At 44.9% G+C, this 55,876-nt stretch carries 65 protein-coding genes and 1 pseudogene (1 of these 66 cut by a window edge); 44 read left to right on the plus strand and 22 right to left on the minus strand.

The annotated features are described in order from the left end of the window. Positions 1–324 (plus strand): RNA-guided endonuclease TnpB family protein (locus FN782_RS07100; RefSeq protein WP_142505093.1); only part of this gene is annotated, 324 nt, incomplete at its 5' end. Positions 325–507: 183 nt separating this feature from the next. Here the strand turns inward: FN782_RS07100 and FN782_RS07105 are convergent. Then, the gene (locus tag FN782_RS07105; protein ID WP_142505094.1) at positions 508–1,038 is read right to left on the minus strand and encodes a DinB family protein; all 531 of its coding nucleotides are present in this window, start codon (positions 1,036–1,038) and stop codon (positions 508–510) included. 453 nt (positions 1,039–1,491) lie between these two features. On the opposite strand from FN782_RS07105, the gene FN782_RS17265 reads away from it, so the two are divergent. Both FN782_RS17265 and FN782_RS07110 read left to right on the plus strand, forming a co-directional pair. After that, the gene (locus FN782_RS17265) at positions 1,492–1,623 is read left to right on the plus strand and encodes a hypothetical protein (RefSeq protein ID WP_281285921.1); all 132 of its coding nucleotides are present in this window, start codon (positions 1,492–1,494) and stop codon (positions 1,621–1,623) included. A gap of 429 nt (positions 1,624–2,052) precedes the next feature. Next, a complete protein-coding gene (locus FN782_RS07110) occupies positions 2,053–2,691 on the plus strand; it encodes an SDR family oxidoreductase (RefSeq protein ID WP_142505095.1) in 639 nt (212 codons plus the stop codon). Between the two features lie 281 nt (positions 2,692–2,972). Here FN782_RS07110 and FN782_RS07115 read toward each other — a convergent pair whose 3' ends face one another. Then, a complete protein-coding gene (locus FN782_RS07115) occupies positions 2,973–3,761 on the minus strand; it encodes a S1C family serine protease (protein WP_246064886.1) in 789 nt (262 codons plus the stop codon). Between the two features lie 264 nt (positions 3,762–4,025). On the opposite strand from FN782_RS07115, the gene speE reads away from it, so the two are divergent. Both speE and FN782_RS07125 read left to right on the plus strand, forming a co-directional pair. Continuing rightward, the gene (gene speE / locus FN782_RS07120) at positions 4,026–4,904 is read left to right on the plus strand and encodes a polyamine aminopropyltransferase (protein WP_142505096.1); all 879 of its coding nucleotides are present in this window, start codon (positions 4,026–4,028) and stop codon (positions 4,902–4,904) included. 104 nt (positions 4,905–5,008) lie between these two features. After that, on the plus strand, positions 5,009–5,581 hold the full coding sequence (locus FN782_RS07125; protein WP_142505097.1) for a biotin transporter BioY: 573 nt from the start codon (positions 5,009–5,011) through the stop codon (positions 5,579–5,581). A gap of 27 nt (positions 5,582–5,608) precedes the next feature. Here FN782_RS07125 and FN782_RS07130 read toward each other — a convergent pair whose 3' ends face one another. Then, entirely contained in the window at positions 5,609–5,998 is a 390-nt protein-coding gene (locus FN782_RS07130) for a hypothetical protein (RefSeq protein WP_142505098.1), read from the minus strand. Positions 5,999–6,074: 76 nt separating this feature from the next. On the opposite strand from FN782_RS07130, the gene FN782_RS07135 reads away from it, so the two are divergent. Next, complete coding sequence (locus FN782_RS07135; protein WP_185956113.1) at positions 6,075–6,308, plus strand: YqgQ family protein; 234 nt, start codon at positions 6,075–6,077, stop codon at positions 6,306–6,308. A 14-nt stretch (positions 6,309–6,322) separates the two neighbouring features. Here FN782_RS07135 and FN782_RS07140 read toward each other — a convergent pair whose 3' ends face one another. From FN782_RS07140 to FN782_RS07155, 4 genes are all read right to left on the minus strand, one after another. Next, the gene (locus FN782_RS07140) at positions 6,323–7,183 is read right to left on the minus strand and encodes a dimethylarginine dimethylaminohydrolase family protein (protein ID WP_142505099.1); all 861 of its coding nucleotides are present in this window, start codon (positions 7,181–7,183) and stop codon (positions 6,323–6,325) included. Between the two features lie 124 nt (positions 7,184–7,307). After that, positions 7,308–7,928 carry a 3-isopropylmalate dehydratase small subunit gene (gene leuD, locus FN782_RS07145; protein ID WP_142505100.1) on the minus strand — a complete coding sequence of 207 codons (621 nt, stop codon included), beginning with the start codon at positions 7,926–7,928 and terminating at the stop codon, positions 7,308–7,310. A gap of 13 nt (positions 7,929–7,941) precedes the next feature. Then, a complete protein-coding gene (leuC, locus tag FN782_RS07150; protein ID WP_142505101.1) occupies positions 7,942–9,354 on the minus strand; it encodes a 3-isopropylmalate dehydratase large subunit in 1,413 nt (470 codons plus the stop codon). 203 nt (positions 9,355–9,557) lie between these two features. Further along, positions 9,558–10,070 (minus strand): YfiT family bacillithiol transferase, encoded by a 513-nt coding sequence (locus FN782_RS07155; RefSeq protein WP_142505102.1) that lies wholly within the window; start codon positions 10,068–10,070, stop codon positions 9,558–9,560. Positions 10,071–10,240: 170 nt separating this feature from the next. Here FN782_RS07155 and FN782_RS07160 point away from each other — a divergent pair, with 170 nt between their 5' ends. Next, positions 10,241–11,170: an SPL family radical SAM protein gene (locus FN782_RS07160; protein ID WP_142505103.1), complete on the plus strand. Its 930-nt coding sequence runs from the start codon at positions 10,241–10,243 to the stop codon at positions 11,168–11,170. A gap of 206 nt (positions 11,171–11,376) precedes the next feature. On the opposite strand, the gene FN782_RS07165 is transcribed toward FN782_RS07160, so the two are convergent. Next, the gene (locus FN782_RS07165) at positions 11,377–11,742 is read right to left on the minus strand and encodes a hypothetical protein (RefSeq protein ID WP_142505104.1); all 366 of its coding nucleotides are present in this window, start codon (positions 11,740–11,742) and stop codon (positions 11,377–11,379) included. A gap of 178 nt (positions 11,743–11,920) precedes the next feature. On the opposite strand from FN782_RS07165, the gene nhaC reads away from it, so the two are divergent. After that, complete coding sequence (gene nhaC, locus FN782_RS07170) at positions 11,921–13,327, plus strand: Na+/H+ antiporter NhaC (RefSeq protein WP_246064887.1); 1,407 nt, start codon at positions 11,921–11,923, stop codon at positions 13,325–13,327. A 55-nt stretch (positions 13,328–13,382) separates the two neighbouring features. Here the strand turns inward: nhaC and FN782_RS07175 are convergent, their stop codons facing one another. Next, complete coding sequence (locus FN782_RS07175) at positions 13,383–14,450, minus strand: LCP family protein (protein ID WP_142505105.1); 1,068 nt, start codon at positions 14,448–14,450, stop codon at positions 13,383–13,385. Between the two features lie 125 nt (positions 14,451–14,575). Further along, positions 14,576–15,628 (minus strand): LCP family protein, encoded by a 1,053-nt coding sequence (locus FN782_RS07180; protein ID WP_246064888.1) that lies wholly within the window; start codon positions 15,626–15,628, stop codon positions 14,576–14,578. A gap of 779 nt (positions 15,629–16,407) precedes the next feature. Between FN782_RS07180 and mraY the strand changes: the two genes are divergently transcribed. Beyond that, entirely contained in the window at positions 16,408–17,403 is a 996-nt protein-coding gene (mraY, locus tag FN782_RS07185; RefSeq protein WP_142505322.1) for a phospho-N-acetylmuramoyl-pentapeptide-transferase, read from the plus strand. A gap of 86 nt (positions 17,404–17,489) precedes the next feature. On the opposite strand, the gene FN782_RS07190 is transcribed toward mraY, so the two are convergent. Together FN782_RS07190 and FN782_RS07195 are read right to left on the minus strand one after the other, a co-directional pair. Further along, the gene (locus FN782_RS07190; RefSeq protein ID WP_142505107.1) at positions 17,490–19,160 is read right to left on the minus strand and encodes an ABC1 kinase family protein; all 1,671 of its coding nucleotides are present in this window, start codon (positions 19,158–19,160) and stop codon (positions 17,490–17,492) included. A 42-nt stretch (positions 19,161–19,202) separates the two neighbouring features. Then, positions 19,203–19,526 carry a phasin family protein gene (locus FN782_RS07195; protein ID WP_142505108.1) on the minus strand — a complete coding sequence of 108 codons (324 nt, stop codon included), beginning with the start codon at positions 19,524–19,526 and terminating at the stop codon, positions 19,203–19,205. Between the two features lie 242 nt (positions 19,527–19,768). Here FN782_RS07195 and FN782_RS07200 point away from each other — a divergent pair, with 242 nt between their 5' ends. Further along, the gene (locus FN782_RS07200) at positions 19,769–20,446 is read left to right on the plus strand and encodes a protein kinase family protein (RefSeq protein ID WP_142505109.1); all 678 of its coding nucleotides are present in this window, start codon (positions 19,769–19,771) and stop codon (positions 20,444–20,446) included. 207 nt (positions 20,447–20,653) lie between these two features. Next, on the plus strand, positions 20,654–21,682 hold the full coding sequence (locus FN782_RS07205) for an NADH:flavin oxidoreductase/NADH oxidase (RefSeq protein WP_142505110.1): 1,029 nt from the start codon (positions 20,654–20,656) through the stop codon (positions 21,680–21,682). Positions 21,683–21,739: 57 nt separating this feature from the next. Here the strand turns inward: FN782_RS07205 and FN782_RS07210 are convergent, their stop codons facing one another. Then, positions 21,740–22,279 (minus strand): superoxide dismutase family protein, encoded by a 540-nt coding sequence (locus tag FN782_RS07210; protein WP_185956114.1) that lies wholly within the window; start codon positions 22,277–22,279, stop codon positions 21,740–21,742. A gap of 198 nt (positions 22,280–22,477) precedes the next feature. Between FN782_RS07210 and FN782_RS07215 the strand changes: the two genes are divergently transcribed. From FN782_RS07215 to ytxJ, 9 genes are all read left to right on the plus strand, one after another. Continuing rightward, complete coding sequence (locus FN782_RS07215; protein WP_142505112.1) at positions 22,478–22,705, plus strand: DUF2508 family protein; 228 nt, start codon at positions 22,478–22,480, stop codon at positions 22,703–22,705. Positions 22,706–23,114: 409 nt separating this feature from the next. Continuing rightward, positions 23,115–23,531 carry a CoA-binding protein gene (locus FN782_RS07220; protein WP_142505113.1) on the plus strand — a complete coding sequence of 139 codons (417 nt, stop codon included), beginning with the start codon at positions 23,115–23,117 and terminating at the stop codon, positions 23,529–23,531. A 122-nt stretch (positions 23,532–23,653) separates the two neighbouring features. After that, a complete protein-coding gene (locus tag FN782_RS07225; RefSeq protein WP_142505114.1) occupies positions 23,654–23,836 on the plus strand; it encodes a hypothetical protein in 183 nt (60 codons plus the stop codon). A gap of 256 nt (positions 23,837–24,092) precedes the next feature. Next, complete coding sequence (locus tag FN782_RS07230; protein ID WP_142505115.1) at positions 24,093–24,797, plus strand: tetratricopeptide repeat protein; 705 nt, start codon at positions 24,093–24,095, stop codon at positions 24,795–24,797. 528 nt (positions 24,798–25,325) lie between these two features. Then, positions 25,326–25,733, plus strand: coding sequence for a DUF309 domain-containing protein (locus tag FN782_RS07235; RefSeq protein ID WP_142505116.1), 408 nt, complete (start codon positions 25,326–25,328; stop codon positions 25,731–25,733). Positions 25,734–26,262: 529 nt separating this feature from the next. Then, the gene (locus FN782_RS07240) at positions 26,263–26,508 is read left to right on the plus strand and encodes a helix-turn-helix domain-containing protein (RefSeq protein ID WP_142505117.1); all 246 of its coding nucleotides are present in this window, start codon (positions 26,263–26,265) and stop codon (positions 26,506–26,508) included. Between the two features lie 234 nt (positions 26,509–26,742). Continuing rightward, a complete protein-coding gene (locus FN782_RS17270) occupies positions 26,743–27,324 on the plus strand; it encodes an RsfA family transcriptional regulator (protein WP_142505118.1) in 582 nt (193 codons plus the stop codon). A gap of 42 nt (positions 27,325–27,366) precedes the next feature. Next, positions 27,367–27,759 (plus strand): Myb-like DNA-binding domain-containing protein, encoded by a 393-nt coding sequence (locus tag FN782_RS07250; RefSeq protein WP_142505119.1) that lies wholly within the window; start codon positions 27,367–27,369, stop codon positions 27,757–27,759. A 90-nt stretch (positions 27,760–27,849) separates the two neighbouring features. Continuing rightward, positions 27,850–28,197 (plus strand): bacillithiol system redox-active protein YtxJ, encoded by a 348-nt coding sequence (ytxJ, locus tag FN782_RS07255; protein ID WP_142505120.1) that lies wholly within the window; start codon positions 27,850–27,852, stop codon positions 28,195–28,197. Between the two features lie 89 nt (positions 28,198–28,286). Here the strand turns inward: ytxJ and FN782_RS17055 are convergent, their stop codons facing one another. Beyond that, a complete protein-coding gene (locus FN782_RS17055; protein ID WP_221930164.1) occupies positions 28,287–28,400 on the minus strand; it encodes a sporulation protein YjcZ in 114 nt (37 codons plus the stop codon). An 825-nt stretch (positions 28,401–29,225) separates the two neighbouring features. On the opposite strand from FN782_RS17055, the gene FN782_RS07260 reads away from it, so the two are divergent. From FN782_RS07260 to FN782_RS07280, 5 genes are all read left to right on the plus strand, one after another. Beyond that, on the plus strand, positions 29,226–29,513 hold the full coding sequence (locus FN782_RS07260; protein ID WP_142505121.1) for a hypothetical protein: 288 nt from the start codon (positions 29,226–29,228) through the stop codon (positions 29,511–29,513). Positions 29,514–29,687: 174 nt separating this feature from the next. Further along, positions 29,688–29,915, plus strand: a complete 228-nt coding sequence (locus tag FN782_RS07265) for a hypothetical protein (protein WP_142505122.1) — start codon at positions 29,688–29,690, stop codon at positions 29,913–29,915. 24 nt (positions 29,916–29,939) lie between these two features. Continuing rightward, positions 29,940–30,236: a spore coat protein gene (locus FN782_RS07270; RefSeq protein ID WP_142505123.1), complete on the plus strand. Its 297-nt coding sequence runs from the start codon at positions 29,940–29,942 to the stop codon at positions 30,234–30,236. A 24-nt stretch (positions 30,237–30,260) separates the two neighbouring features. Further along, positions 30,261–31,694, plus strand: coding sequence for an FMN-binding glutamate synthase family protein (locus FN782_RS07275; RefSeq protein WP_142505124.1), 1,434 nt, complete (start codon positions 30,261–30,263; stop codon positions 31,692–31,694). Between the two features lie 233 nt (positions 31,695–31,927). Then, a complete protein-coding gene (locus FN782_RS07280; protein WP_142505125.1) occupies positions 31,928–32,212 on the plus strand; it encodes a hypothetical protein in 285 nt (94 codons plus the stop codon). Between the two features lie 184 nt (positions 32,213–32,396). Here the strand turns inward: FN782_RS07280 and FN782_RS07285 are convergent, their stop codons facing one another. From FN782_RS07285 to FN782_RS07305, 5 genes are all read right to left on the minus strand, one after another. Continuing rightward, on the minus strand, positions 32,397–32,849 hold the full coding sequence (locus tag FN782_RS07285; RefSeq protein ID WP_142505126.1) for a Rok-like winged helix domain-containing protein: 453 nt from the start codon (positions 32,847–32,849) through the stop codon (positions 32,397–32,399). A gap of 230 nt (positions 32,850–33,079) precedes the next feature. Further along, entirely contained in the window at positions 33,080–35,326 is a 2,247-nt protein-coding gene (locus FN782_RS07290; protein WP_142505127.1) for a DUF2339 domain-containing protein, read from the minus strand. A gap of 21 nt (positions 35,327–35,347) precedes the next feature. Beyond that, the gene (locus FN782_RS07295) at positions 35,348–36,052 is read right to left on the minus strand and encodes a hypothetical protein (RefSeq protein ID WP_142505128.1); all 705 of its coding nucleotides are present in this window, start codon (positions 36,050–36,052) and stop codon (positions 35,348–35,350) included. 13 nt (positions 36,053–36,065) lie between these two features. Further along, positions 36,066–36,194, minus strand: coding sequence for a helix-turn-helix domain-containing protein (locus FN782_RS17465; RefSeq protein ID WP_142505129.1), 129 nt, complete (start codon positions 36,192–36,194; stop codon positions 36,066–36,068). Between the two features lie 120 nt (positions 36,195–36,314). Further along, positions 36,315–37,430 carry an isocitrate/isopropylmalate family dehydrogenase gene (locus tag FN782_RS07305; protein ID WP_142505130.1) on the minus strand — a complete coding sequence of 372 codons (1,116 nt, stop codon included), beginning with the start codon at positions 37,428–37,430 and terminating at the stop codon, positions 36,315–36,317. Between the two features lie 129 nt (positions 37,431–37,559). Here FN782_RS07305 and nagZ point away from each other — a divergent pair, with 129 nt between their 5' ends. The 18 genes and pseudogenes from nagZ (at position 37,560) to FN782_RS07390 (ending at position 52,520) form a co-directional block, all read left to right on the plus strand. Further along, positions 37,560–39,305: a beta-N-acetylhexosaminidase gene (nagZ, locus tag FN782_RS07310; protein WP_185956116.1), complete on the plus strand. Its 1,746-nt coding sequence runs from the start codon at positions 37,560–37,562 to the stop codon at positions 39,303–39,305. A 139-nt stretch (positions 39,306–39,444) separates the two neighbouring features. Then, entirely contained in the window at positions 39,445–39,861 is a 417-nt protein-coding gene (locus FN782_RS07315) for a DUF948 domain-containing protein (RefSeq protein WP_185956117.1), read from the plus strand. Positions 39,862–39,879: 18 nt separating this feature from the next. Then, the gene (locus tag FN782_RS07320; protein ID WP_142505133.1) at positions 39,880–40,113 is read left to right on the plus strand and encodes a YtxH domain-containing protein; all 234 of its coding nucleotides are present in this window, start codon (positions 39,880–39,882) and stop codon (positions 40,111–40,113) included. Positions 40,114–40,254: 141 nt separating this feature from the next. Further along, a complete protein-coding gene (locus tag FN782_RS07325; RefSeq protein WP_185956118.1) occupies positions 40,255–40,677 on the plus strand; it encodes an EamA family transporter in 423 nt (140 codons plus the stop codon). A 146-nt stretch (positions 40,678–40,823) separates the two neighbouring features. Then, positions 40,824–41,357: an RNA polymerase sigma factor gene (locus FN782_RS07330; RefSeq protein ID WP_185956119.1), complete on the plus strand. Its 534-nt coding sequence runs from the start codon at positions 40,824–40,826 to the stop codon at positions 41,355–41,357. A 13-nt stretch (positions 41,358–41,370) separates the two neighbouring features. After that, positions 41,371–42,120: an anti-sigma factor family protein gene (locus tag FN782_RS07335; protein ID WP_142505136.1), complete on the plus strand. Its 750-nt coding sequence runs from the start codon at positions 41,371–41,373 to the stop codon at positions 42,118–42,120. 89 nt (positions 42,121–42,209) lie between these two features. Then, positions 42,210–43,304 carry a bifunctional 3-deoxy-7-phosphoheptulonate synthase/chorismate mutase gene (locus FN782_RS07340; RefSeq protein WP_142505137.1) on the plus strand — a complete coding sequence of 365 codons (1,095 nt, stop codon included), beginning with the start codon at positions 42,210–42,212 and terminating at the stop codon, positions 43,302–43,304. A 70-nt stretch (positions 43,305–43,374) separates the two neighbouring features. After that, positions 43,375–43,557 (plus strand): hypothetical protein, encoded by a 183-nt coding sequence (locus FN782_RS07345; RefSeq protein ID WP_142505138.1) that lies wholly within the window; start codon positions 43,375–43,377, stop codon positions 43,555–43,557. Positions 43,558–43,725: 168 nt separating this feature from the next. After that, positions 43,726–44,124 (plus strand): IS200/IS605 family transposase, encoded by a 399-nt coding sequence (gene tnpA, locus FN782_RS07350; RefSeq protein WP_142505139.1) that lies wholly within the window; start codon positions 43,726–43,728, stop codon positions 44,122–44,124. Between the two features lie 130 nt (positions 44,125–44,254). Then, positions 44,255–44,500: pseudogene (locus FN782_RS17390) on the plus strand (zinc ribbon domain-containing protein); the annotation flags it as partial. A gap of 298 nt (positions 44,501–44,798) precedes the next feature. Beyond that, positions 44,799–45,827 (plus strand): catabolite control protein A, encoded by a 1,029-nt coding sequence (ccpA, locus tag FN782_RS07360; RefSeq protein ID WP_142505141.1) that lies wholly within the window; start codon positions 44,799–44,801, stop codon positions 45,825–45,827. A gap of 136 nt (positions 45,828–45,963) precedes the next feature. Then, positions 45,964–46,641, plus strand: a complete 678-nt coding sequence (locus FN782_RS07365) for a response regulator transcription factor (RefSeq protein ID WP_142505323.1) — start codon at positions 45,964–45,966, stop codon at positions 46,639–46,641. Continuing rightward, positions 46,638–48,026, plus strand: a complete 1,389-nt coding sequence (locus FN782_RS07370; RefSeq protein WP_142505142.1) for a sensor histidine kinase — start codon at positions 46,638–46,640, stop codon at positions 48,024–48,026. The genes FN782_RS07365 and FN782_RS07370 overlap by 4 nt, the downstream gene beginning before the upstream one ends. A 123-nt stretch (positions 48,027–48,149) precedes the next feature. Further along, entirely contained in the window at positions 48,150–49,250 is a 1,101-nt protein-coding gene (locus tag FN782_RS07375) for an ABC transporter permease (RefSeq protein ID WP_142505324.1), read from the plus strand. Continuing rightward, the gene (locus FN782_RS07380) at positions 49,247–49,939 is read left to right on the plus strand and encodes an ABC transporter ATP-binding protein (RefSeq protein WP_142505143.1); all 693 of its coding nucleotides are present in this window, start codon (positions 49,247–49,249) and stop codon (positions 49,937–49,939) included. The genes FN782_RS07375 and FN782_RS07380 overlap by 4 nt, the downstream gene beginning before the upstream one ends. Positions 49,940–49,987: 48 nt before the next feature. Continuing rightward, positions 49,988–50,164 carry a hypothetical protein gene (locus FN782_RS16760; RefSeq protein WP_185956121.1) on the plus strand — a complete coding sequence of 59 codons (177 nt, stop codon included), beginning with the start codon at positions 49,988–49,990 and terminating at the stop codon, positions 50,162–50,164. 197 nt (positions 50,165–50,361) lie between these two features. Next, positions 50,362–51,270 carry an ArsR/SmtB family transcription factor gene (locus FN782_RS07385; RefSeq protein ID WP_142505325.1) on the plus strand — a complete coding sequence of 303 codons (909 nt, stop codon included), beginning with the start codon at positions 50,362–50,364 and terminating at the stop codon, positions 51,268–51,270. Between the two features lie 14 nt (positions 51,271–51,284). Next, positions 51,285–52,520 carry an MDR family MFS transporter gene (locus tag FN782_RS07390; protein ID WP_142505144.1) on the plus strand — a complete coding sequence of 412 codons (1,236 nt, stop codon included), beginning with the start codon at positions 51,285–51,287 and terminating at the stop codon, positions 52,518–52,520. A gap of 272 nt (positions 52,521–52,792) precedes the next feature. Here the strand turns inward: FN782_RS07390 and FN782_RS07395 are convergent, their stop codons facing one another. After that, entirely contained in the window at positions 52,793–53,569 is a 777-nt protein-coding gene (locus FN782_RS07395) for an MBL fold metallo-hydrolase (RefSeq protein WP_142505145.1), read from the minus strand. Between the two features lie 134 nt (positions 53,570–53,703). Between FN782_RS07395 and FN782_RS07400 the strand changes: the two genes are divergently transcribed. Beyond that, positions 53,704–54,138, plus strand: coding sequence for a winged helix-turn-helix transcriptional regulator (locus FN782_RS07400; protein ID WP_142505146.1), 435 nt, complete (start codon positions 53,704–53,706; stop codon positions 54,136–54,138). A gap of 138 nt (positions 54,139–54,276) precedes the next feature. Here the strand turns inward: FN782_RS07400 and FN782_RS07405 are convergent, their stop codons facing one another. Continuing rightward, a complete protein-coding gene (locus FN782_RS07405; protein ID WP_142505147.1) occupies positions 54,277–55,446 on the minus strand; it encodes an acetoin utilization protein AcuC in 1,170 nt (389 codons plus the stop codon). Beyond that, a protein-coding gene (locus tag FN782_RS07410) for a CBS and ACT domain-containing protein (protein WP_142505148.1) crosses the window boundary here: on the minus strand, positions 55,443–55,876 show its 3' portion. Its footprint extends 223 nt past the window's final position; the window shows 434 of its 657 coding nt (coding positions 224–657); its start codon lies off the right edge, out of view; the stop codon is at positions 55,443–55,445. The genes FN782_RS07405 and FN782_RS07410 overlap by 4 nt, the downstream gene beginning before the upstream one ends.

A 55,876-nucleotide genomic window follows, 5' to 3' on the forward strand; every position in this document is an offset into this window, starting at 1 on the left:
TGTATCGAAGACCTCCAAGTAAAGCATATGGTGAAAAACCGCAAGTTAGCCAAATCGATCACGGATGCCTCGTGGTCGGAGTTTGTCGCGATGCTGACCTACAAGGCAGCCTGGCATGGAAGAAACGTGGTGAAAGTGGGGAAACAGTTCCCTTCTAGTCAGCTTTGCTCTTCCTGTGGCTACCGAAACAAGGATGTAAAGAACCTCAACCTTCGAGCATGGACATGCCCTACGTGCGGCTCTCACCATGACCGAGACATCAATGCATCCAAAAACATCTTGCAAGAAGGACTTCGAGTACTTGCGGTCGGGCAGACCGTTTAAGCTTGGATATGATCCTGTCAGTAGACGGGAGCTCCCAAGAATCCCCTGCCTTCAGGCATGGGGAGTGTCAAACTTGCAACCACAAGCCATTTTCGTCTTATCATCTTTTTCGCGTCAGAGAGGCTTTATTTTCCTTTGTACGGGTTTTTATAAGTCGCCCCGAATCTATGGAGAAGGCAGATGTCATCCTTCTTTTTTCAAAACCCCTAAGTATTCTTTCCAAGGCCCAACATCATCCCTGTATCTCTCAGCCATAATCCGTACAATTTGCGCCAGGTGTGTTAAATCATGGACAACCCAGGTAGAAATCAGCTCTCTGACCTTCACTACTCCCAATGCAGGGTGAGAGCCCGTCATTTCAAGATTCTGTTCATCGTTAATAAGAGATTTCAGCTTGGTTGTATTATGCATTCGAATCGTTTTGAACTCACATAACTTTTCTTCCATGGTCCTCTCCGATTTTCCCCTCAAGTGAGAATAGCGATCAAATGGGGGAAATGGTTGGCTTTCACCTTCCGTAAGAATAAATTCCAGCCTGGGTATCCAGTTATTTTTATCCCCCTCAATGAGATGTTCAATCACTTCTGAGATGTTCCAGGTCCCCTCGCCTTCATTACATCGCAACCAATCATCCGATAAACCCGATAAAAAAGCCTCCAATGTTTGAGGTGTACTCTCCAAAACTTCAAGGGCTTCACTCATCGTAAAATTCATAGACCGGCTCCTTTTTGTCATGATTTATAGGGGGCTTTCATCGTTCTCTTGTGAGGTGAGAGAGCCATGGTATCCTATTGAGTCGAACTTATTTCAAACAAGACCAATGGTATGTAACCATTTCATACGCCTTCACCCCCTTTGCCGTAAACTCGGCCCAGGCGGTGAGGCTTTTCCGTTCTCTCTTGCTTATCGATAGCTTACCATGTAGTAGAAGAATAGACTAGACAAGGATTGTTAAAATAGCAAATCACTTAGTTATTTTTATCATCTTATTAACACCCCCTTTTTTAAACACATTTAGGCGTTGGCAAAAGGAGAGGTACTTTTTGATTTGTCATCGAACAAATGTTTTCTCCTCATTAGCAAAGAAGTCCTGCAATCGAACCTTTTGACCGGAAAGAAGCGGAGGAAGTCCGTGACCTATTTGAAACGTTTTTGGATTTTGCGATTGTGGACCGGGACTCTATTGCGGTCAATTCTGTGAATTATGGTGCCTACTTGAAAGCCAATCGAAAGGGGGTTTACAACTTGTCGGCAACCCGATGGGATGTAACTGGAACATTGATGGAAAAGCAGCGATGACGATATTGCAGGTGTCTATTCCCATCTTCCACCTTTTATTTTGGGGTTAAGTGTTTCATAATAAGACTTGCAGGACGATTCATCAACTGAGACAATCATTTGGAAGAAAGTAGTTGAAACGATTTGACCCAAAGCGATGCTTGATCTGTCCCTGATCAATCAAGGAAGCAAGCCTGTCCAGTCTTTACAGAACACGTTGGATTTGGCCCGCCATGCGGAAAGGTGGGGGTATACCCGTTACTGGGTGCCATAATATTCCAGATGTGTGCAGCGACGTCCGTTGTAATCGGTCGGGTGGCGGTGGAAACGGATCGCACTCATGCAAATGAAATAATGGTTAATGCTCAGATATTCGATCCGCCTGCGCACCTTTGAGCTGGTGTCTGAAACCTTTGATCTGATCCATTCGATTGATAAGGGGTGTTCCATATGAAGGTTGCCGTGATCGGTGCAAACGGAAAAATTGGAAGACATCTCGTTCATTTGTTAGGAAAAAGTGACCACCAGGTGCGCGCTGTGATCCGTAATGAACAGCAGCAACCGGATATGGTGAAATTGGGTGCTGATGAGGTGTTGGTAGCGGATCTGGAGCAAACCATCGATGATGCGGTGATGGGATGTGAGGCAATCGTTTTTACGGCAGGTTCCGGTGGCCATACCGGGGCGAATAAAACCCTCTTGGTCGATCTGGACGGGGCGTTTAAAACCATTGATGCTGGAGTGGTTCACAGTGTGGACCGCTTTATTATGGTCAGTTCGATGATGGCTGATCGGCCGGAACAAGGTTCGGATAAAATGAGGCATTATTTTGTAGCCAAGGGTCGTGCGGATGAACGGTTGCGGGAAAGTGGGCTCAACTACACCATCATTCGACCGGGGCGACTGACAGACGAACCGGGGAAAGGAACGATTATGATTCCGGACAATAAGGAAACATTTGGGAATATTCCCCGCGCCGACGTCGCTGCCACGATTGTGGAAGCTCTTGAAATGGAGCATACCTACCGGCGCTCCTTTGATCTTTTGACTGGGGATATCCCTATTGCCGAGGCGTTGCGCTCCTTCTAATGAAAACAGGCTACCGATCCGCACGGAAAAGAATGGGTTTCAAAAGGGAGGCAATGGTCGGATAGAGCATAGAGTGGCAACAGCATCACAAGGGGGTTAGTACTGTTTTCGCTCCAAAAGAGTATTTTATGGACATTCGGTTGCATGCTGGGTGTCTTTTTTTGATGGATAGGTGCGGTTTTGGGGTGGACATATGAACGCGTCAAAAGCGTTATCCAGAGATTCGCATGATGTTGTGGAGTGGTGTAATCATTTTCAGCCGCTCCTCACAGAGAGCGGCTTTATCTGTGTTCAAGATAAGACCGGATCAGGGGTTTTACTTCATCGATGGGAATGGCAAAACTGATGCTTTGGGAAGGATGAACCATTAAGGTATTGACCCCGATCGCTTGCCCCAGGACATTGATCAAAGGTCCGCCGGAATTTCCGGGGTTGATGGCAGCATCTGTCTGGATCACGTTTTCAAAGCGACGATTCTGAACTTGTAGGGGGCGATCCTTTCCGCTGATCACTCCCAACGTAACCGAATGATTAAGTCCAAGGGGGTTGCCGATAGCAATTGCCCATTCGCCCACTTCCGTAAGGTGGGAGGAGCCCAGCGGGAGGGGGCGAAGTGGGTTGGAGGAACGGACTTGAATAACGGCGACGTCGTGACGGGGCTCTGTCCAGACGATTCGGGCGGGCAGGGAGCGTTTCTTGTCGTATAGATGGACGGAGATTCGCTCCGCTTTGCGGATGACATGTTCATTGGTCAGGATATATCCATGAGGGGAGATGACAAACCCCGCACCAAACTGCCTTTTTTTTTCTTGTGGCTCTTCCAGTGGGGTTGCACCCCATTCGCTGAGCAGTCTGTCCCAGAGGGAATAGGTGGCAGTACTCTGTCGTTCTTCGGCTGAGATGGCCACCACAGAGTGTTTCACTTTACGGATGACGGGGACAAAGGTGTTAGCAGGATGATGGGCAGACAGGGAATACACAGTTCTTTTTCGCCGTTGGGGTTGTCTCATATGGATCAGGTGCTTTGGGCGGACTTGAAAGCCGCTTGATGCACCATTACCTCCTCTCATTCTCCCCTGGAAATGGGAAGAGTTTTGCCATTTTGAGAGCCTTTTCTCAACCTTACTTATCCTATTGGGGAAAACGTCCTGAAGTTCGGGCGTTCGTCCCATTCTTTTCATAAATAAAAAAGATAGATGTGTACCCATCTTTCATGGTGGATAAGGATTGAGACTTTTCAGAGGACGTTAAAATGATCCATAATGGTGTAAAAGTGATTTCTTTTTTGCCGAATCGGGGTTTGATACAATAGGGGCAAAAATGAGGAGGTACGAATGGAAAATACATTTGGGGGACAAGGTTTTTTTAAAGATGCGAGTGGAACACTCTGGTTGTCTGATCCTGAAGAACGTTTCGGTTTTCGGTCCACCTGGAAGGTGAATCAGGTGCTTTGTCAGGTGAACTCGGCTTTCCAGGAAGTCGCTGTCGTGGAGACGGAAGGTTTTGGGAAAGCATTGGTTCTGGACGGGATTGTACAGACCACCGAAAAGGACGGCTTTATCTATAATGAGATGATTTCCCATATTCCGTTGGCGACCCATCCCCATCCACAGGATATTTGCATTATTGGAGGTGGGGATTGCGGTGTGGCCAGAGAAGCGGTCAAGTACCCATCGGTTCGGAATGTGGATATGGTGGAGATTGACCCGGTGGTGGTGGAGGTCAGCCGAAAATATCTGCCGGAAGTGGCTGGAGAGGGGGAGCTTGATCCACGGGTTCAATTGCATTATGAAGATGGGACCCTCTTTATCCGCAATCAATCCCATGTCTATGATGCAGTGATTGTGGACTCTTCCGATCCGGTGGGACCAGGGGCCGTTCTGTTTGAAAAGGATTTTTATGAAGATGTTTACCATTCCTTGAAAGAAGATGGATTGATGGTTTGTCAAAGTGAATCCCCCGTCTTTCATCCGGATGTTCTTACCCGCGTTCATCAGTCTCTTAAGGAACTGTTTCCGGTGGTAAGGACGTATCTGGCCACCGTTCCCACTTATCCGGGGGGCATTTGGAGCTTTACGGTTGCATCAAAATCCTACGATCCACTTCAGGAAGGTAGAGAACGTCTTCAATTAAAGGATAATCGATATGTGAACCGGGAGATATTTGATGCTTGCTTTCAGCTTCCGGTCTATGTAAGAGAATTGCTTAAGTAATTTTGTAAACTTATAGATCATACGAGGTTGACAATTGTCAGCCTCTTTTTTATGCTAAAGGCATTTATAGAACTCATTATTGGATAGAGAGGTGGTTTCCATTGATGGAAACGACAAATCGGATTCGTAATATGGCGTTGGCGGCTGTATTTGCAGCGTTGTTGGCTGTGTCTGGACAGATCGCCATTCCCCTGCCTCCGGTGCCGATTACATTGCAGACGCTGGTGGTCATGTTGGCCGGTTCTGTATTAGGGGCCCGGTTAGGGGCAACGAGCGTTCTGGTTTTTATTGTTCTCGCCGCTTTTGGGGTACCTGTTCTTTCTGGAGGAAAAAGTGGGATCGCAGCCCTTGCCGGACCGACTGCTGGATATATTTGGAGTTGGCCAGTGGCTGCTTATTTAATCGGATGGATGACAGAGCGGACGATTCCAGAACTTCGCTTTTGGAAGCTGACGGTGTACCATGTGCTTTGGGGAATCGTTTTTGTCTATTTCTGTGGAGGGATTTGGTTAATGTATGCTGTGGGATTGGATTGGTATGCAGCACTGATTGGAGGAGTGGCTCCTTTTGTACCGGGCGATTTGGTCAAAGCGTTGGTCGCTTCCTCCGTGGCACTCCGTCTGTATCGGTCTTATCCCATTATCCGGCCACGGGGTCAAGCGTCTGAAGAATCGTGAAAAGCCAGCCTTTTGGCGGGCTTTTTTTCAGGTAAAAGGGAGAGAGATCAAATCGGTGTGCAATTGAATAAAGTGTATAAACCGATCGGACAGGGGGACCATTAAGCATGTGCTTTCCCGTGTGGATGAACCGGTTCGGTCAATGATGGACACTTGGTTTGTTGTAATGCGATAAAATGGGTTGACAGACAGAGGGCGAATTTCTGTATTCGCGAGTGATTTGATCCGTGGAACATCATGAGTGGATGGTACAGGGGTGATTCCTAATATATCAGAAAGCATGATCTGGTAGGATAAATGCGGCTTTTGAAAGATCAACTCCTGAGTGGTCAACGTACAACCCAGCCGATGTTGTTTTTGTGAGACAAGAAGTTCGCCTTTCATTCCTTTTACTTGGATAAAGTCAGAGTAAGGCATGGGTCACATCCTTTTCCCATAGTTGATTTCATTTTATCATAAATTAGGCCATCATTTTAATGGGAGTGGCGACAGAATGGGTGAGCAGATACGGGATTTAATGGATATCAAACATTTGTTGCGACGATTTGGATTTACCGTCTATACAGGGGACCGATTGGGAGACTTAGAATTGATGGAAACGGAACTGGCTGACTTGTTTCAGGCAGGGTTGTTGGAAAAGGAAACCTATTTAAAAGCGAAAGGACGTATTCAACAGGAAAAACGACGTGAAACGAATGTTGATGTCAAGAAAAAAGACTGCTTGTAGCGCAGTCTTTTTTCTTAGCCACGAATCAGTGGCAGTGTACAACACCGAAAGGCACCACCTGATTTAATGATTTCCGATAGATCTACCTCCACAACTGAAAATCCGTGCTGACGGAGCTTTTTGTTTACCATGGGATTGATGGGTTGGCTAAGAACCCTTCGGTTGCCAATGGATAAAACATTAACGCCCAATTGAAATTGTTCTTCCGTGCTGACTTCGATCAGATGATAGCGGCTTGCCAGCCGGGATAGATCGGATCTGGAGAAAGCGGGTGGATAGATTAACGCCTCCCGATGGGAAAGCGGATTGAAAACACAATCAAGGTGAAGGTACTTTTCCGGGAATGAAAGGCTGACAATGTTCATATGGGGAAGGTTCTGGCGGATTTCCTCAATTGCATTGATGGACGTTCGGCCACTGTCCCCGATATAAACCGTGTCCCCATCGATGATGACATCGCCGCCTTCGATGTTTCCCGTAGAGATCGTGGTGAAAGGAATCCCGTTTTTTGTCAGAGAAGTTTTTAGGACACTTTCCTCTCCCTGGCGAATGGGTTCATCCATCCGAGAAATGATGAGTCGGGGTCCCAAAGTAAATCCGATATCGCGTGTAAACACCTGTTCCGGAAAGCGGGAGTCCGGGTTTAACAGAATCACTTCAACATTAAAATCTCTCAGTGTGTTGACCAGGATTCGGTGTTGCTTTTCAGCCCGTTCACGATCTATATTCTCTTTGGCGAAATGACGTTGGGTTCGGTTGATCACTTCCCGTATTTCAATAAAACGTGGAGGGCAGAGAATGACCTGTTTCAGGGGGGCGTATTCGTTCCAACATCTGGGGAGATGTCGGGTTTCAGTTTCAGTGGCTTGGGCCATGGTTAGACCTCCATGATTTTTTATTTTTTTATAACTTGTCTCATTGAGACAAAACCATGTATCCCTATCCAAGGATCATGGACATAACAAAAAAGACCACCAAAAGTTCGGTGGTCTTGACCGATTACAGGTTTTGTTTCTCTTGAACCTGGTAGTACGAGGGAAGATTTTTTTCATAAGAGCTGATTTTATCTGCTTTTTGCAAGGTCACAGCGATATCGTCCAGCCCGTTTAAAAGACAATATCGACGATAGGGCTCCACTTTAAATTCAGCGGAAAAGCCGTTATGGTCCTCCATTTTATTGGCTTCTAGGTCCACAGTAAGCGTATGGGTGATCTCCTGTGCCACTCGTTGAAACAGGGTGTTTACGGTTTCTTCCGGGAGTCGGATGGGTAGGATTCCATTTTTGAAACAATTGTTATAGAAGATATCAGCAAAAGACGGGGCGATCACCACACGAAATCCATAATCCAGAAGTGCCCAAGGGGCATGCTCGCGGGAAGACCCACAACCAAAGTTGGCCCCGCTGAGAAGAATGCTTCCGTCGGCATACTTCTCCTGATTCAATTCAAAGTCTGGATCAGGGTTTCCTTGGGTGTCAAAGCGCCAATTATAAAAAAGATATTGGCCAAACCCGGTTCTCTCCACTCGTTTCAGGAACTGTTTGGGGATGATTTGATCCGTATCCACATTGGCCCGATCCAAAGGTACAATTTTTCCGGTGTGTTGGGTAAAAGCTTCCATTGTTTTCCCTCCTTCAGTCTTTAAATGTCCAGTTCCGGATATCGACGAAATGTCCATGGACAGCTGCTGCTGCTGCCATCATCGGACTGACCAGATGGGTACGTCCCCCCCGCCCTTGTCGTCCTTCAAAATTGCGGTTGGATGTAGAGGCGCAACGTTCTCCTTCACTCAACACGTCATCATTCATCGCCAGACACATGCTACAACCAGATTCCCGCCATTCAAAACCGGCATGAAGAAAGATTTCATGAAGCCCTTCTGCTTCTGCCTGTTTCTTAACCTCTTGAGAACCGGGGACGACCATGGCCCGCACTCCAGGAGCCACTTTGCGGTGTTTAACAACTTGTGCAGCCATTCGCAGGTCTTCCAGTCGTGAGTTGGTGCAGGAACCGATAAAGACTCGGTCAACCGGGATCTCGCTCATCGGTGTGCCAGGCTTCAGCCCCATATACTCCAATGCACGACGGGCTGACTTTCTTTCTGCATCCGATTGGAAAGAATCGGGGTCCGGAACCCGATCGGTTACAGCGCTTCCCATTCCGGGGCTGGTTCCCCAAGTGACTTGAGGGGCAATGTTGGATGCATCCAGCACCACCCGCTTGTCATAACTGGCGCCTTCATCAGTTTGCAGTTGACGCCACAATTGTTTTGCCTGTTCAAAAGCCTCTCCCTTGGGGACGAAGGTGCGGTTTTCCAAATAACGAAAAGTTGTTTCATCGGGGGCAACCATTCCAGCACGGGCACCGGCTTCAATGGACATATTACAAACCGTCATCCGCTCTTCCATGCTCATATTGCGAATGGCTTCTCCGGTATATTCAATGACCGTTCCGGTTGCTCCATCGGTTCCAATCTCAGAAATGATGGCCAGGATGACATCCTTGGCAGTAACGCCTGGAGAAAGCGTTCCTTTTACATGAACTTCCATGGTTTGCGGTTTCAGCTGTTGCAAGCATTGTGTGGCAAGTACATGTTCCACTTCACTGGTACCAATTCCAAAAGCGAGTGCTCCAAACGCACCATGGGTGGAGGTATGGCTGTCTCCGCAAACAATGGTTTTACCGGGTAGTGTAAGTCCCAGCTCCGGACCGATCACATGAACAATTCCCTGGCCGGGATCGTCCAGGTCGTACAGTCGAATTCCAAATTCCTTACAATTTTTGGCCAATGTATTCATCTGTTTGGCGGATGTTTCGTCGGTGATGGGCAGATTGCGGTTGGTGGTGGGCACATTGTGATCCATCGTGGCGACAGTCAGGTCTGGCCGGCGGACTTTTCGCCCATTGAGCCTCAAGCCCTCAAACGCCTGAGGCGAGGTTACTTCGTGGACAAGGTGCAAATCGATATAGAGTGTTGCAGGTTTTCCTTCTTCTTGATCGATCACATGACGGTCCCACACTTTTTCAAACAGTGTTCGTGGTTTCAATTCGCTCACCTCTTCGTTTTCTACGGGAACCTGAGATGCCCGATAAAAAAATATATTGTTGCTATTGTAGCAAACTTTACAAATTGCGCAATACCGAAAATTTGTTTCTGAAACGCTGTGATAAGGTAAAAGATGAGATCACTTAAAAAACCCACTTTATAAGTGGGTGATTTTTGGATATCCAGATTTCCAACGAGGACACTTTAAATATTCATACGTTCCCGAAAAGAAGTGATTTGGGCGAGATGGTGTCGTCCATGCCATGAGTAGAGGCGAAGAGCGGTGTCCAATGAAAGAAACCCTTCTTCCGGGTGAACATATCCTTTTTGGAAATGTTCGGGTCGCATTGTGTGTAAGAGGTTTACCCAACATTGGTGAAGGGAATCCAGCAGATCCAGCGATGTCTCCATTGGGATCTCACTGGACAATTCCACCCAACGGTCTTGGTTATATGGAGAAATGGTAGGTTGATCCTCAGTAAGTGCCTGTTTGAAACGGGCATACCCATTCATGTGACTGTCTGCAAAGTGGTGAACAATTTGGCGGATGGTCCATCCACCTGAACGATAGGGTGTATCCAACTGTTCCGATGTCATACCTGAGATGGCATCTCTTAAAAGATCAGGAATCACTCCCAACATCCAGATGTGCCATTCAGTGGACTCTTTTTGCCGGGACACATCAAATCGCCCGATCGGATAGCGTAAGGCTTCCAAGACCACATCCCTCCTCCCAGATTAAGAATGAAACAAATTGAATTCATTTTCATAATTTTATTTCATTGTATCAGTGGATGAGCCATATGGCAAAAATACAATATACAACATGGGTTCCTTTGTGATAAGATTTAGAACAAACGTTCCTGTTCCTTTGTGAGGTGTAAATAATGCAAAACGGTCAATTACCGGACCGTTGGTTTCCGGCACGCCCCCAATCGGTTCTGAATCGGGTGAAAGATGAACGCATGCCCTTTGATTGGTCGATTAATCCTTATCGGGGCTGCGGTCACGGATGTCATTTTTGCTATGCGCGAGCGACTCACTCTTGGTTGGGATTTCATGCGGACGACAGTTTTCGAAATAACATTATTGTCAAACGGAATGCAGCAGAAGTACTCCGACAGGAGTTGAAGCGGGGAAAATGGAAAGGTGGTCAGATTGCTGTTGGGACAGTGACAGACCCTTATCAACAGTTGGAGGGAAGACTGCAGCTTACCCGATCCATTCTGGAGGTTTTGTTGGAGTATGGAATTCCTTGCAGTATTACCACCCGCTCTCCGCTGATTTTAAGAGACCTTGATCTCCTAAAAGAAATGAAGATTGACTCGGTCCAGATCAGTATCAATACGTTGGATGAGACGATTTGGAGAAAAACAGAACCTTCTTCCCCACACCCTCAACAACGGTTCCATACGGTTCAGGAATTGAACCAGGCAGGAATTTCAGCCGGGATCTTTCTTGCTCCAGTTATTCCGTATCTGACGGATTCGGAGGATCAATTGCGGGAAGTGTTGGAACAGGCTGCAAAACATCAGGCTCAATTTGTAGTACCTTCTTTTCTCCGCCTTCGTCCGGAAGTGAAAAGTTGGTTTTTTCGGCAAATGCGGTTAGCGTTTCCCAACATCAACCTTCAGATGGTTCGTTTGTATCAAGAGAGTGCCCTGGCGCCGCTGGACTATCGAAACAAGATATTAAAGAGAATCCATCATATGGCGGAAGAACAGGGAGTACCCACTCATCTTCCTGAAAACGGAGAGAAAAGAGAGAGAGTTTCCCAAACAGATCAGGAAGCACCTGTACAGTTAAGTCTGTTCTGAAGTGAAAGGGAAGAAAATGGATGCGGATCTGTACTTTTGGCTTTCTGGTTGATTTCATCATTGTGGTGAGGATTGTTAACGATTTTGAGATGTGTAGAAAGCCATTTTATGAATAATGCCCAAAAAACAAGCGACTGTCCCTGAATGGGCAGTCGCTTGTTTGGTGTTGGACGGTTCATCTGGCTGTATGTAGGACTGTATCCATATCAGAGCCGTCCACCCATTTGTTTCAGAATGGCCTCCGCTTTTTCAAAGTGTTCCTCATCCGTTACGACTGTGACGGACAGATCCTCTGCACCAAACTCATCACTCCCGTCCGCCATGCCACTGGAATGGATGTCGGCGGCTTTTAGAATACCTGCGTCTCGACTTGTCACAGGTGCTCCGGTAATGGTTGAAAGAGAGGAGGGAGGCTCGGCGATGGGATTGTCCAAGTCGCTTCCGTCTTCTTTTGGGCTCAGGGAAAAGCGTGAGCAGTCAACCGTTTCAAATCCCTGTGCTTTCAATTGTTGTACGGCTTTTTTTGCCTGTCTTTCCGTTCGGAAAAATGCAATAACATTACGCTCTCCCATAAGGCAAATGCCTCCTTTCACATGATTTAATCTGCCCATTTTCCCGATGGGGATGCAGGAAAATGACATTTTGAAAGAAATAAGTGATGAGATAACATGAAATACCATTATATGTTTCCTCCTATTTGCCCGATATTTTGGTAGAATGTTTTAGTGTATTAAAGGAGGAGAGTGCGCGATGTCAAACCAAAACAAGCAGCAGATATCTTTTGGCTGGGCAATGGTTCCTCTGATCATTATGATTCTGTCAATGGCTTTTACAATTATCGTTTTTAAAGGGAGTCCCCATATTCCGTTGGTTGTGGGAACAATTATCGCTTCACTGATTGCCTGGAAGAATGGATATCGATGGACAGATATTGAATCCGGGTTTTATCAAGGGATTTACCTGGCTCTTCCCGCAATTCTCATTCTGATGCTGATTGGGTTGACAATTGGTTCCTGGATCGGAGGGGGAATTGTGGCGACCATGGTATATTACGGTTTAAAGCTGATTACCCCTTCGATGTTTCTTGTCTCCATTACATTGATTTGTGCCGTGGTTTCCCTCTCAATTGGGAGTTCTTGGTCGACGATGGGGACCATTGGAGTAGCGGGAATGGGAATTGGGACCAGCATGGGGATACCTGCTCCAATGGTTGCGGGGGCCATTATATCGGGGAGTTATTTTGGTGACAAGATGTCTCCCTTGTCCGATACGACGAACCTGGCTTCCGGTTTGACAGGAGTTCAATTGTTTGATCATATCCGACATATGGTTTATACCACTTTACCGGGGATTTTGCTCGCCTTGGGGGTGTATGGGTATCTGGGATGGCAATTTTCTGCTGATACAGTAAATACACCAAAAATGGAAGCGATGATGACAGCACTTGAACAGCATTTTGTGATATCTCCATGGTTGTTTCTGGTTCCGCTTCTGGTGATGGTTTTAGTTGTGCGAAAGGTTCCGGCCATTCCAGCTTTGGTAGTGGGAATCCTTGGAGGGTTTTTGTGCCAGATTGTGATTCAGGGTGACCCTGTTGGTCAAGCGGTGAATACGCTTCAAACAGGCTTTTCCATGGAATCGGGAAATAAGATGGCGGATGAGCTTTTAAACCGTGGCGGTCTGGAGTCGATGATGTACACCGTATCGCTGACAATTGTGGCCATGGTATTTGGAGGCGTAATGGAACAAACAGGTATGCTGCAAGCGATTGTGGAGCGGATTTTAAAACTGGTGAAGTCCGTAAAGGGTCTGATTGTATCCACTCTGGGCTCAGCATTTCTTACCAATGTCACCGCTTCGGAGCAATATATATCCATTGTCATTCCAGCCCGGATGTATGCAGATGCTTACCGTGAGAAAGGGCTTCATCCCAAAAACTTGTCCCGTGCGCTGGAAGATGGAGGTACCTTAACCTCTCCTTTTGTGCCCTGGAGTACATGTGGAGTCTTTATATTCAGCACATTGGGTGTTCACGCGATCGAATATGCCCCCTATGCGGTGATGAACCTGTTAGTGCCCGTGATTTCCATTCTGTTTGCAGTCACCGGTTTCACCCTTACTCCGTTACCTCGTATCAAGGACCAGAGCAATGGGTAAGTTGGGTCATTTTAAAGAAATCAACCAACCTTTCTGATCATCCGGAAGGTTGGTTTTATTGAATCTCTGTGCGTTCCGCTTGCCTTTTGGGATTGTTGGAATTTGGGAGGGAAGTGGTTCCCCATGATTTTCCGTCCAGGGTTTGAGAGGGAAGCTCCAGTTGTTTCCGGATGATGTTGCTGAGTTGAAGGCGCTCTTGGTCTGAGACAATGTAGTACCAGATTCCCTTAGGATTCTTATTGCTGTTGACTCCATCGATTTCCAGTGTCTCGATGTGATCCTGAGGAATGTTACGGTAGATTTTCTGTAGCGCAATCATTTCATTAATTTCCATGTTATGGGTAATGTTTTTTCCGAGGGATTGGAGAATGTCATTGATTTTGGCGATGGATTGAAAGCGGGTCAGTTTATTCATCAGAGATTGGATGACTTCTCTTTGCCGTTTGTTACGTCCCAGGTCATTTTCGGGGTCGGATTTGCGCATCCGTACATACCCCAAGGCGCGTGTTCCGTTTAAATGGGCCGGACCTTTTTTATAGTATTGCATTTGATCAAACAGACGCATGGAAAAGTCAAAGGGGACATTGACATCTACACCGCCAACTGCATCCACCAACTCAATGAATCCATTGAAGTTCACTTTGACATAATAGTCGATGGGAATGTTCAAGAGGTTTTCTACAGTCTCCACCGTATTGGTTATGGGTCCCACATTGGACTTCAGTCCATAATAAGCGGCAGCGTTAATCTTTGTTTTCCAGCCGTTGGTGTTAGCAATTTCAGTTTTGGTATCCCGTGGAATACTGAGTATCTTCATCGTTTTCTGATCGGGATTGATCGCGATTACCATAATGGTATCGGGGCGCCAGTATGTTTCTTTGGCGTTACGGTTGTCGGTGCCGACAAACATGATTGTAAAGGGATCTTTCATGGTAATCTTTTGGTCCCGTTTATTGGATTTGATCCCCCGATTGAGTTCATCAAAGGAATCATCCATCGCGTACCACAATTGAAAGATCCAATAACTGCATATTGCCAGTATAACGATCAGGAAGAAACCCAACATCCGATACCACCATTTGCGCCGTCTTTTTTTGGCAAAATCCACTCTGGATGGAATCATTGACCTCACCCCACTTTTACCTAGTGCGGACGTATATCTTAAAATCATAGCTAATGATATCTATTCATGAACAACTATGAATTCCATATTTTAATAAAAAAACCTCCCATTTGGGAGGTTTTTCTCTATGGCTGATTTCCTTGTGGGGTCATTCCCTGATTCCCCTGAGCGGGATCTGTTGGTGTTTGTGTTCCTGTCTCTTGTTGTTCCATTCCTTGCTCTTCTTGATTTTGAGATTCAGTTGGTTGATAAGGTTTTCCGTCAAGTGTCTGAAGAGGAAGTTTCAGCTGTTTTCGGATGACATTGCTTAGCCGGAGACGTTCCTGATCCGTCACAATGTAATACCAGATTCCCTTGGGATTATCTTTGCTGTTTCTTCCGTTCAGTTTTAATGTCTCGGTATTCTCATCGGGAATGGCGCGGTAAATATCCTGGAGCTCATACAATTCTTCCAACTTCATATTGTGGGTTACATTTCTTCCAAGTGATTGGAGAATATCGTCAATTTTGGTAACAGATTTGATATCAACAATTTTGGACATCAGTGCCTGAATCACTTCTCGCTGTCGTTCATTACGCCCTTGATCTCCTCTGGGGTCGGATTTACGCATCCGGACGTATCCCAAGGCGCGTGTTCCGTCCAAATGAGCCGGACCTTTTTCATAGTGTTGCATTTTGTAGAAAAGTCGCATGGAGAAGTCAAAGGGGACATTGACATCCACACCGCCAACCGCATCCACCAATTCGATAAATCCATTGAAGTTTACTTTTACGTAATAATCAATCGGGATGTTCAGAAAATGTTCCACTGTCTCCACTGTGTTGGTCATCGGACCGACGTTTTTGGAGATGCCGTAAGAAGCAGCCGAATTGATTTTATCCTTCCCTTGGGTGTTGGCGATCGGGGCCAGTGTATCCCGTGGGATACTTACCATTTTAATCGATTTTTCTTTCGGATTGACGGCCGCGACGATCAGAACATCTGATCGCCAATTTTCAGACTTTGCAGATCGGACATCGGTCCCGACGAACATGACTGTAAATGGATCTTTCATGGTTACTTCTTTTTTACGCTTGCTGGATTTGTCCCGTTTGAGAGGATCATAGGAATCATCCACTGCCCCCCAAACCTGGTAAATAAAGTAGCTGGAAGTACCAATGATTCCAATTAAAAACAAGCCTAAAATCCGTAGCCATAATTTACGTCTCTTTTTCTTTTTGGAAAATTCAACCCTGGACTGTCCGATAGGTCATACCCCGCTTTGCGTTCTTGAAATTTCTCCTTATACCTTTGTATATCATTTTTTCAGACCGCTTGAAACCGAATCGTAGTCTGTGTTACAGATGATTTACTATCAAAACGCTGAAAAGGCCAGATTCGTTTCGTAATCGAACCTTGTAAAACCAGTCATGAGGTTTGGTGGATGGGGATTGGATTTGTGGAAAAAAACCAATTCTCCCCTCTAAAAAAGGAGTGCGTATTCCCTGCTATTATAAGATTACCTAATCGGTGAGGGAATGAAAAGTGGAAAAGAATAAAAAAAGAAAAACCGGATAATTGTCTTAGCCTTAAGACTAACTGACTATATCCTTGGTTGGTTGATTTTCTTTTTTTAAAAAAAGGAGACAGGGTATTTGGGGGTATATGACAAGATAAAAAACGCAAGTATGCAAATACACTGAAAGAACAGTGTTTAAATACTCATTCAGAAACACCGGATCGGGGAACTCTTCGTCGATTGCAGTGGTATAGACAAGGCAAATGAGGTTTGTTATGATCAATTTTTGTGTGTGAAATAGATTCATAGAAAAACCTTGATTAAGACGAAAATAGTCAAAAGGTCCTCTATTCATCCGGGAATCAGTTTGATACATTGTTAATGTCCTCATATTGATTTACAGACTCACATCATCAAATGAACTTGATATGGTTGAGGCAGAAGGAGCGATAGGAAATATGCTTCATTCTATGATTCTCATTTCTTTGGCGATTTCGTTCGGACTGGGAGTCATTCTGGGTCCCTTTGTAATACCTGTTCTGAGAAGAATGAAATTTGGACAGTCCATTCGGGAAGAAGGTCCCAAAGGGCATCAAAAAAAAGCCGGAACCCCGACGATGGGTGGAGTTATTTTTCTGGTGGTTCTGGTGTTGACTGCCATTCCTCTTGGTAACTATGTACACAAGGGCTTATCCGATTTATTCTTTTTGTTGTTTGCTACGCTGGGTTATGGAATTCTGGGTTTTATGGATGATTACATCAAAGTAGTGATGCGTAGAAATCTGGGATTGACTGCCGGCCAGAAGCTCTTGGGGCAAGTGTTTATCGGAATGGTATTGTTTGGCATTCTGTACCAAGTACGCTTGGTGCGAGGAGACCATGAAGCGATCTCCACTATTGGAATCCCAGGAACCGATGTATTTTTTGAACTCAACTGGCTGTACTTTCCTCTGCTAGTATTGATGATGATCGGGGCATCCAATGCGGTCAATCTGACCGATGGATTGGATGGCCTTGTGGCAGGAACTGCAGCAGTGGCTTACGGTGCATACGCTGTGATTGGGTTGGTTCAGGATAATTTGAATGTGGTGATTTTCTCCGCCTCCGTTTCAGGAGCACTTCTTGCTTTTCTGGTATTCAATGCCAATCCTGCCAAAGTGTTTATGGGCGATACCGGTTCTTTGGCATTGGGGGGAGGTTTGGCAGCACTTGCGGTCATTACCAAAACGGAGCTTTTGCTCGTTATCATCGGTGGTGTGTTTGTCATTGAGACGCTGTCTGTTATGATTCAAGTAACTTCGTTTAAATTTCGGGGGAAAAGAGTGTTCCGAATGAGTCCGCTCCATCACCACTATGAGCTGAAAGGATGGTCGGAGTGGCGTGTCGTCATCACCTTTTGGCTGATTGGTTGTCTGTTTGCAACGCTGGGAATCTATATTGAGATTTTTGTGTGACAGTGAAAAAAGACTCCAGGTATCAACCGGAGTCTTTTTTTGCATTGATTGCCTTCCATCAACAACAATCTGGGTCCTGTTCTCCGCTATAGCCGACCTGACTTAAATATGGAGTAAATCAGCCACATCAGCATAAAGACTGCAATAAAAAATCCAATCTCTATGGCAGGCACTTTCCATAAGAGTGTTTGTTGGCGTGTCAGAGAAGAACCGATAATCAATCCGCACATTATAATGCTGAAGGAAAGCAGGACAATACTGTAGGAAAGGCGATTTACAATCTGATCCAACTTTCGGAGAAAAAGGTTGAGCCGAGGGATGCTTACATCCACCTGAATCCGTCCTTTTTGCAGGTGCTCAGCCAGTTGATTCAAAAGCTTGGGCAATTCCATCAAACTTAGACCGATATCGTTTGCATGTCTCCATGTTTCACGCATGATTCGCCGGGGATTGAATCGTTGCTTTAGCAGTTGCTGTCCAAAGGGGCGGGTGATCCGCGTAATGTTGATTTCCGGATCCAGTTTCTTGACAATGCTTTCCAAGGAAAGAAGGGTTTTTCCCAAAAGAGTCAAATCAGGTGGAATCTGAATCCGATGCTTGAATGCGAGATGAAACAGGTCATTGACCGTCTCTGCAAGGCTGATATCGGAGAGAGTGACATCATAATACTTGTCGCTCAGTTCATCTACATCCAGCCAGAAAGATTCTCTGTCCACGTTCTCTGGAACCATCCCCATCCGCAGCATCGCTCGGACGGCTCCATCGGTATCTCGGTGCATCATGGCAATAATCATCGAGGAAAAGTGGCGGTGCATTTCCGGGGTGAGACGTCCCACCATACCGAAGTCAATAAAGGCAATTTGATTGCCCGGAAGAGCGAATAAATTTCCCGGATGAGGGTCACTGTGAAAGAAGCCCTTGATTAAAATCTGGTGAAATACAGCTTGTACCAAACGCTCTGCAAGCACTTTTCGGTCCAGCCCCATTTGTTCCAGTTTTTCCAGCTGGTTTAAACGGATGCCATCAATGTATTCCATGGTCAAAACCCGGTGGGTGGTCATGTCCCAGTCCACGTGGGGAATGACCACAGGGTCATCTTGGTGAAATTGTTTTCTCACTTTCTCCATATGCCGGGCTTCAGCCGTGAAGTCTAATTCTTGCCGAACAGCTTTGGCTAACTCATCCACCAATTTACCAACCTGATATTGTGTTCCCCAATCCAACCGCTGTTCAGCCAAAGTAGCCAGTTCCCGGAAAATACTGAGATCACGCTGGATGATTCCTGCAATTCCAGGGCGTTGCACCTTGACTGCCACAGTTTGTCCAGTATAAAGGGTGGCACGGTGGACCTGTCCGATGGAGGCGGCGGCTATGGGTTTTTCCTCAAAGACAGCGAAGTACTGGTGATAATCTCCCAACTCTTGTACCAGGATGTTTTGAACCTGATGAAAGGGCATGGGGCTGACGTGATCCTGTAACTTTTCCAATTCGGAAATGATGGCTTCCGGCAACAGATCCGAACGGCTTCCGGCAACTTGTCCCAGTTTGATGAAGGCAGGCCCCAGTTCTTCCAGTGCTTCCCGGATATGTCTGCCGATTGAGGTGGGATCTTGGGGTTTTGTTCTAGCAGAGCTTCTTGGAAGTGAGAGTTTCGAGATAATACCCATTTCATCCAATAAATACCCAAAGCCGTGTCGAGCCAGGGTGGAGACGATTTCTCGGTAGCGGTTGAGATTTCGTATTTTGTTTCCAAACATCACAGGCACTCCTTCAAAACAATCTCCGATGGATGAAGGGGATCATGAAGGTTCGGATTCATCATTTGCAGAAGTGTTCAGCTGATCTTTAAGGATTTGAATTTGTTGTTCCATTTTTTGAATATCTTCCTTGGTGGCAATTTCCATTTCATTCAGGATGGTTTTCATTCGTTTTCTCAGGAGCTGATCCAGATGCTCTTGTTCTTGTTCCCCGCGAGCGATCAATTTATCCAAAAGTTCACGGCCGGCGGAAGGTGTCAATTCTCCGCGATTTACCAAGTCTTTCACTGTTTTTTCTGTCTGTTCCTTGCTGATAATGGCAAGCCCCAGACCAGCAGCTAATCCCTTTTTCACTAAGTCTTTCATTGTCATTCCCTCCTTTAAAATATCATTCGTTCCTTGGCTCTTTATCCCCTTTTTCCCTTAAAAATGTGTAAATAATCAGCTTTCAATGTAGAGGATCTCATTGTAACGAGTCTATTCTACAACTCATTGACAGAGCGGTTTCCGAGAAGTATATTGGTGTCGAAGCGAAGTCTTCTTAACAGGAGAAGCGACAGGCTTTGCCTTGAGGCAAGGCCTTTTTTATCAACCAGAGGGGGAACCCCATGTTTTGGAGTCCGATCAAGCCGCTTATAGACAAGATCGACATCCGACCCAGCGTCGAAAACCAACCGGTGATTGTACAATTTATTCCCGAAGAATTGGAATGGATTGGAACAGGTACCGATGCGGTGGTTGTACGCCATCTGTCTTATCCCGAAGTGGTATTTAAACGGTATGTCGAGGGCCGGGAACAAACCCGACTCAATGAATATGAAGTATACTTACGTCTTCATGGATCGCCCTATTTTCCTATCTGCTTTGGTATGGATGATTCTTTTCTTGTTCTGAGTTATGAACAGGGTCCCACACTTTATGACTGTTTAGCAGAAGGGATTTTCATCCCGGAATCCGTAATAGAAGAAGTGGAGCAGGCCCGAACCGATGCTCGTAACCGGAATCTGAATCCAAGAGATATTCATCTGAAAAATATTCTTTTACAGAATGGTCATGCCAAATTGCTGGATGTATCCGAATATCTGAAGGACGGAAATGACAAGCGCTGGGAGCACCTGGTTCAGGGATACCGTTTATTTTACCCGATGGTTGCCGGGAGAAAAATTCCAGTTAATCTGATAGAACAAGTGAAAAACGCTTATTTGGATCAAGCGCAAGGAAATTTTTCACTTATAAAGTTTGGACGTCAGTTTTTGCAACTGTGGAAGCACAACCTCAAAGAATGAGGTGGTTAATGAAATGGGGGATCGGGGATGACATTTCTGTTTTTGCCCCTCTGTTCTTAAGCAAAAGGGTTGAATGGGTCGATCCCCCCCTCTCAGTGTGTCCGCTAAACACCTGAAACCTACAGGGGCTCCGCTGGGTGAGTGGAAAAGGATGTTCCATCCGAAATATAGCCAGCATTCTAAGGATAATACGTTGGAGGGGATTCCATGCCTGGACTCTTTGATCCGTTTTCCCTTAGAGAGATGACGTTGAAAAATCGTGTGATGATGTCTCCCATGTGCCAATACAGTGTTGAAGCAAAAGATGGCAAGCCGACAGAATGGCATGATGTTCATTATGTTTCCCGCGCTGTCGGAGGTACAGGATTGATTATGATGGAGATGACCAATGTCCATCCTGACGGTCGAATTACGGATCGGGATTTAGGTCTTTGGTCAGATGATCAGATTCCGGCTTTTCGTCGCATCATCGATGCCTGTCATCAGTACGGGGCAAAAGTGGGTATACAAATCGCTCATGCCGGGAGAAAAGCGGAGTCTGAGTGTTTGAAACCGGTGGCTCCGTCGCCCGTTCCATTTAAGGAAGGCTTTCGGGTTCCCCATGAATTAAGCCGGGGTGAGGTTCAGGAGATGGTGGAGTTATTTGCCCTAGGGGCAGAGCGTGCCGTGAAAGCTGGTGCGGATACAGTGGAGCTTCATGGTGCCCATGGATATCTGATTCACCAGTTTATCTCCCGTATTTCCAACCGACGCAGTGACGAATACGGTGACCCTAACCGCTTTGCTGAAGAAGTGATTCGAGCTGTCCGTGAGCGTATTCCTGATGAAATGCCATTAATGATGCGTCTGTCTGCGGTTGAATATGCTGAAGGTGGATATACCTTGGTGGAAACCGTGGAACGGTGTCGTCGGTTTCATGCTTTAGGGGTGGATGCTTTTGACCTCAGTTCAGGTGGAGAGGCCCCTTCCAGCCGTCCTCCCGTTCGCGTTGCTTCTCCAGGTTACCAGGTTCCTTATGCTGCCGCCGTTCGTGAAGCGGTAGACGTTCCAGTGGTCGCTGTTGGTCACTTGGAAGAACCAAAGGTGGCGGAAATGGTCATTCAAAATGGGCATGCTGATCTTGTGGCCATCGGACGGGCGATGTTGAAGAATCCATACTGGGCTTCTGATGCCGCTCTTTCTCTTGGAAAAGAGAATCTTCTTCCCCATCCCTATCAGCGGGCATTTCATTCTTGAAAAAGAGCGCAGATCCTCTTCTAGAGGGTCTGTGTACTGTCTATGAGTGTAGTCTTCTTACAGGGAGTTATGCAACGGTTGAGAATGCCATTGGATGATTCCGCAGGCTAATCGCTTTCCTGCATCACCGGCGGGCTGTGTACGGTAGTCATCAGGGTTTTGATGGATAATGATTGCTTTTCCAACAATGTCTTGTACCTTGAAGCGGTTGGTGTAAAAACACATCCAGGCATATCCATTGTTGGAGAAAAGAACGGGAAAATCTCCGGCATGGTTGCCATGAGGCTGCTGATCGGGATTCCAATGATCACCTGCTGCCTGAAAGGGATCTGTTGGATCACCTATCGCACATGATCCCTTTTCATGGATGTGAAAACCGTGAGGGCCAATAGGGTCTTCTCCATTTTGCGCTGGTGAATAGGGAGGAAGTCCCACGATCTTTGCACAAACCTCCGTTCCACCTGGAACGTTGTGAAACAGGACAATCCCTCGAAGATTAGGTGCCAAGGGTCCTCCCGCAATGTGGGCTATGGCGGTGGCATAACATTCTCTGTGATCAGAGTAACCATAAGGGAAATAAGTATGAATATCGTACATTTGTTTTCCCCCTTCCATACTCCAACCAATATATGATCGTAACCCGTACAAGGTGACAGGTATGTGCTTCGACCTTCTTGCCTGTTCAGAACCCCCTGATATTTTTTGGGTGAATCTAATATCATCAGACTATCGCAAAAGGTTGGAACATAGGGTGTGAAATAGAGAGAAGCGATTGCAGATTCATGTTGGAGGTTGATGGCTGTGTGGCTTTTGATTTCGGGGGAAAGTCGAAAGTCTGGCTATGAAGAAATTTGTGACGAAGTGAACCGGATTCACCAAGAATGGGGCAGGGTAAGAAAGCGTCTGGATGATACGACTGATCCCGATTTGGTGGACAGTGTCATTTATGAGTTGAAGTCATTGGAAAAACGGTATGGATTTTTGATCAAAAAGTTGAAAGAGTACAAGAGAAGTGTGATTTGATCCCTTTCATTAGACACCCTATGGAAATGGAATGGATAGGACGGGTTGCATCAATCATGAAGACTGTCCACTTTTTGTGTGAACATGCCTTAGATTTTATGGCACCATTGAAAAAAAGGAAGTGACTATCCGCGTTAGTGCAGTCGAGCAGTGACCTGTCTCGCTTCAGTGTCACACCACCTGTTTGGTGGTGATTTTTTACACTTAAAAAAGGGCTGTCAGCATATAGGAGACCAAAGAGAGGGAAGGAAATGGATGTGACAGCCCTTTATCCATGGGGGATATATAGTGGATATATATAATCATATATATCTAATTATATTATCCACAAAGATGAATACAGAAGAAAGTGTTTCTTTTTTCCTGTTGAATCGTTATAGTAACAGATAAGAGGGGGGGTTGATTTTAAATGAATCCGGATCTGGATCAAATCCGCAGCCTGTTGAGTGAGTCCAAAAACATTGCCGTTGTCGGACTTTCGGACAAAACTGATCGGACCAGCCATATGATTGCTCAAGCCTTGCAGAAGGCAGGATATCGGATATTTCCCGTTAACCCCGTATTAAAAGAGCCCGTTCTCGGTGAAAAACCCTATGCCTCAGTACAGGAGATTGAAGAGGATGTGGATATTGTCAATGTATTCCGCAGGAGTGAACATTGTGTACCAGTGGCACAGGATGCTGTAGCCGCAGGAGCCAAAGCGTTATGGCTTCAGCAGGGGATTGTCAATGAAAAAGCGGCTACCATTGCAAAAGAGGGAGGGCTTATGGTGATTATGGATCGCTGTATAAAGGTGGATCATACCATTCTGCTCAGAAATCGATAAGGGGCCAAAATGGAGAAAATTTTGGATGAAGGATTGACAACCCTTTGGGATGTAAAATCATAATATAGATAAACAGTGATCTGTCAGCCCCGCACCTGAACTTCTATCTGGGGGTGATAGTTGTGCAAACGATGAAATTGTCTGATTTAATTCTAACAATATCTCCAGATTTGTATGATCTTCTTCGAAAAGAAGAGCTGGAATCGGAAGTGATCGTTCATGATATCGGTTCCTTAAATAGAGAAGATATCAGCGAAATCATTGAACAAGCTATTCAACACCATCATAAGGCCCCATATCATTGAACGCTTCCTGAAAACAAGTCCTTTCACCTATTTGGCGAAGGGGCTTGTTTTTATGGTTGCATAACGTCATTGAAGTGGGAGCTTTGATGGAGACCGTGTCGATCCATATATTGTCTGTTTGCAGATGTTTCATGATCTTGTCGAAATTACGTGACAAAAATTGTCGAATACGATAAAATCAAAGCGTTACTACAGGACACCGGGAAGGTGTGGACGGAGGATCAGTGTCTTAAAACCGGGTGAAGGGGGAGAACAGATGACTGCTGGAGGCTCGGTGGCAAAAACGGAAACGATACATACAGATAACAACCAGCTGTTGGATGAAAAAGGTGGGGAAAGATCGGAGGTCCAGCGTTATTATGAAATTGCCCGTATGAAGGTAAGAAAGAAACGGTTTTCTGAAGCACTGGATGCCTTGGATGAGGTGCTAAAGGCGAATCCTTTTCATATAGAGGCTCTTTTGCTTCGTGCGATTTCTTTGGAAGATATCGGTCACTTGGAAGATTCCAAGAATCTGTTTGAGAAGATCATTTTAAATTTTCCGGATTGCAGTTCAGCTTACCGGGAGTTTGGGAGATTTCTTCTTTTTTCTGAAAACTCTCCAGCTACAGCAGAAACACAGCTTTTGAGAGGTCTGACAAAGAATCCGCAGGATGCTTTTGCCCATGCACTGCTGGCTGAAGTTTATGTACGGACAGGACGCCACCGACAAGCTTTGCTCCATTTGGAGATTGCTTCACGGTTTAGAACAGAGGAAATTCGCTACTTTGAAGTGTGTGCCAAAGTGTTGGCCCGTTTGGAAAAATCGATGGAAAAAACAAAGGACTTGCAACAAACGCTTTTTTCCCATGCCGGAAATCGTGCTGAGAGAGCCTTTTTCCGGAGAGCTATACGCGCGGAACGAAAGGGGAAAAAGGAACGCCCTGCGATAAAACGTTATTTTCGCAAAGTTTGGTTTTAACTGTTTTGTTGGGAGAAGAAGTCAAAAAATATTCAAACAAGTATCGACATATTTCGTATGCTATGTTATACTTGGACCAGCGAGGTTGACCTCCTTGCTTCCAGGCTTGGACGGAGCCATCGTGGAACGATTTTGAAAACGAAAAGCCCTCGCTGTGCGGGAGCACGTCACGCTACCACGCTTCTTAACTCCTTAATCTTGACCCTCTTTCATGTGGCCAGGTGGATAGACCCTGGTCTTTTTCTTTTGAATAAAATGAATTCAATGAAGGAGGAAAACATGAGGATCGAACGCTTGGATCGTTTTGTCTTAACAGTAAAGAACATAGAAGAAACTATTCGTTTTTAATATACTTTCACTCCCATAGCTGAGGTTCAACAACAGATAGCATTCCATGGAATAAATATTGAAGAGTGCCCAGTAATCGATTCACATCCGTGACCCGGATAGCAATTAAATAGAGATTGCCAACCCATTGACGGATTGAATGGGTGGCGTTAATCTGTAACGGGAAAGGAGAGATTCGGTTTGAATTGGGATGGAAAGTCCTTTCATCCGCTCTATGTCCAATTTTTTCAATGTTATCATCATGAAAAGTATTGGGAAGCTCACGAAGTATTGGAGGAGTTGTGGCAAACACAACGTGACAATGATTTTTACCATGGATTGATTCAAGTTGCAGCCATTATGCACCAGTTGAAACGGGGGAAAATCAGGGGTGCCCGCAAGCTGAGCACAAGTGCCATCCGCTATCTCACTCCCTTTTCTCCATGGAAGGATGAAGTAAATGTGGCAGAGGTATTGGACTGGTTGAACCGTTGTCTTGAAGTGTTGCCGAAAAATGTCGGAATAATGGACCCGGATGAGGTGCAGGCTTTGGGTTTGGGAATCTGCGAACTTCCGGTTTTGAGTGTGACGGATACATCTCATGTATAAATGTGTGAGCTGGACCCATCGATAAGAGAGATCCATCATGTCTTTGCAGAAAGAAAAATACACTCCTTAGAACACGAACATCAGAAAACGGGCAGGAATATCCTTGTCCGTTTTTTTGTTTTTTGATGGAAAAATCAAAATAATTTCTAAAAACATATTTACCTATTCAAAGGAATGGGTATGATCAAATGAAGAAAGGAGGCGAGAGAAGTGGAATTTTGAATCAAGGGTGTTGTCGGGGTACTAACCATCATCGAAAAAATGGAGCCAAAAAAGAAAAAGACTCACCGCAAACGCCGTCGGAAGCGTAAAAATCAGTGAGTCGCGGAGGGGAATACCATCCTGATAATACCTATACCAAAGTTTTACTTCAAATTTCCATGGATCGAATGAAAGCGGCATTCTGAATGTCTTTCATAATGTATCAGGCCGTTTGTGACTGGCCGTTTGGTAATCTCTTGCAAACCGTTGCGGATAGTATTGATTGCCGCAGTACTACTTTGTCAAAGACAGAAAGTGAGGTTTTACAATGTACCACTTTGAAACAAAAAAAGACCTGGTCCGCTATATACAGGACCAAGTTCTTACGACAGCTGAGGTTATGGAGATTTTGGGTGTCACTAGGCAAAATATCACCCGCCTAGTTAAGAAGGGTGATCTTAAACCGATCAAGGAAGGTTCCGTGAAACTGTACCTTCGTGAAGAGGTGGAGGAATTGAAAACACGGCTTGAGAAGCTGCGGGAGCAATTCCGCCCATACGATCATAATAAATGAAGAAGACGACCCGACAATGGGCGGGGGACATGCTGGCCAACCTTACCCCTTTGGATGACGGGTTTTCTCGCTCGCAATGATATAAAATTCTTCCATTTTTGCTGTGGTTAGCTTTAAACGTTGCAAATTCCGAAAACTCAAAGGATTTGGTTACATCGTCTCCGCTTCCATGGAACGGGACGTAAGCCCGATACATAAGATATACCGATAGAATGAAACGTAGGAGGGTTATATATGAGAGGACGTTGCTGGACGCCCGAAGAAGATCGCTTGCTGGCTGAAACCGTTCTTCGATCCGTCCGGGAGGGAGGTAATCAACTAAACGCCTTTGAAGAAGTGGCTGAAAAAATTGAGAGGACTCCAGGAGCCTGTGGATTTCGCTGGAATGCAGTTCTTCGGCACAAGGAAGCAGAGGCATTTCGTCAAGCCAAACGAGAACGGGTCTCCAAGAAAATCAGAAAGAAAAAGGATTCGTTATACTCGTTGAAAGATATTATTCAACAATTAAAACGGTTTGACAGGGAATACCGGGCCACAAAAGAACGGCTGTTGGAGTTGGAACAGAAGTTGCTTGAAAAGGAGAACCAACTGAAAGAAGCAGAGGCAGAGCATAACCGTTTAACAGAGGAATGGAATGCATTTGACAATTTCCAGAATGAAGTGAAGGACCGCTATACCAGTCTACTCCGGTTGTTTCAGACTGCACACAACCTGGAGAGAATGGAACCCCACGTTGAAAAAGCATCATCAACATTGGGTTCTGAATATGAATCTGACGGGTCACAAGCGGAATCGAACCCGGAAGCGGAATCATAAGATGGACATATAGGACGGCGCAAAAAGAAAGAGGTGCATGTGTTGTCCCGTCCATGGAGAATGGAAGAAGATGAATTGTTGGTGAAATGGGTGGATCGATTCCGGAAAATGGGGATGAGCCGTTCTGAGACTTTTGAGTATATCGCGGAGCAGTTAAACCGTAGTGCAAAAGCTTGCAATGAGAGATGGAACATTCTTCGCCGTTCAACCCATCATTACAGTGGTAAAAAAAATGATTCCTCTCAGAAAAGTAGATGGAAATATATGGAGGAAAAGCTGGAAGCCAATTCTCAGGAAATAAGACAATTAATACAGGAAAATCGGAGAATGCGGGAGGAAATGCGCTTTTTTGAAAAAATGCTACTGGAAGAATATCAGCTTCTTATTCGCCTGTTAGAGCAAAAACAACCCAAAGGCCGGATTCATCGGTTGTGATATGAACCATAGGATTCTTCACATTTAATAATGAATGGCGATTGAAAATAGGGTATCATTTTGGTAAAGGCGAAGAAGGAGTGGAATAAGATGGCACAATGGAAAGAGATTACAACATTGGAGGAATGGGATCAAGCTCTTCTACGGTCGAAAGATGAACCGGTACTGATTATCAAACACAGCACGCGGTGTCCTGTTAGTGCGGATGCTTGGAAGGAATATCAGGAGTTTGTCCAAGAGAATGCCCCGAAAAGTGCTTCGTATATGATGGTGAAGGTGATTGAATCACGGGATGTTTCCAACAAGATCGCCGAGGATTTGGATATTCAGCACAAATCGCCTCAAGCGATTTTAATCAAAGATGGAAGAGCAGTGTGGAACGATTCTCATTGGCATATTACAAAATCGAGTCTTTCTGAAGCAGTAAAAGCAGTCTGAACGATTGATGCAACCCATTCAGGGTTGCTTTTTTGTACGGGCCTCTTCTAAAAATACCCCCGGAAATTTCCGGGGGACTCCATTTGGGATTAATAGTAACCCCAGATACCGACAAGGGCGAAAATGGTAGCGATGACAAGTAGGAACAGTAACAGACGGCGCAGTCCAAAACCGTATCCATAACCACCATAACCGTAACCCATTGATTTCACCTCCTTTCAAGAGGTATAAATGAGTTAATGACTCCAGCAGATGCCGACAGGAATGAAAATGGTGGCGATGACGAGCAGGAATAGTAGCAAGTGACACAATCGAAAACTGTATCCATACCCATAAAGCAAATTTTCAGATCAATAGTACCCCCAAACCCCGATTAGCCCAAAGATGGTGGCGATCACCAAAAGGAAGAGAAGTAGACGACGCAGTCCAAAACCGTAAAATCGATATCCGGACATGATTCATTCCCCCTTGTCTATATGTTTTATAAAAGCGAATTCTGTTGATAGGAGCGATTAGCATAATCCGCCGATCAGAGCAAAAATCGTAGCAATCACCAACAAAAATAAAAGTAACCGACCCAATCCGACGCCGTAGCGTTTACCTGACATAAATCTGTTCCCTCCTTATAACTTTTGCTACAACCTATGTGCCCTTTGGGGGATGTGTAAAGGCGGATATCATGAAAGGTTGAATTTATTTGGGGAGGAATCTAGAGTGCACCGACAAACCAAAATATTGTTGGGATGATCAGAAGAAAGAGTAGCAATCGTTGCAGCATTCCCATCCCATCATTGCTATAAGAACGGTAAGGGCGGTAATACCCGTACAAAATAACTTCCTCCTTTCTTAGAGGGGAACAATTAGAAACCCTTTGGTACAAAGTATTCAGTGGAAATGGGGTTTGTTTCAAAGATAGGCGTTTTACACAGTGGGTCTGCCCAAAAAAAAGAGAAATTGGACGAAAGCCTGTGTCATCCCTTCTCTTCTGACATATAGTGAAGAGACCAAGATCTAACGGAGGGATTGATATGGCGGGCAAAGGCCCTTCTACGAAAGAAATCACCCAATTAATCAACAATGTAATGGGTCACAATGTTTTGACGGAACAGCAGTTAAACCAGATCATGAAGGGGGCCAAAAGGGCTCATGAACGAGGCGGAATGCCAGCAGTCTTGGATTACCTGATGAAAGTGACCCAAGCCGATGTGGAAAAAAAGGAAGTGGAACAATTCGCGGATACAATACAGCAAAATCCCAAAATGGGCATGGATATACTGTATGGGAAGAAAAAAGCCCCTGGAAAACGAAAGAAATAATTTTACAAAGAAGGACTTCACTCCTCTGAGAGGTGAAGTCCATTTTATTTTTTAAGGTCAGCATGTATGTGCTTCGCGCCTATATCATGTTTTATTACATAAAGTGAATAAGAATGTGGAGACTGATAATTGAAAACGAAATGCACATACTATATGGACGAAGGAGGAGTCGAAATGGAGCAGCTGACACAGAATGAGTTCATCAATTTAAATGAATTAATTCATACAGAAGCATTGGCGATCCGTAAATGTGGATGGTATGAAAGGCAATGTGAAAGTGAGGGGATGAAGCGGTGGTTTCAGGAAGCGGCAGAAATCCATCGGAGTCACCTTCAAGGGCTGATGGAACAACTTCGACATCACAGTGGCCGAAAGAAAAACGATTCAAAGATCAAACATTAAAGATTGGAGGGGAGTTATTTTATCATGGAACTGTTGGAAAGAGAAATGGCACGGGATATGTTAATGACAGAGAGACAGTTGGCTCAATGTTTTTTACAAACAGAAATGGGTTGTTCCAACCAAGACCTCCGAGAAGGTTTGCATCCAATGCAGATGGAAACCAAAGAACTGCATCATCGGTTGTCTAATACGATGCAACAGAAAGGATGGCTTCAGACATCGGTTGCGGGACAGCAGGAAATTGAAAGTCTGATCCTTCATTGGGAGCAACAGGCGTTGAAACAGCCGACGTTGGGTGAAGGGAAACAGAAACAACATTAAAAAAGATGGAAAGGGGCGGGGCTCATGTTATCTTGGTTGGTCAAACGGTTGACCAACACGGTAGTGGATTCCATAGTGAATCGATTGATGCAGGACCCATACACAGAAAATCTGTTTTCTTTTGTTACCATTGCCCAAAAGCTGAATCCCAGAGGGATCATGGAGGCGACAATGCGGGCAGAATCCGGCAAACCGATTCATCGCCCCTTGGGAAGTCCGGTTGTTCGTTCTTCTTGGCACCAGTTGCTGTTTAATCCCGTACACTTACACCGATTGCCGACCCAGGACGGGGTCAATATCCGCACGAAGACGACGATTGGTCCTCAGGCAAAAAAACCTTTGCATTTGGAAATACCCATATTGATTTCCGGAATGTCTTATGGAGGGGCTCTCGGTTTAAAAGCGAAAATGGGACTAGCTAGGGGGGCGGCTATGGCAGGAACCGCCACAAACTCCGGGGAGGCACCCCTTGTTTTAGAGGAGCGACGGGAAGCCCGATATTTTATTGGACAGTATAACCGGGGCGGATGGATGAATGACCACGATTCACTCAGCCAGTTGGATGCTATTGAAATACAACTGGGTCAAGGGGCACAAGGGGCTGCCCCAATGGGAAGCTCCTCCTGGCAGATGGATGAATCCTTTCGCAAGCGATTTCATATTCCCAAAGGAGAAGATGCGCCCATCCATACCCGACTGGAGGGAGTCAATCGACCGGAAGAATTTCCGCCATTGGTGCGCCACCTTCGGGAAACCTACGGAGTACCGGTAGGGTTGAAAGTTTGTGCAGGTCACTATATTGAAAAAGAACTGGATATTGCGTTGGAAGGCGGGATTGATTATATTGTGGTAGACGGGGCGGAGGCTGGGACGCATGGTGGCCCCACCATTCTCCAGGATGATTTGGGATTACCCACTTTGCAAGCGCTTGGCCGAACCATTCGTCATTTGGAAAAGCAGGGGGTCAAGAAGGGGGTCTCTGTGATCGCAGCTGGTGGCTTGACCACGCCAGGTCATTTTCTGAAAGCCATGGCTTTGGGAGCAGATGCCGTATATATCGGTTCCATTGCTTTAGTGAGCATGCTTCATACGCAATTTAACATAGCGTCTCCATGGGAGCCACCGGTTCAGGTACTCTTATATCAAGGAAAATTTAAGGAAGACTTCAATGTTGAACAGGGAGCAGAACATCTGGCCAAATTTTTAAAGTCCTGCGTGGAAGAAATGAAGATGATTGCATACGCTCTGGGAAAAACAGATCTTCAACAGATTGACAGGAATGATTTGGTCTCTTTAGATCGGGAGCTAGCTCGACTGTTGGGGGTGGATTATGCAGGGCATCCCCGTGAAGAACAGAACCTCGCCTGGACAGAGGAGCAGGACCCTTGGTTATTTTCCACATCAGAGGATTTTTTCACAGGTCAGGGGGAAGAAATCTCCCCACGGATTTACCATTAAAACATCCAGAAATCTATCTTCTGGGTGTTTTTCGATTCTTATTTTTGTATACGATCGGTCCAAGAAGATATGAATGATGATTCGACAAAATTCAATGAATTTGTCAAAAGCCCTTCTCATTTTTTGAAACTAGTTTAAAATAGTACTTATCATTGGGTTTATATCTTTGGAGATTATAAGTCTATATTTTCAGTAAACTGTGATGACAGAAGTATGGAAAGGAAGGGAAGCGAATGGATGCTCAAGCAAAGCATATGATGGCCATTATCCTTCGCATGATTCAAGAAGTATACCAAACGACTGTTAAACTGGAGGAAGTCTTGAACTCCGGAAGTGTACAAATATTATCGCGGGACTTTGATCCGCTGAATGAATTGCTGGAAGCGATCGGATATCCGGAAGAAAAAACGGATTTGGTCTATGAGTTGATTCAGGTGTATCTGGAAGGAGAAATGACGTTGGAGGAAGTGGTTATCGGTATTGAAAACGGCATGAATGAAGCGGTAATCGTTTCGTAAAAACCAAGCCGGGGATCATCCCGGCGTTTTTGTTTCACAGTAAAGATAGCAGTCTGTGTTGTTGATTGGATGAAAGGGAGCGCGCATTTTCCTAGAAAAGGTGGAGTAAGAAGCAAAGTGGGAAACGGTTGTTTTACTGGCCTAATGCCACTCCCTTCTTGAATCAAGGGACTTTCCGCTTTATTTATGGCTGGTACGTATAAATCCCATGTCCTGTTTTTTGAATGGCTGGATAGATCTCCATAATGGTTTTCATTTTGATGGATGGATTGGCTCCTAAATCCCCGCCTTTTTTCTTCACTTCCTCTACCAGTTGAGACAGTCGGAGCGGGCCTTGTTCATGTAAGCATTGTGCCACCATTTTTGCTGTTTCAATGGTTTTTCTCTGTACTCCTTTTGTTTTTGCAAAATCGGCAAAGGAGGGTGGTTCCTTTTCATTCTGCTCTGTCTTGTTTCTTTCGGTTTCTGCCATTTTTGTTTCCACAAGGGGTGTATGAGTTTGCAGGTAGGATGACAACCCCTGGTTGATTGATCCTGCCAGTGCCGACAGAAGCGCAGCATTTTCCTCTCGAATGATTGTTCTTACTTTTTCTGCAATCAATCGTTCCACTTCGTGATCCAATGTAATTTTGTTCATCATTTGATCTTCCTTTCCCTCAAATTTGTATATAAAGTAGAAAAAAGTCACTTTGATGTATATGACTTTCACTCTACTCCAGTATATTACCGATTTGAGTAAACATTATACCTTTAAAGTTATTTAAATGAAAAAAGTTTCCTGAAAAATTATGTGATCAGGGTTAAAATGCCCCCTGTTCTTCGGAAAGGGGGCATTTTTAAAGAAGTATTAGATCGTATGTGAGCGCCTTAGTTAGCAGATAAAAAGCGTTTTTTATATTTTTGATACAAATATGAAACGGATAATAGGATGGTACCTAATCCGATAAACGAGAAAATTCGGTACAGTGTATCGAGAAATGAAAGGTCAACAATCATTATTTTAAAGATGGTGATCCCGAACAGACCCATGGACATGACTCGCAAGTTTTGTATACGGCGCCAGATTCCCACAACCATTAAAGTGACAGAATATAACAGCCATATACCGGATAATGAACTTTGCTTCAAATTAGAGAGGAAATGAAGTGTTTCTTTGTCATCAGATGGTACCTGTGCCAGTATTTTTCGATAAAAATCACTGGTTTCCACTGTCAGGAGCTCAAACAAAACCAGTACCGCCAGCACCGAGAAGACAATCCTCCCTTTTTTGAGCCAATGGGATTGGGGTGTTGTTGTTTGAATGCCGAGTTTGATCGCAAACAGACTGATAGTGATCAAAGCCAGCATGAGAAAGCGCAGATTCAACACGGGAATAAACGCACTTAGTGGGACAAATTTAGCCCCTGAAACGATACCTGTGAAAAGGGACAGACTGAACGCCGTCAAACCGATGTATAACAGGGAATGGATCTGTTTTTTCAATCCCCTCCAGACCAAAGGCAGCGCATAGAGCAACCAGACCCCAACCAATACCATGAAATAGATGTATAGAATCGTGGGAGAGGATTTCCCGTCGGCTTCTGTAAGAAGAATCCGAAATCCATCGGTCGTTTCAACGGTCAACCAAGGAAATAAAAGAAGAATCCACCCTGTTTGAAGACTTGATTGGATGGGTTGCATCTGTTTTTTTTCCAACCGTCGAATCAGAATGGAACCTGCTGCCAGCGTTCCGGCCAGCACGAGAAAAGCCAGAGTTCTTATGTTCCACACTGGTTGAAATGCTTTTAAGGGTGTAAACCACCACGTTTCATCCAGCAACAAGAGTTGAAGTGTGGAAACAGCATACAGGAGGAGCGCAAACATCCAAAAATGGTTCTTTTGCTGTTTTATGCCCAGCCAGATAAGGAGCAGTGCTCCCATTGACCAGAAAATAATGCTTGGAAACGGGGAGAACCATAACGGGACGGTCAATCCAAACAGGGTAAAGGCTGCGATGTCATATTGCTGTTGGAAAGCGGTTGACAGGTTTGCTTTGCGGGACAGGAGTATGTATACCGCCCCGATCCCCAGGTAGATCCAGCCTGTCCAGTCATCATGCTGTGGATGAAATAACGAATAGACTCCTGCTAAATATGCCAAGCCATTCACCGCTGCGGACCCACGTCTGATTTCCCTTCTGGAAGTTGATGGCTGATGGTCCAGAAAGACTTCCACTGCCACAAACATTCCCCAAAACAGTGTAAGGAATCCGAAAAGCAGGAGTGGCTGATCCGATTCAGTGTGTACAGCAAACCAGATGAAATAGACGGCTGCCAAGGTAAGAGGCGGAATCGATACCCACTCTTTCTTCTTTAAGGACACCCAAAGCACACCTATTGTTAACAAGGTGATATAGGAAAACAGTTTTGTTTCGCTTGCCTCCTCTGCGGGAAGAAGAAAAGGGGTTAAAAACCCACCGATCCAGCCGAGTAAAGTGACGGCCAAAGAGTCATGACGCAATGCCTGTTGAAAAGAAAGTGCAGTGACAAGAACCATCAACAACAGGGCAACCTGTTGTGGGATCAGATGATAAAAGTTGAATGAGGCGTATATAGCCAAATAGTTGATGGAAATTCCGGCTCCAACCACTCCTTGGGCGAACACGGTTAGTTTCTTTTTGCGAAATTTTTCGCCTAAAATGAGAAGGGCGGTTCCAACGGCTCCTCCCATTAAGACGCGCATGGACTCGGTGATCCACTCATGATCAAAGGCATATTTGAGAAAAAAGCTGACTCCGATGATCAAAGCCAATGCCCCAATTCGATTTAACAATTTTCCACCGACGAACCATTCCCAACCTTCTTTTAGTTTGGGAATGGAAGGCTGAAAAGTGTTTTCCTTCTTTTTTGGAGGTATTGCTGTTTGCGGGACGGTTGGAGTAGACGGATTCGGAAGTTCAGAGCGTTCCTGCTGTCCAGGGGATGAACTCTCCGTCAGTGGAACACCTACTTTTTCTAGATACCTGACCCGTTTTTCCAAGTGGTTGAACTTGGCTAGAACGGTGAGAACGATTACAACGCTGGCAATAAAACCTAAAAAAAGGCAGACCAGCAGAAAAGCGATCAGTCCCGCCATCTTATTTCCTCCTTCCAACGATCATTTTTTTATATTTAAAGGTCCTGTTCGTTTTAAGGAAAAGGAAAGCTTCTCATTTAAATCGGATTCCAAATGAACAAATCGGTATTTAGGAGTAATGGTTTTAGTTTTTGGGTTATAAGGAGCGACCACCATGGAATCCTGGTATGTATCAATAATGAGTAAAGGGGATGGCCCCTGGGATACGAGAAAATACTCCTGGTTTTTGGCGATCAGGGTCCCGCTGGAATAAGATACTGAAATGAGTAAACCGGCAAGTACAGTGACAGCAATCCAGTTGGTTTGCTGCTTCTGTTTTTGAACCAAGTAAAAGAATAAATACAACAATACCGAGTGGATCAAAAAGAGAAAAACCAGCCATCCAAAGTGTTCCCGACTCAGAGAATACCTTACTTTCATTCCGATAATCATGGCGAGTGCCAAAGGAATTAAAACAGAAAACAGAAGGGGACCGTATTGTCTGAACTCCGGAATGGAGATACAAAGATAAGCGATGGAAAGAGTAAAAATCAGAACACATACAGCCAAGACGACAGAAGTCAGATGGATTTCAGCATACATGGAAGGGATTTGAAAGTATGACTTGTATCCCACGTCACTCAAGTAAGCGGAGAAGTATCCCAAGCCTGTAATTCCAGCCAAAAGCAAACCTTCTGGAGCACGGGTGACGATTCGTTCCAGTGGGGTATTTTTTTGGTTCGCCATCTTTTAACCTCCTTTATTGTATTAAGCGAAGTAGAGCTGGCTTCTCGTAACCAATCGATTTACTGATGAGAGTCGTTTGTTCCTTTGTGGGATACAAACGAAACTGAAACACTTTGTACATATGTTCCCCTCTCCATACCATGAATTATATACGGAGATGGTCGAACTTGCGAGAGGGGATGCTCGCTTTCATCCCATAAATGAATAATAGGGGTCTAAATAAAAAAATCCCCATCTGTCCAGATGGGGGCAAGTGTATCGTTCACATCTGCAGGTTGTTCCAGACTTCCAGTTTTGTTTGGACTTTCTGGATCACTTCATTGGTAAATTCGGAAGTTGTGGCGCTACCTCCCAAATCAGCGGTTCGAATTCCTTCTTTTACAGTTTCAATGATAGCCTCATAGATGGCTCGTGAAGCGACAGGTGCTTGTTCGGTATTCAAATGGGATAAGAGTGAGGCAGAGGCTAAAATCATAGCCATTGGATTGGCCAGGTTTTTGCCAAACAGAGTGGGGGCTGTTCCGTGCGGAGCTTCCGCCATCACGACATGGGGATTGAAGTCTTCGTCAAAGCTCATCAGGATGGATTCTGCTCCCGCGATGGACCCAAAGAGTTGCAGAACCATATCACTTAGACAATCTCCGTCGCGGTTCAGGGCAGGAATTACAAGAGAATCTCCTGTATTATTCAGCAACAAAGCATACGTGGCATCGATCAGCTGAGGTTCGTAAGTAACTTCCGGATATCGCTTGCTGACAGCATCCATTTCTTCCTTTAGCATGCCTTCATAGATGGGGCTGACTGTATATTTGGGTCCACCAAATACTTTTGCGCGAGTGCGTTTGGCATGCCGAAATGCGTATTCAGCAACAGCACGGCAGGTTTTGCGGTCGATTGCTTCCGTTCGGTAGGAGACTTCATTGATTCCTTCACCTTCCCGCCATTCTTTGGCTCCATAGGCGTCTCCAACAGCCATTCGAATGACAGAAATCGGAGCAAAAGCACCCGCTACAGGACGTACACCGGGAATGCGCCGTCCGGTCCGGACGATTACTTTTCCATCGATTTCTTTTCGGAGGATCGCATTGGGACTGCCTACATCTCCTTTTTCCTCCGGTGTGATGGTGGCTGCTTTTAATCCATAGCCAGCTTCTTTCATCGCACGGGCTGCTTCGTAGACCACTTCATTTTTGGTTTTACGACGGTTTTCCAGGCTGAGATCAAAATGTTTCAGTTTCACCTCGAAACCGATTACTTCCGGGTCCAGGACTCTAAGAGATTCCTCCAAAAGTTCCTGGCCGGTTTGATCCCCTTCCAACACGACAATTGTTTTTTTCTCTTCCAACGAGATCACCTCTTGTATAATATCCTTCCCCATTATAACTGGAAGGGAACCCCTATACCACACCATTGAAGATTCGAAAAAGAAAGAAAAACATCTTGCTTCAAAGAGAGACTTTTCCAAGATATAATGGGGAAGAGCCATTGTGGAAAAGGAGTGGTGGTTTTGGCCCCTGTTCTTCGGGGTTTTATGATTTTGACCTTGGTCTTGATGGTGATGATGTTCCCTTCTTCTGTTAAATTTTCTTCTGTTGATTTACAGGACAAAGCTGAGATTGAACAAGCGATTGATGAAAAGATTGAAAAAATGACTCTGAAGGAAAAAGTGGGACAGATGTTTATCGTCGGTTTCCATAATGGAGGACAGCCGGCTTTTCAGATGAATCGCCAGATCCGAACACTGATCCGGGATGAAAAAGTCGGTGGTGTGATTCTATTTGACCGAAATATTCAATCCCCCAGTCAAGTCGGCAAGCTGACAAACAAAATGCAGCAATTGGCGCTTTCGGTGTCACCCCAAATCCCTCTGTTTGTTTCCGTCGATCAGGAGGGAGGGAAAGTGACTCGGATTCGCGAAGGAGTGACGGTGTTTCCTGGAGGAATGGCTTTGGGGGCTTCAGATAATACTGATCTGTCCTACCGATCCGGCTTTGTGACAGGTTCGGAACTTCGAGCGATGGGAATCAATATGAATATGGCGCCGGTATTGGATGTAAACAACAACCCCCGTAATCCTGTGATTGGAGTTCGATCTTTTTCCAGTGATCCCCATCTAGTATCAAAAATGGCATCCGCACAGATTCGCGGCTACCATGACGGACAAGTTCTCACTGTGGCAAAACATTTTCCCGGACACGGAGATACATCTTCCGATTCCCATGTGAATTTGCCTACAGTTAACCATCCGATGGAGCGTTTAAAGCAAATGGAATTGGTTCCCTTTAAACACGTGTTAAACGAGACGGACGCAATCATGTCAGCCCATATCACGTTTCCTGCCATTGAAGATACTCCGGGTCTTCCAGGTACCTTATCCAAAAAAGTACTGACTGGTCTTTTGAGAGAACGTTTGGGCTATCAAGGGTTAATCATCACGGATGATCTGGAGATGGGAGCGATTGTCGAAAACTTCGGTGCCAAAGAGGCTGCTGTTCAAGCAGTGAAGGCCGGAGCGGATGTACTGTTGATTTCCCATGATCTTACCCGTCAACAATCTTCCATCCATGCAGTGCGAAGAGCGGTGGAAAGCGGAGAGATTTCCGAAAAAAGGATTGACCAATCGGTTCGTCGTATTCTTCAATTAAAGGGAAAAAAGACAGGCAAAACATCGATTGTGAATCAACCATTGGCTGCAGTGGAGAAAATACCGGAGCAAGTGGCGACAGAGAAAAATCGGACGGTTGCAGGAGAGGTGGCTCAAGCTGGGATCACGCTTGTACAAGATCCCCAAAGCCGGATTCCTATCAAACAGGGAGATATAAAAAGAATGCTTGTCGTTTCTCCGGTCAGGGCTCGTGAGCTAGGGAAATCTCTTTCATCTGATGGATTTTCCGTTCAAGTACAATCCGTGGAACCGGACCCTCAATTGTCCACGATTCGGAAAATTACGGATCAGGCAACAAATGTGGATGTAGCCATTGTGGCCACATCTCGTGCAGAGGCAAACCCAGGACAGGTGAGACTGATCCGTGCATTGGAAGACCAGGGAGTTCCAGTGATTGCACTAGGATTGGATACTCCCTATGAAGTGGCTTCACTTTCCCGTCAGACAACATATCTCGCACTTTACAGTTCCACCCGAACAGCGCTTGAGGCAGCGACAGAAGCCATTACAGGAAAGAAAGGGATCAAGGGAAAACTCCCCATTGATATTCCTGGACTTTATCCTAAAGGTTATGGACTGAAACGTTGACCCGGCAGAAGATGTTTTTGTGGGATATTACGACGGAGATCCAGCCTGAAACGGAAATCGGAAACCTCAAAACATTCTTCCCCAAGCAGTTGACAGGCACTGTGGAAAAAGGTAACGATGGAAAAGGAGGAACATGGACTTGATTATTCAAATAAGTGCTGCGGTGGCCACAGCCGCTTTTGTTATACTAGTGGTGGCTGCAGTGGTTTCCCTCCGAAGATTGAATCGAACCATGGAATCGGTGGAATCCACTTTAAATGAAGTGCGTCCCAGACTGGAAGAGTTGGCGAATGAATCCGAACGTACCTTGAAGGAAGCACGGAGCCTGATCGAAGATGTGAACCAAAAGACCCGGCAGACCGATGCGTTTTTTGAAACCATTCACAATGCCAGTGAAAAAATACAGGAATTGTCCAACCACATTACCCATACCGCTTCCTTGCAGAGAGAACGTCTGGGGAATCTCATTGCAATTGTGAGTTCCGGCATGGACCTTTGGAAGAAATGGCGTTCCATTCGACCGACGAACAAGGAAACCGTGAAAAAAGTCAAATAACACAGGGGAGATGATTTGATGAGTAAAAGTGGGAAATTTTTATGTGGAGCAGTGATTGGTGGATTCATCGGTGCAGCGACAGCACTTCTTTTGGCTCCAAAGCCGGGTCGTGAAACCAGGGAAGATCTCTTCAACACGTTGGAAAAAGCCAAGCAAACGCTTCGGGAAACATCTGAAGATGTGGGTTGGAGAACTACGGAGGTCAAGGAGAATACATCGGATAAATGGATTGAACTCCGCGAGTCCCAATAATACGTAACCTCATAAAATGTGATGATGCCATTCAAGATTCAGGACACCCTTTTGGGTGTCCTTCTTTCATGTTTAAGAGCATGTCTATCTCCGTCTTCTTGTGCATATAGTGAAAAAACAAACCACAGGGCGGGGATTGAGATGAGTAAAGCATTTGTTTTTGCACTATTGGCAGCGTTCAGTTTTGGGGTGGCACCTGTTTTTGAGAAGCTGGGTTTGGCTCGAACCCCACCTTCCTTTGCTCTCTTTTTGCGGGCAGCGGTCACAACGGTGTTTACTTCCATTTTTCTTTTTTTTGAATCCAAAAGTGGCAAACTATCATTGCCTGATTTCCATTCACTTGTACATATTTTACTGGGAGGTGTCTTTGGGGTCTTTATCGCCCAGTATTTTTATTTCAAGGCGCTTCAGTATGGGGATGTGGGTCAAGTGATGCCGGTAGTTGGCAGTTTTCCGGTCCTTGCATTTTTTCTGTCTGTGATTATTTTCGGAGAGTCTGTAACTGTGTCCAAAGTCATCGGAATTCTATTGGTGGTGGGAGGGGTCATCCTTCTGGGCGATTAGTTGCATATTCATCTATATTTGAAAGGAAACAGAAGAATGCGCTTCTGTGTGCTTGCCCAGACTCGTTTAATTGGGTTGTACTTTTTGTTTGAAAATGTTCTCCTGTATCTAGATAAAATGACGAAATGGGAAGCAGGAGGATCTTCATGAGTGTTGATCGGACACAAAAAAAATCCATGACAGATGAGTTCTTGGAGCGTCTTCAGGAACATCGGAGGTATCTCTATCATATTGCATATCGCCTGACGGGTAACACAGAAGATGCCAAAGATCTGATGCAAGAGACTCTTTGGCAAGCTCATCGTAAGTCAAACAAATATGTTTATGAGAAATCGTTGAAGGCATGGCTTCGTACAATGATGACAAATCGCTTCCGAGATCAAAAAAGGAAAAAAAGTTTGAAACTGGTTGCCTTGGAAGACGCGTTTATACAGTCAGAGCCTCCCCATTCCGTGAGTAACTCTGTCGAGGAGCAAGTGGAACAGCGGATGATGTTGGAACAAGTCAAAGACGAAATCCAAGATTTGCCTGATATCTACCGTCGGGTCGTTTTACTTCGGCATTTCCACGGCTATTCCTATTCGGAAATCAGTCAAGTCCTCGACATTCCGGAAGGGACGGTTAAGACACAATTATTCCGAGCCCGGAAGATGTTAAAAGAACGACTCTCCAAAAAGTAAGGGGATCAAATGAATGTCTTCTTCTTGCAAGGATATGGATCACCTGATTCAATTGTATGTGGATCAGGAGATTGAAATGGACGACCGCCAACGGCTGAAGGAACATGTGGAAACATGCAGTTCCTGCCGTAAAAACCTGTTGGAAATGCTGGACCTTGTCCAATCTTTGGAAGAGATCCGAAACCATCAGGAAAACCGTTCAAAGCCCATTACCCTGCTTAATTACGGGGTGAAATGGGTGGCGGTTTATGTTGCCATCATTTTTTTGGTTGCTTTTGTTCCTGGAGTGTTACAACATCGAAGTACAGAAGGGAATGAACTGGCAAACGATTCTGTTCCCTCCAATCCATCCCATTACGAAATGATGGTGTTGGCAACTCAGGCGGAAAAGCTTCATATTCCTGAGAGCGATTATGTTCATGTGACCACTCCCCAAAGCCTGACAGCTGATGCGGATATTGAAACAGCACTCATTTATCCCAGTGCGTTGCCGTTTTTTGAAAAAAAGATGCAAGATTGGAATCGAGAAGCCATTAAGCGTTTTGTATTTGTTCGAATTCCGGACAATAAGACCCTTCAGACAATCTTGTCTCTGGCTGGATCGGATGTAAAGAAAACATCATTAGAAAAGCCCAGTTTTCCAATGTCTATCATTTTAACTACAGGTGAAAAACCGAGTATGGAAATATTTTCCTTTCCTGAAAAGAAAAAAAATATCTCCCACTGGTTCGACAAAATGGCTACAACCTCCGTTATTCATTAGGAAAAGTTCGAAATAGCAAAAAAACCCCATGACAGCTTTGCAAGTTTTCGATATAATAGTCGTCAAAACTTTGAGAGGGGACTTCGAAGATGAGTCGAGAATTGGATCAGTTACGAAAGCAAATTGATGAAGTGAATACAAAGCTGTTGGAACTGCTCAATCAACGGGCCCGATTGGCACAATCAATCGGAGAAGTTAAAAAAAGTCAGGGAATCCATCGTTTTGATCCCGTTAGGGAGCGGGATATGCTGGATCGAATGACAAAATTGAATCCGGGACCTTTCGATAACGACACCATTCGACATTTATTTAAGCAAATCTTCAAAGCCTCTCTCGACTTACAGGAGAAGAATCATAAAAAAGCTCTTCTTGTCAGCCGCAAACAACAGCCCGATGATACAGTGGTTCATGTGGGAGATGTTCAGATTGGTGGTTATGAAAAGAACCTGATTGCCGGTCCTTGTTCGGTGGAATCGGAAGAACAGGTTCGAGAAGTTGCTCGTGCACTTAAACAACAGGGAATCCGTCTGTTGCGTGGAGGGGCCTTTAAACCACGGACATCCCCCTACGACTTTCAGGGAATCGGGGAAGAAGGGTTGCGGATTCTCAGAGAGGCTGCGGATGAATTTGATTTAAAGGTAATCAGTGAAATTGTGAATCCTTCTGATATTGACTTGGCAGAGCGTTATATTGATGTGATCCAAATCGGTGCACGAAATATGCAAAACTTTGAGCTTTTAAAAGCTGCAGGTTCCTCCCGTCTTCCCGTTTTTCTGAAACGGGGAATGTCGGCAACGGTGGAAGAGTTTCTGTTTGCCGCTGAATACATTGTTTCCCGTGGAAACAGCCAAGTGATGCTTTGTGAGCGCGGAATTCGCACATATGAAAAATGGACTCGGAACACCTTGGATATCTCCGCTGTTCCTCTGTTGAAGCAGGAAAGTCATTTGCCGGTTTTTGTGGATATCACCCATTCGACGGGTCGTCGGGATATTCAATTGCCGGTGGCAAAAGCGGCATTAGCTGCTGGGGCAGACGGTTTAATGCTGGAAGTTCACCCGGACCCCTCAGTGGCATTGTCAGATGCCAATCAACAAATCGACATTGCGCAGTTTGAGAAGTTCATGGATGAAATCCGTCAAAGCGGTTTGTTCCAATTCACAGAACCTGTTCCTGAAGTATAAAGCGATTTTCGACCGGTGTATTTACACCGGTTGAGACTGTTGACAAAGAGAATAAGAGGAGGGATTTCCGGTGGAGCATCCTTTTCCGACGACCCAGCGGAACCCCTGGAGGTTCCAACCGTTTAGCGGACAACCTGCTTTTCCTTTTTGTCCGCTGGTTGGGATCGGAGGGGATGAAGCGGACTCACTTCACATCTTTGTTGGAGGAAAGAGATGCGGAAACGGAAAGCACCCCTTCATCACTTTGTCATGAACCTCGATCGGTGTATTGTTTACAGAAAATGCTGTCTGAAAGCCCACGGTTTGAATCGTGGGATGAAAGACGGCGTTGCTCGGTAATCCCTTCAGGGGATTGCTTAGAGCAACAATTTTTTATCTTTAATTGTTGCAGTATAACCATTAAACTGATACAATCCATCATATGGAACAAGAATATCGAAGAACGAAAACAACTGTATCTTTAATTAACTATCATTTTGTTTTCTGCCCACGTTATCGAAGAAAAGTGTTAGTGAACCGAGTGGAAGAGCGATTCAGGCAGTTAGTAGAAGAAATTTGCCAAGAGAATCATTGGATCATTCTTGCTATGGAAGTGATGCCTGATCATTGTCATTTGTTCTTGAATGCTCTTCCCTCTGATTCTCCATCGGATATTATGGCAAGAGTGAAAGGAGTGACTTCCAGACGATTAAGACAGGAATTTAAACACCTGTCTCATCTGCCAAGTCTTTGGACACGCTCTTTCTTCGTTAGTACAGCAGGGAGTGTATCCAGAGAAACAATCAAACACTATGTGGAATCTCAAAAGAAGAGGGGGTGAATCAATGCCGACGATCATACTAAGGCTGGAACTACATAAACCCATTCAAGCCAAACAGGATATGTATCAGCGAATGGCGGAAATAAACACAGCATTTGCTAACTGGCTACTTGTTCACCTCTGGGTGAATAGAAACCTTCATTCTTGGGCGTTCTATCAGTTAAAGGAGTTTATCCGGTACAAGGTAGAGATGGCGGACATCCGCTTTGAGGAAGTCAAAGCGGAGTATACCAGCCAAACTTGTAAATGTGATCATCGAGAGAAAGCCAACCGAAAGGGGCTCCGGTTTCAATGCAAACAGTGTGGATACACCTGTCATGCTGATTTGAATGGGGCGATCAACATCGGTAAGGCGATTTCGGGACTCGCCACCTAGGGTACTGGTAACAGGTACGCCGCCCATGTGGGTACACGCCTAACTGCATGGGATGGGCTGATGAGACAGCCCTGAACTTGGGAGTTGTCCGAAACAGAAATGGATTGAGGGTGCTAACTACCCAAGAATCCCACGGTTCAGCCATGTGGAGTCTCAAACCGGTTTTTATTGTTTTTAATGGGTAGACTATCTGTTGAGAAATTGGATTTTTAATGAAAGCATCTTCTCTGCCTTTGCACGCTTAAAGAATTTATCGTATGCTTAAAAAATAGAAACCGAAACCAAATGGGTGTGAAAAATGGGGAATAAAAAAGAGACGATTACAATTTATGATGTCGCCCGTGAATCAGGCGTTTCCATGGCTACTGTATCGCGGGTTGTCAATGGAAATCCTAATGTCAAGCCGGCTACTCGTAAAAAGGTGTTGGAAACCATCAGACGAATGGGATACCGTCCCAATGCGGTGGCTCGTGGGTTGGCCAGTAAGCGAACCACCACTGTAGGTGTGGTTATTCCTGATATTTCCTATGCATTTTTTGCTGAACTGGCGCGTGGGATCGAAGATATTGCCAATATGTATCATTATAATATTATCCTTTGTAACTCTGATTTAAAGAAAGAAAAAGAGTTGCAGTTAATTGAAGCCCTCTTGGAAAAACAGGTGGATGGTCTGCTGTTCCTGGGTGGGGAAGTGACAGAGGATCATCGACAATTCTTTTCTGGTGCGAATGTTCCAACCGTATTGGCGGCTACTCTGGATGAAAAGGAGAAAGATTGCCCCTATGTAACCATTGATCAGGTGCAGGCAGCCAAAGAAGCTACCCGTATTTTAATTCAGGAAGGTCATGAACGAATCGGATTTCTTGGAGGGCCTTTAACTGATCCGATCATGGGTTACCCACGTTATCAAGGCTACAGGGAAGCGCTTGAAGAAGAGGGAATGGACTTTGATGAATCTTGGGTAAGAATGGGCAATTTCCGCTATCCATCAGGGTATCAGGAAGGCAAGGAAATGCTCCGGAATGAAAAAGCTCCTACCGCTATTTTCTGTGCCAATGATGAAATGGCAGTAGGCGCAATTCATGCAGCACAGGATTTGGGAAAAACGGTTCCGAAAGAGGTCTCCATTATTGGATTTGATAACATTCCGCTGGCATCCCAAGTACGTCCGCTTCTCTCAACGGTGGCTGTTCCCATGTATGATATTGGAGCGGTGGCCATGCGTCTTTTAACCAAATACATGAATGACGAAACGATTGAAGAACATCAGGTTGTATTGCCGTATCGTTTGGAACTGAGGGATTCCACCCTGTTAAAGGAAGTTTGATCCCAGGTGCGATGGAGGTTGTTGCAACAAAGGTCACTCCCAAAAAATATATAGAGGAAATCAGTTGAAGCCGGGTTTGTGCCGGCTTTTTTTGGGAGGTTTAAAAGTTAAATAATGGAATGAAAGGGTGATTTTTTTGATTTGTATTCTGGTTGTGGATGATGATCTGCATATTCGAAAACTTGTAAGCCATCATTTGCACTTGGAAGGTTATATGGTGTTGGAAGCTTCTGATGGTGAAGAGGCGTCCAGGTGGTTGGATCAGGAAGAGATCGAGTTAGCTATTGTGGATGTGATGATGCCCAATAAAGATGGATATCAATTGTGCAAAGAAATCCGTGAAGACTATGATCTGCCGGTGATTTTATTAACAGCAAAACATCAACTGCAAGATAAAGAGGAAGGTTATAAAGCCGGTACAGATGACTATCTGGTCAAGCCCTTTGAGCCCAAGGAACTGCTCTTTCGTATCAAGGCTCTTCTCCGTCGCTATCAGCGGGTGAGTGAAGATACGATTCATTTAAATGGAACCGTCATTGATCGAAAAAGCTATGAAGTGGATTGCAATGGACAAACACTTCTGTTGCCCTTGAAGGAGTTTGAACTGCTGTCCCAGTTGGGAAGTTATCCGGGACGCGTTTTCTCCAGAGAGGAGTTGATTCGTCTGGTGTGGGGAGCAGATTTTGAAGGGGATGATCGAACAGTGGATGTGCATATTAAGCGTCTAAGACAACGGTTTGCGAAACGAACGGAGGATTTTGCCATTCAGACGGTTCGGGGAGTCGGCTATAAACTGGAGGTTTTCAAAAAATGAAGTCTCTATATTTCCGCTTTGTAATGACAACGTTTGCAATTATGATTGTCAGTAGCTTAATCGCCTTTTTTGTCTCCAATATATATTATCAGTTTGTTCTCAAACCTTATAACGATGAAAAAAATACGAAAATCGCGCAAGATGTGGTGGATACCTTTTATAAGCAAGAACCCGCGATCAAACTGGATGATTATTTGGAAGGAATCGCCGGTTTAAGTTATCAGATGTATTTGGTAGATGAAAAAGGAAGGGGTACAGCCTATGGTACGGCTTATCGTGATTTGACATTGGATTCCAAAATCATTGAATCGGTTCAAAGAGGTAAGGTATATCATGGAATGGCGGAGTATCCCTTCGGATTGTTTGTAACTGGATTTTTTGAAAATGAATTGGCGAACAGTATTGGTGTACCTATTCAAGCAGAAGGAAAACAGTATGCCCTGTTTCTCCGTCCCGATGTGGAAAAGCAATTTGGAGAAATGCGCTATTTTTTGGCGATTCAAGTTTTACTGACACTAGGTTTAAGCTTTTTGTTTGTGGCAGCTAGTACCCTTGAGATTGTCCGGCCGATTCGCCGGTTGACAGAAGCAACGAAAAAGATTGCCAATGGAAACTACAATATTAAATTAAATATGACCCGGAAAGATGAAATTGGAAATCTGGCTCATCATTTTTCAAATATGGCTAAAAGCTTGCATCGGTTGGAAGAGATGCGACAGGAGTTTGTTTCCAATGTTTCACATGAGATTCAGTCACCTCTTGCATCGATTCAAGGATTTTCGCAGACCTTGCGAACAGAGAAGATGGACAAAGAAGATCAGGAACAGTATTTGTCCATTATCGAGAATGAAAGCCGGCGGCTTTCCGCTTTGAGCAAGCAATTGTTGCTATTGGCATCACTGGATAAAGAAGAGGCTGCTTTGGATAAAACAGAATTTGATGTGGCGGAACAGATCAAACAGGTGTTGCAGATGATGGAGTGGAGTTGGCGTCAAAAGGATCTGGCAGTCGAAATAAATCTTACTCCAACAAACATAAATGCTGATGCCAGCTTGCTTCATCAGGTTTGGACCAATCTGATCAATAATGCGATTAAGTTTACGGATCATGGTGGGACACTTTCTGTTTCCAGTACTTACAACAAAGGTTATGCGGTTATCAAAGTGAGGGACACAGGAATGGGAATCACTTCAGAGGATCTCCCTTATGTTTTTGACCGCTTTTATAAAGCGGATAAATCCAGAAGTCGCAAAAGCAAGGAGTCCAGCAGCGGATTGGGACTCTCCATCGTTAAAAAAATTGTTGATCTTCACGGTGGTATGATTTCTGTGGAAAGTGAGCCGGGGAAAGGTACAGAGTTTGTGGTGCAATTGCCGAGGAAGTAGGCGAACAGGTATATCTGTCAATCATGGTTCATCTTCTGTTCACATAAGCGGTTTATATTATCCATACAAGGTGACGGGGATGGAAATATAAACCCCGTGAAATTGGAAGGAGATGAACAAAGAATGTTTCTTGCCGTTCGTGAGATGAAACATTCCAAATTACGCTATTTACTGATTGGCTTTATCATGACCTTGATCACATGCCTGGTCTTTATTATTTCAGGGTTAGCCAGTGGATTGTCTTCGGATAATGGCTCCTCTATACAAAATATGAATGCAGATTACCTTGTTTTGGAATCGGATGTGGACACACGACTCGATCGATCGGTTCTTTCAGAAGAAATCTTGGATGAGATCCAAGATCTGAATGTTGACGCAGTTCCGTTGGGGCAACAGATGACATCTGTCACTCGCGACGGAATGGATCAAAAGATGGATGTCACATTTTTTGCGACAGATGCGGATGGTTTCTTGGTTCCTTCAGTTGTAAAGGGGAAAGGACTGGACGCGGGTCATCCTGGCCATGTATTGGTGGATGAAAAGTTAAAACGGGAAGAAGGGCTGAAGATTGGCGATGTGTTGAAGGATGAAATTTCTGGAGAAAAATTGAAGGTTGCCGGTTTTACCGAGGGACAGACATTTAGTCACACTCCTGTCATCTATATCACCAATGAAAAATGGGAAAAGATTCAACAGGGTTTTTCCAAGAAAGGGAAGGCAGTGGTTAATGCGATAGCGATTCAGGGAGGAGAGGATACTGTTGATAAGGTTGAATCTTCCTTGGAGAATGTGGAAGTAGTGAGCAAAGAAGAGGCCTTGGAAAGTATTCCAAGTTATCAGGCTGAACAGACATCATTAAATATGATGATCGCTTTTCTGTTTGTCATCGCTGCTTTTGTACTGGCTGTATTCTTCTATGTGATTACTTTGCAAAAAACACAGCAATTTGGTGTTTTGAAGGCGTTGGGAGCAAAAACGGGTTATCTTGCCGGCAATCTGATCGGACAGGTGATTCTTTTGTCTGTCATCAGCATTGGAATGGGTGTAGGTTGTACGTTTGGCATTCAGAATCTGTTTCCTGAGGGCATTCCTTTTACAATCAGCAACCAAATGCTTGTACAATATTCCCTTCTGTTACTGGCTGTAGCTGTATTGGGCTCACTTTTATCACTATTCCGTGTAGTTAAGGTAGATGCCATTGAAGCGATTGGGAGGGTGGAATGATGGAAGAGAAACTGCTTTTTCAAGAGATAAGCAAAGTATACGGGGATGGAAATACGCAAGTGACCGCATTGGATCATGTAACCTTTGGAGTTCAGGCAGGGGAGTTTGTGGCGGTGGTCGGTCCTTCCGGCTCCGGAAAGAGTACATTTCTGTCCATCGCCGGAGCTCTTCTGTCTCCATCAAGCGGATCGCTGTTTCTGAATGGACAGGATCTTACCGGTTTATCATCCAAGCAAATGACCCAGGTACGGCTGAATCATATTGGATTTATTTTCCAAACATCCAATCTCGTTCCGTATTTGACCGTATGGGATCAATTAATGTTAATCGCTAAACTGGCGAAAGTAGATAAAAAACAAGCGGGTGAAAAGGCAGATCAATTGCTCAGTCGATTGGGTTTGGAGAAACGAAAACATCATTATCCTGAAGCATTATCCGGTGGTGAGCGTCAACGGGTCGCTATTGCACGGGCTTGGATGAATGATCCGGAAATTATCTTGGCGGATGAACCGACGGCCAGTCTGGATTCCCAAAGAGGGAGGACAGTGGTGGAAATGCTTTCGGAAGAGGTTCATGCCCGAAAAAAGGCCGCGATTATGGTGACGCATGATGAACGGATGTTGGACTTATGTGATCGTGTGGTAAACATTATGGATGGCAGGCTGATTGAAAAAACGGCCACTGCCTGAGTTGACACCTTTTATCTGAGCCTTTTGATGGGATAATGGGCGAGGTTCATGGTATGGCACAGTGCAGTGGGGGAGGGAGATTTCTGTCTCCGTTCTCTTTTCTCCCGCAAAGAAGCGGAATGGGTTCACTTTATCTCCTCCGGTCCCAACCAGCAGCCAGAATATCCGCTAAACGGTTGGGACCTCTGGGAGTTCCGCTGGGTCGTCGGAATCGGAAAAGGATGATCCACCGGAAAACTCCTTCATTTCGAATATTGTCTTTGTCATCAGTCTGGCCCTTTGTAATTGAACAAAGGGCTTTTTATTGAGTACTCAAATGTTCTTTGCAATGGAGCTTGAAACAATCATTGACATCCCTTTGACAAAAACAGAGGAAAGGGTTAGAATTTGATCATACACAAATAATGTTCGAAGGTGATCGAATGAAAAATTATTCATTGAGAATCGAATATTCTCCCGTCTATGAACTCATATCCAGTTTTTATGCTTATATCAACAAGAAAGAGTTGAAGTTTTTCAGTCTACACAATAAATGGAGAGAGGAAACGAAAAGTAAGCTACCAAATAAATATGCTGATGAATTAGAGAATGAACAGTGGGAGGTATTACATCGAACCGTATTGCTTGTCTCTCAGTGCCCCGATAAAGAAACGGTTGAAGGCTTTTTAAAATGGTTTGGACAGCTACCTGCTGGAGAACTGTATGAGCGATTAGTACCATGGGTTCAGTCCATTCCACTCAACTTGGGAGAAATTAGGGATCGAAGTTTTTATTTGTTATCAGAATGGAACGAATACTACTTTCAACACTTTGATTCCCTGATCTTGTCCGATCTCAAAAGAGATGCAGAGCATAAAAAAGAAAAGGCTAACGAGATTGCACCGATTGATCTGATTGAACAGGTAACGAATGGAATCCAAATTGAACCGACGGAGCATTTGCAACACGTTGTGCTTGTCCCTCAATTCCACTGCCGTCCCACAACCATTTTGGATTTCCATAAAGGAATGGCCACATGTTTATACCCGATCAAGGAAGTATCAACCATACAAAATCCAAACGCAGATTTGCTTCAACTGACTACAGCTTTGGCTGATGAAAAGCGGCTTCGCATCGTGAGGTTTATTGCCAAAAAACCTCGTACATTGACGGAAATTCATCAGCATATCGGATTGGCCAAAAGCACTGTTCATCATCATCTAATGACTTTGCGTCGGGCCGGTATTATCCGCAGTCATTGTGTGGGAAGCACCACGGTTGCCTATTATAGCTTAAGAGAGGTTTTTATCGATGTACTGAATGAGAAAGTAAATCGTTTACTTTCGATTTAAGAACAGGTGATCGGATGAATAAAATAAGGGTTTATCTTAAGGCATACCACCCAGTCGTTCATATTTTGCTCGTAGGAACGGTCTTTATTAGCTTAACCAGCTCAATGAGTGTCCCTTTTCTGGTGATTTTTCTCAGTGAGACGACGGATATTCACTTTGCTTTCATTGGAGTGATCATCGGTGTAGGAGAGCTGGCGGCTGCTTTTGGTGGCTTTATCGGGGGCGTTCTTTCCGATTTTTTGGGAAGAAGAAAGTTGATGATTTACTCATTGATCATTCAGTCTCTAGTTTTCATTGGGTTCATTTATAATAAGAATCCATTGTTTTTACTTATTTTGAGTACGGTCAGCGGTCTTTCGACATCTTTTTTTGTAACGATATCCAAAGCGTTGATGGGAGATTTGACTCCAAAGAAACTCAGATTCAGGGTTTTTTCTAATCGATATTTGGCTGTCAATCTCGGTTATTCAATCGGTCCGATGTTAGGGAGTTGGCTTGGACTGGGTGGAAGTGCATTTGCTTTTTTACTTACTTCCTGTACCTATATGCTTTATGCGATTTCACTGATTTTTATCTTCAGGAAATGGAGAAGCAAAGCATCCATTCGTTCCGAAGAAGAAAAAGTGAATATCGTTCAGGCATGGAATATCTTGCGCGGAGACCGAGTATTGTTTCTATTTATTCTGGGGGGAATTTTGTTAACTACGGTTCATGGACAGATGTCCGTTCCGCTTTCTGAATACTTAAAAGAAAATATAGCGAAGGGGGTAGAGCTTTTTGGTTTGCTTATGAGTGTCAATGGGATGACTGTCTTGCTGTTTCAAGTACATCTCACCCGATGGTCCGAACGGTATAGTTTGTTTCAGCGAATTGCCATGGGAAGTGGATTGTTTGTAATCGGGGAACTAGGATTTGCCTTTTCTGCCGGGTGGTTTGGATTTATCATTGCGATGTTTATCTTTACAGTTGGAGAGATTCTGATCGTTCCAGCAGAATATGCGCAAATAGACCAAATTACCCCGCATGGAATGAGAGGGACCTATTATGGGGCACAAAACTTCAGTGTGCTTGGAAATTTCGTGGGACCTTGGCTTAGTGGGCTCTTACTTTCAAGCTATGGGGGACGTATCATGTTTATTTTTATGGGGATCATTTCGGTTGCCAGTCTGTTTTTTTACTGGAAAGGAAAACAACTTTACAGCAAAAGAACAAGTGCTCAATTGGTAAGTCAATCGATGTCTACTAAATGAGGAATAAAATGAGAGGGGGTGGGTTTTACTAACATTGAGGCGCAAAGAGAAAGTGACCGTGAGTTGGTGATTACTACTTTGAATCAGTCTCTACAAAATGTCTTTTCACTGAAATGAGATGTAGAAAGGAACCGGCTTCTTTCCATACAAGATGATTGTTTGCAAAACGGAATAACGGATCGGAAAACTCCTTTGAGTTGGGATTTGTAACTGGGGATGTTCAAATCCATTGTACACAAAGGAGTTTTTATATTCCTGATATTTAGGAAATTTCATAAATCGGTTACATTCAGTCTTTCCCCTGTTTTCATCATTCGTACGTCAAGGGAGTATTGCCTGGATCGGGAAAGCAGTCTGTCGATAAGATTGTCGGTCTCAATATAATAGGGCGGATTGTGAAAAGTACCAAAATGGATCGGAATCATCGTGTTCACATCAAGCAGGTAAGCGGCTTCTACTGCCTGTTCTGGTGACATGGCTGCTTCAATAGCACTCTGCTTGTCCAAGCCGGAAACCTTTAGAACTGGAGCATTTACAGGGAGACAGGCTACATCGATCGGTCCGTGCATTTGTCTGATCTTCCACCAGTAGCCGTGCCACAAAGTATCTCCACAGTGGATTATTTTTCTTCCGTCAGCTTCGACAATCCAGGCGATCTGGGGTGTTCCAAACCCATCCACTGAATAGGTTGCAGTAATGACAACATGATCCTGTTGGATGCTTTTTCCGGTCTGCATGCCAATGACATTGGAAAAACCTGCTTTTTCAGCGACATGGACGGATTCTTCAGGCATAAAAAGAGGAATGTCAGCGCCGAATGCTTCCAAAATGGAGGTTGGTTCAAAATGGTCAGGGTGAATATGTGTAATTAGGATAGAGGATACATTCTGAATATCTGACAGCGGAACAATGGGTTCGCGAGGCGTTCCCAAGAGAGTCTGTCCAGCAGAACGGTCCGAAGTTGCAGGGTTTCCCAATGGATCAATCAAAAAAGACATTTGTTTGGTCTGTAGCAGGATACCTGCCCACGGCAATTTTTGCAATCTCAAGTTAACAACCTCCCATGGGGATAAATGAGATAGGTTAATTATAAAATACTAAATATTATAAAACAACTAACTATACAAAATTAACTATATAGGTTATGATAAAAGGAACAGTGAAAAATTTTGCGAGGTAAAAAATGAGTAAAACATATAATCAACGCTGTAACATCGCAAGCACACTTGATATTATCGGAGATCGTTGGACGCTTCTGATCGTTCGCGAACTGTTTCAGGGTTTCAGCAAGTTTAACGAGTTAAAACAAGCATTGCAAGGGATCTCTCCCAATATTCTTTCGGAACGGTTACAGTTTCTTGAAAACGAAGGGATTATTCTCTCTAGGCTGTACAGTAAGCATCCTCCCCGTTTTTCTTACGCATTAACAGATAAAGGAAAGGAGCTTCGTCATGTTCTCAATGCCCTTGCCATCTGGGGGCAGCAGCACTTGGATCACCCATATTCGAAAGTGGTCCATTCGAAGTGTGAACAGGAAGTAGGTGTAACCTATTACTGTCCCCACTGTGAAATGACATCGGATGATCTGCGTTATGTGCAAGTCGAAAGAAGTGATTGACCAACCGGAGGGGAGCGAAATGAGCGGTAACATTTGAAAGGGAATGCTACTCTATTAGAAAACCACTACTGAATACTGTATTCAGTAGTGGTTTAATCTTCAGTCTGAAAGCAGGATATAGCTTCTTCGTTTTTAACGTTATCCATCGATATGACTGTTCACAAGGTCGATCAAACGTAATGCCTGCTGAACGGTTAATTGGTTTTTTTGCGTAATTTCCGATCTGCGTGGAATGGGTTGAAAGCTCCCTTCGGGATCATGCAAGGTTTTTGGCAAGGAAACGGGACTGAAGGTTTGCCACTGATCGATCCACGTTTGGGGAATTCGTTCTTCTGCGAGGGGTTGTCCAGTCATTTCTGCCCACAGGTAGGTCCAGGCTCTGGGAACAACTCTCCAGATGTCATAGCCGCCACCTCCCACAGCAATCCAACGGCCGTTGCAATATTTGTGAGCCAGTTCATGAATGATTTGAGGGACTTCACGATAGATTTTCATGGTGGTGGACAGGTGTGTCAATGGATCGTAATGGTGGGCATCACACCCATGTTGGGACAGGATGACATCGGGTCTAAAGCGATCTACCGTTCGGGGAACAGTCTTCCGAAAGGCATCCAACCAGGATGCATCTTCTGTAAAGGCATCCAGGGGAATGTTGATTGAGGTCCCAAGACCATGGTCATGTCCCCGCTCATATAGATTGCCTGTACCAGGAAAGAGATAGCGGCCAGTTTCGTGAATGGACAGGGTGAGAACGTCGGGATCACCGTAGAAAGACCACTGAACCCCATCTCCATGATGGGCGTCCGTATCGATATAGAGTACACGGGCTCCATATTTTTCGCGTATATGGGCAATCGCGACAGAGGCGTCATTGTAGATGCAAAAACCAGAGGCTTTTCCTCGAAGAGCATGGTGCAAACCCCCGGAAAGGTTGAGCGTATGCTCCGCTCGGCCGGACATCACTTCCTCTGCCGCCGCTAACGTACCTCCGGCAATTAAAGCGGATGTCGTGTGCATACCGGGAAAAACGGGATTATCCTGTGTATCCAAACCGTATTTTTGCAGTTGATTGCAGGAGACTTGTCCACTGTCCGCTTCTTTGACCATTGCAATATAATCGCGGTCATGAACACGAGTGAGCTCCTGATCCGTTGCCAATCGAGGTGCCAGAATAGCGTTTTCATCCAGCAGGTGGAAGGAACGGATCAAGTCGAGCGTTAATTTCAGTCTTTTGTTGTTGAAGGGATGACTGTCGTTGAAACGGTAGTGAAGAAAATCTTCGCTGTATATCAATCGAACTGGGTTCATGTCATCTCCCCTTGATTGGGGCCGGAAAGGTGTTGTGGCCAGAGGACACGGTGTCCGGCCCGGTTGATATCCCGGACAATTTTACTGAGATCCTTGGCTTGAACCCGGAATACAAGGTTGATCTTGCCCTTGGCAGGATTTCCTTCGACCAGTACGCTGTTGATATTGACTCGATGATCGCTAAAGATGTTGGCCACCTGAGCCAGGATACCGATCTGGTCTTCCACTTCCACTTCCACATGCTGGCTGGGGTGGTTCACTCCGAAAATCTCCATCAGACGGTGAAGGATATCTGTTTCCGTTAAAATTCCTACCAATCGATCTCCTTTAAGAACCGGCAAACAGCCGATTCGGTTTTCATAGAGAAGGCGTGCGGCATCCTCCAAAAAGTCGAGTGGGTGAACTGTTATGGCCGGGGCAACCATTATTT

The sequence above is a fragment of the Melghirimyces algeriensis genome, from assembly GCF_900182565.1.
Taxonomy (GTDB): Bacteria; Bacillota; Bacilli; order Thermoactinomycetales; family DSM-45169; genus Melghirimyces; species Melghirimyces algeriensis.

What these genes read in the sequence shown, in the direction of transcription:
- FN782_RS07105 (WP_142505094.1), bottom strand. Translation starts at nt 1,038, where the DNA reads ATGAATTTTACGATGAGTGAAGCCCTTGAAGTTTTGGAGAGTACACCT.
- FN782_RS07110 (WP_142505095.1), top strand. Translation starts at nt 2,053, where the DNA reads ATGAAGGTTGCCGTGATCGGTGCAAACGGAAAAATTGGAAGACATCTC.
- FN782_RS07115 (WP_246064886.1), bottom strand. Translation starts at nt 3,761, where the DNA reads ATGAGAGGAGGTAATGGTGCATCAAGCGGCTTTCAAGTCCGCCCAAAG.
- speE (WP_142505096.1), top strand. Translation starts at nt 4,026, where the DNA reads ATGGAAAATACATTTGGGGGACAAGGTTTTTTTAAAGATGCGAGTGGA.
- FN782_RS07125 (WP_142505097.1), top strand. Translation starts at nt 5,009, where the DNA reads ATGGAAACGACAAATCGGATTCGTAATATGGCGTTGGCGGCTGTATTT.
- FN782_RS07130 (WP_142505098.1), bottom strand. Translation starts at nt 5,998, where the DNA reads ATGCCTTACTCTGACTTTATCCAAGTAAAAGGAATGAAAGGCGAACTT.
- FN782_RS07135 (WP_185956113.1), top strand. Translation starts at nt 6,075, where the DNA reads ATGGGTGAGCAGATACGGGATTTAATGGATATCAAACATTTGTTGCGA.
- FN782_RS07140 (WP_142505099.1), bottom strand. Translation starts at nt 7,183, where the DNA reads ATGGCCCAAGCCACTGAAACTGAAACCCGACATCTCCCCAGATGTTGG.
- leuD (WP_142505100.1), bottom strand. Translation starts at nt 7,928, where the DNA reads ATGGAAGCTTTTACCCAACACACCGGAAAAATTGTACCTTTGGATCGG.
- FN782_RS07160 (WP_142505103.1), top strand. Translation starts at nt 10,241, where the DNA reads ATGCAAAACGGTCAATTACCGGACCGTTGGTTTCCGGCACGCCCCCAA.
- FN782_RS07165 (WP_142505104.1), bottom strand. Translation starts at nt 11,742, where the DNA reads ATGGGAGAGCGTAATGTTATTGCATTTTTCCGAACGGAAAGACAGGCA.
- nhaC (WP_246064887.1), top strand. Translation starts at nt 11,921, where the DNA reads ATGTCAAACCAAAACAAGCAGCAGATATCTTTTGGCTGGGCAATGGTT.
- FN782_RS07175 (WP_142505105.1), bottom strand. Translation starts at nt 14,450, where the DNA reads ATGATTCCATCCAGAGTGGATTTTGCCAAAAAAAGACGGCGCAAATGG.
- mraY (WP_142505322.1), top strand. Translation starts at nt 16,408, where the DNA reads ATGCTTCATTCTATGATTCTCATTTCTTTGGCGATTTCGTTCGGACTG.
- FN782_RS07190 (WP_142505107.1), bottom strand. Translation starts at nt 19,160, where the DNA reads ATGTTTGGAAACAAAATACGAAATCTCAACCGCTACCGAGAAATCGTC.
- FN782_RS07195 (WP_142505108.1), bottom strand. Translation starts at nt 19,526, where the DNA reads ATGAAAGACTTAGTGAAAAAGGGATTAGCTGCTGGTCTGGGGCTTGCC.
- FN782_RS07200 (WP_142505109.1), top strand. Translation starts at nt 19,769, where the DNA reads ATGTTTTGGAGTCCGATCAAGCCGCTTATAGACAAGATCGACATCCGA.
- FN782_RS07205 (WP_142505110.1), top strand. Translation starts at nt 20,654, where the DNA reads ATGCCTGGACTCTTTGATCCGTTTTCCCTTAGAGAGATGACGTTGAAA.
- FN782_RS07210 (WP_185956114.1), bottom strand. Translation starts at nt 22,279, where the DNA reads ATGTACGATATTCATACTTATTTCCCTTATGGTTACTCTGATCACAGA.
- FN782_RS07215 (WP_142505112.1), top strand. Translation starts at nt 22,478, where the DNA reads ATGGCTGTGTGGCTTTTGATTTCGGGGGAAAGTCGAAAGTCTGGCTAT.
- FN782_RS07220 (WP_142505113.1), top strand. Translation starts at nt 23,115, where the DNA reads ATGAATCCGGATCTGGATCAAATCCGCAGCCTGTTGAGTGAGTCCAAA.
- FN782_RS07230 (WP_142505115.1), top strand. Translation starts at nt 24,093, where the DNA reads ATGACTGCTGGAGGCTCGGTGGCAAAAACGGAAACGATACATACAGAT.
- FN782_RS07240 (WP_142505117.1), top strand. Translation starts at nt 26,263, where the DNA reads ATGTACCACTTTGAAACAAAAAAAGACCTGGTCCGCTATATACAGGAC.
- FN782_RS17270 (WP_142505118.1), top strand. Translation starts at nt 26,743, where the DNA reads ATGAGAGGACGTTGCTGGACGCCCGAAGAAGATCGCTTGCTGGCTGAA.
- ytxJ (WP_142505120.1), top strand. Translation starts at nt 27,850, where the DNA reads ATGGCACAATGGAAAGAGATTACAACATTGGAGGAATGGGATCAAGCT.
- FN782_RS17055 (WP_221930164.1), bottom strand. Translation starts at nt 28,400, where the DNA reads ATGGGTTACGGTTATGGTGGTTATGGATACGGTTTTGGACTGCGCCGT.
- FN782_RS07260 (WP_142505121.1), top strand. Translation starts at nt 29,226, where the DNA reads ATGGCGGGCAAAGGCCCTTCTACGAAAGAAATCACCCAATTAATCAAC.
- FN782_RS07265 (WP_142505122.1), top strand. Translation starts at nt 29,688, where the DNA reads ATGGAGCAGCTGACACAGAATGAGTTCATCAATTTAAATGAATTAATT.
- FN782_RS07270 (WP_142505123.1), top strand. Translation starts at nt 29,940, where the DNA reads ATGGAACTGTTGGAAAGAGAAATGGCACGGGATATGTTAATGACAGAG.
- FN782_RS07275 (WP_142505124.1), top strand. Translation starts at nt 30,261, where the DNA reads ATGTTATCTTGGTTGGTCAAACGGTTGACCAACACGGTAGTGGATTCC.
- FN782_RS07280 (WP_142505125.1), top strand. Translation starts at nt 31,928, where the DNA reads ATGGATGCTCAAGCAAAGCATATGATGGCCATTATCCTTCGCATGATT.
- FN782_RS07285 (WP_142505126.1), bottom strand. Translation starts at nt 32,849, where the DNA reads ATGAACAAAATTACATTGGATCACGAAGTGGAACGATTGATTGCAGAA.
- FN782_RS07290 (WP_142505127.1), bottom strand. Translation starts at nt 35,326, where the DNA reads ATGGCGGGACTGATCGCTTTTCTGCTGGTCTGCCTTTTTTTAGGTTTT.
- FN782_RS07295 (WP_142505128.1), bottom strand. Translation starts at nt 36,052, where the DNA reads ATGGCGAACCAAAAAAATACCCCACTGGAACGAATCGTCACCCGTGCT.
- FN782_RS17465 (WP_142505129.1), bottom strand. Translation starts at nt 36,194, where the DNA reads ATGGTATGGAGAGGGGAACATATGTACAAAGTGTTTCAGTTTCGTTTG.
- FN782_RS07305 (WP_142505130.1), bottom strand. Translation starts at nt 37,430, where the DNA reads ATGGGGAAGGATATTATACAAGAGGTGATCTCGTTGGAAGAGAAAAAA.
- FN782_RS07320 (WP_142505133.1), top strand. Translation starts at nt 39,880, where the DNA reads ATGAGTAAAAGTGGGAAATTTTTATGTGGAGCAGTGATTGGTGGATTC.
- FN782_RS07325 (WP_185956118.1), top strand. Translation starts at nt 40,255, where the DNA reads ATGAGTAAAGCATTTGTTTTTGCACTATTGGCAGCGTTCAGTTTTGGG.
- FN782_RS07330 (WP_185956119.1), top strand. Translation starts at nt 40,824, where the DNA reads ATGAGTGTTGATCGGACACAAAAAAAATCCATGACAGATGAGTTCTTG.
- FN782_RS07335 (WP_142505136.1), top strand. Translation starts at nt 41,371, where the DNA reads ATGTCTTCTTCTTGCAAGGATATGGATCACCTGATTCAATTGTATGTG.
- FN782_RS07340 (WP_142505137.1), top strand. Translation starts at nt 42,210, where the DNA reads ATGAGTCGAGAATTGGATCAGTTACGAAAGCAAATTGATGAAGTGAAT.
- tnpA (WP_142505139.1), top strand. Translation starts at nt 43,726, where the DNA reads ATGGAACAAGAATATCGAAGAACGAAAACAACTGTATCTTTAATTAAC.
- ccpA (WP_142505141.1), top strand. Translation starts at nt 44,799, where the DNA reads ATGGGGAATAAAAAAGAGACGATTACAATTTATGATGTCGCCCGTGAA.
- FN782_RS07370 (WP_142505142.1), top strand. Translation starts at nt 46,638, where the DNA reads ATGAAGTCTCTATATTTCCGCTTTGTAATGACAACGTTTGCAATTATG.
- FN782_RS07375 (WP_142505324.1), top strand. Translation starts at nt 48,150, where the DNA reads ATGTTTCTTGCCGTTCGTGAGATGAAACATTCCAAATTACGCTATTTA.
- FN782_RS07380 (WP_142505143.1), top strand. Translation starts at nt 49,247, where the DNA reads ATGATGGAAGAGAAACTGCTTTTTCAAGAGATAAGCAAAGTATACGGG.
- FN782_RS16760 (WP_185956121.1), top strand. Translation starts at nt 49,988, where the DNA reads ATGGTATGGCACAGTGCAGTGGGGGAGGGAGATTTCTGTCTCCGTTCT.
- FN782_RS07385 (WP_142505325.1), top strand. Translation starts at nt 50,362, where the DNA reads ATGAAAAATTATTCATTGAGAATCGAATATTCTCCCGTCTATGAACTC.
- FN782_RS07390 (WP_142505144.1), top strand. Translation starts at nt 51,285, where the DNA reads ATGAATAAAATAAGGGTTTATCTTAAGGCATACCACCCAGTCGTTCAT.
- FN782_RS07400 (WP_142505146.1), top strand. Translation starts at nt 53,704, where the DNA reads ATGAGTAAAACATATAATCAACGCTGTAACATCGCAAGCACACTTGAT.
- FN782_RS07405 (WP_142505147.1), bottom strand. Translation starts at nt 55,446, where the DNA reads ATGAACCCAGTTCGATTGATATACAGCGAAGATTTTCTTCACTACCGT.